At 65.5% G+C, this 57,066-nt stretch carries 49 protein-coding genes and 1 tRNA gene (1 of these 50 only partly in view); 17 read left to right on the top strand and 33 right to left on the bottom strand.

Annotation, left to right across the window (positions count from 1 at the left end; all coding sequences use genetic code 11):
- Positions 1-1,518, bottom strand: partial view of an acetyl-CoA carboxylase biotin carboxylase subunit gene (locus tag LPW26_RS15715; protein WP_238736354.1) — the 5' portion only. It extends 498 nt beyond the left edge of the window; the window shows 1,518 of its 2,016 coding nt (coding positions 1-1,518); the start codon lies at positions 1,516-1,518; the stop codon falls past the left edge of the window.
- 158 nt (positions 1,519-1,676) lie between these two features.
- On the opposite strand from LPW26_RS15715, the gene LPW26_RS15710 reads away from it, so the two are divergent.
- Positions 1,677-3,521, top strand: coding sequence for a nucleotide pyrophosphatase/phosphodiesterase family protein (locus LPW26_RS15710; protein WP_238736353.1), 1,845 nt, complete (start codon positions 1,677-1,679; stop codon positions 3,519-3,521).
- A 129-nt stretch (positions 3,522-3,650) separates the two neighbouring features.
- Here the strand turns inward: LPW26_RS15710 and LPW26_RS15705 are convergent, their stop codons facing one another.
- Both LPW26_RS15705 and LPW26_RS15700 read right to left on the bottom strand, forming a co-directional pair.
- A complete protein-coding gene (locus tag LPW26_RS15705) occupies positions 3,651-4,229 on the bottom strand; it encodes a hypothetical protein (RefSeq protein WP_238736352.1) in 579 nt (192 codons plus the stop codon).
- Between the two features lie 385 nt (positions 4,230-4,614).
- Positions 4,615-5,013 carry a DUF2177 family protein gene (locus LPW26_RS15700; RefSeq protein ID WP_238736351.1) on the bottom strand — a complete coding sequence of 133 codons (399 nt, stop codon included), beginning with the start codon at positions 5,011-5,013 and terminating at the stop codon, positions 4,615-4,617.
- Positions 5,014-5,120: 107 nt separating this feature from the next.
- On the opposite strand from LPW26_RS15700, the gene LPW26_RS15695 reads away from it, so the two are divergent.
- Positions 5,121-6,584, top strand: coding sequence for a cryptochrome/photolyase family protein (locus LPW26_RS15695; protein ID WP_238736350.1), 1,464 nt, complete (start codon positions 5,121-5,123; stop codon positions 6,582-6,584).
- Between the two features lie 101 nt (positions 6,585-6,685).
- Complete coding sequence (locus tag LPW26_RS15690) at positions 6,686-7,015, top strand: hypothetical protein (protein WP_238736349.1); 330 nt, start codon at positions 6,686-6,688, stop codon at positions 7,013-7,015.
- Positions 7,016-7,381: 366 nt separating this feature from the next.
- Here the strand turns inward: LPW26_RS15690 and LPW26_RS15685 are convergent, their stop codons facing one another.
- Complete coding sequence (locus tag LPW26_RS15685) at positions 7,382-8,257, bottom strand: DMT family transporter (protein ID WP_238736348.1); 876 nt, start codon at positions 8,255-8,257, stop codon at positions 7,382-7,384.
- An 86-nt stretch (positions 8,258-8,343) separates the two neighbouring features.
- Between LPW26_RS15685 and LPW26_RS15680 the strand changes: the two genes are divergently transcribed.
- Complete coding sequence (locus tag LPW26_RS15680; protein ID WP_238736347.1) at positions 8,344-9,252, top strand: PhzF family phenazine biosynthesis protein; 909 nt, start codon at positions 8,344-8,346, stop codon at positions 9,250-9,252.
- A 77-nt stretch (positions 9,253-9,329) separates the two neighbouring features.
- On the opposite strand, the gene LPW26_RS15675 is transcribed toward LPW26_RS15680, so the two are convergent.
- Entirely contained in the window at positions 9,330-9,776 is a 447-nt protein-coding gene (locus LPW26_RS15675; protein WP_238736346.1) for a hypothetical protein, read from the bottom strand.
- Positions 9,777-10,023: 247 nt separating this feature from the next.
- Here LPW26_RS15675 and LPW26_RS15670 point away from each other — a divergent pair.
- Positions 10,024-10,100, top strand: a tRNA-Arg gene (locus LPW26_RS15670).
- 89 nt (positions 10,101-10,189) lie between these two features.
- On the opposite strand, the gene LPW26_RS15665 is transcribed toward LPW26_RS15670, so the two are convergent.
- Positions 10,190-11,146: a helix-turn-helix domain-containing protein gene (locus LPW26_RS15665; protein ID WP_238736345.1), complete on the bottom strand. Its 957-nt coding sequence runs from the start codon at positions 11,144-11,146 to the stop codon at positions 10,190-10,192.
- A 278-nt stretch (positions 11,147-11,424) separates the two neighbouring features.
- On the opposite strand from LPW26_RS15665, the gene LPW26_RS15660 reads away from it, so the two are divergent.
- Genes LPW26_RS15660 through LPW26_RS15635 form a run of 6 tightly spaced genes read left to right on the top strand, consistent with a single transcriptional unit; the run spans position 11,425 to position 17,494 of the window.
- Positions 11,425-12,924 carry an amidase family protein gene (locus LPW26_RS15660; RefSeq protein WP_238736344.1) on the top strand — a complete coding sequence of 500 codons (1,500 nt, stop codon included), beginning with the start codon at positions 11,425-11,427 and terminating at the stop codon, positions 12,922-12,924.
- Between the two features lie 30 nt (positions 12,925-12,954).
- Positions 12,955-14,187, top strand: a complete 1,233-nt coding sequence (locus LPW26_RS15655; RefSeq protein WP_238736343.1) for an ABC transporter substrate-binding protein — start codon at positions 12,955-12,957, stop codon at positions 14,185-14,187.
- Positions 14,188-14,207: 20 nt separating this feature from the next.
- Positions 14,208-15,074 carry a branched-chain amino acid ABC transporter permease gene (locus LPW26_RS15650; RefSeq protein ID WP_238736342.1) on the top strand — a complete coding sequence of 289 codons (867 nt, stop codon included), beginning with the start codon at positions 14,208-14,210 and terminating at the stop codon, positions 15,072-15,074.
- A complete protein-coding gene (locus LPW26_RS15645; protein ID WP_238736341.1) occupies positions 15,074-16,069 on the top strand; it encodes a branched-chain amino acid ABC transporter permease in 996 nt (331 codons plus the stop codon). Before LPW26_RS15650 ends, LPW26_RS15645 begins: the two co-directional genes overlap by 1 nt.
- Positions 16,066-16,788, top strand: coding sequence for an ATP-binding cassette domain-containing protein (locus LPW26_RS15640; RefSeq protein ID WP_238736340.1), 723 nt, complete (start codon positions 16,066-16,068; stop codon positions 16,786-16,788). Before LPW26_RS15645 ends, LPW26_RS15640 begins: the two co-directional genes overlap by 4 nt.
- Complete coding sequence (locus LPW26_RS15635) at positions 16,781-17,494, top strand: ABC transporter ATP-binding protein (protein ID WP_238736339.1); 714 nt, start codon at positions 16,781-16,783, stop codon at positions 17,492-17,494. The genes LPW26_RS15640 and LPW26_RS15635 overlap by 8 nt, the downstream gene beginning before the upstream one ends.
- A gap of 94 nt (positions 17,495-17,588) precedes the next feature.
- On the opposite strand, the gene LPW26_RS15630 is transcribed toward LPW26_RS15635, so the two are convergent.
- The 5 genes from LPW26_RS15630 to LPW26_RS15610 all read right to left on the bottom strand — a co-directional run bounded on the left by LPW26_RS15630 (position 17,589) and on the right by LPW26_RS15610 (position 24,921).
- Positions 17,589-18,767, bottom strand: coding sequence for an amidase (locus LPW26_RS15630; RefSeq protein ID WP_238736338.1), 1,179 nt, complete (start codon positions 18,765-18,767; stop codon positions 17,589-17,591).
- A 38-nt stretch (positions 18,768-18,805) separates the two neighbouring features.
- The gene (locus LPW26_RS15625; RefSeq protein WP_238736337.1) at positions 18,806-20,038 is read right to left on the bottom strand and encodes an amidohydrolase family protein; all 1,233 of its coding nucleotides are present in this window, start codon (positions 20,036-20,038) and stop codon (positions 18,806-18,808) included.
- A 179-nt stretch (positions 20,039-20,217) separates the two neighbouring features.
- Entirely contained in the window at positions 20,218-22,707 is a 2,490-nt protein-coding gene (locus tag LPW26_RS15620) for a branched-chain amino acid ABC transporter ATP-binding protein/permease (protein ID WP_238736336.1), read from the bottom strand.
- Positions 22,708-22,709: 2 nt separating this feature from the next.
- Positions 22,710-23,579 carry a branched-chain amino acid ABC transporter permease gene (locus tag LPW26_RS15615; protein ID WP_238736335.1) on the bottom strand — a complete coding sequence of 290 codons (870 nt, stop codon included), beginning with the start codon at positions 23,577-23,579 and terminating at the stop codon, positions 22,710-22,712.
- 223 nt (positions 23,580-23,802) lie between these two features.
- Positions 23,803-24,921 carry an ABC transporter substrate-binding protein gene (locus LPW26_RS15610; RefSeq protein WP_238736380.1) on the bottom strand — a complete coding sequence of 373 codons (1,119 nt, stop codon included), beginning with the start codon at positions 24,919-24,921 and terminating at the stop codon, positions 23,803-23,805.
- 305 nt (positions 24,922-25,226) lie between these two features.
- Here LPW26_RS15610 and LPW26_RS15605 point away from each other — a divergent pair, with 305 nt between their 5' ends.
- Positions 25,227-25,658: a nuclear transport factor 2 family protein gene (locus LPW26_RS15605; protein ID WP_238736334.1), complete on the top strand. Its 432-nt coding sequence runs from the start codon at positions 25,227-25,229 to the stop codon at positions 25,656-25,658.
- A 135-nt stretch (positions 25,659-25,793) separates the two neighbouring features.
- On the opposite strand, the gene LPW26_RS15600 is transcribed toward LPW26_RS15605, so the two are convergent.
- Complete coding sequence (locus LPW26_RS15600) at positions 25,794-26,525, bottom strand: GntR family transcriptional regulator (RefSeq protein ID WP_238736333.1); 732 nt, start codon at positions 26,523-26,525, stop codon at positions 25,794-25,796.
- A 176-nt stretch (positions 26,526-26,701) separates the two neighbouring features.
- Here LPW26_RS15600 and LPW26_RS15595 point away from each other — a divergent pair, with 176 nt between their 5' ends.
- Positions 26,702-27,547, top strand: coding sequence for an alpha/beta hydrolase (locus LPW26_RS15595; protein WP_238736332.1), 846 nt, complete (start codon positions 26,702-26,704; stop codon positions 27,545-27,547).
- A 7-nt stretch (positions 27,548-27,554) separates the two neighbouring features.
- Here the strand turns inward: LPW26_RS15595 and LPW26_RS15590 are convergent, their stop codons facing one another.
- The 10 genes from LPW26_RS15590 to LPW26_RS15545 all read right to left on the bottom strand — a co-directional run bounded on the left by LPW26_RS15590 (position 27,555) and on the right by LPW26_RS15545 (position 38,423).
- Positions 27,555-27,920, bottom strand: coding sequence for a Rieske (2Fe-2S) protein (locus LPW26_RS15590; protein WP_238736331.1), 366 nt, complete (start codon positions 27,918-27,920; stop codon positions 27,555-27,557).
- A complete protein-coding gene (locus tag LPW26_RS15585) occupies positions 27,913-28,617 on the bottom strand; it encodes an ABC transporter ATP-binding protein (RefSeq protein ID WP_238736330.1) in 705 nt (234 codons plus the stop codon). The genes LPW26_RS15590 and LPW26_RS15585 overlap by 8 nt, the downstream gene beginning before the upstream one ends.
- Complete coding sequence (locus LPW26_RS15580) at positions 28,610-29,416, bottom strand: ABC transporter ATP-binding protein (protein WP_238736329.1); 807 nt, start codon at positions 29,414-29,416, stop codon at positions 28,610-28,612. The genes LPW26_RS15585 and LPW26_RS15580 overlap by 8 nt, the downstream gene beginning before the upstream one ends.
- The gene (locus tag LPW26_RS15575; protein ID WP_238736328.1) at positions 29,416-30,450 is read right to left on the bottom strand and encodes a branched-chain amino acid ABC transporter permease; all 1,035 of its coding nucleotides are present in this window, start codon (positions 30,448-30,450) and stop codon (positions 29,416-29,418) included. The genes LPW26_RS15580 and LPW26_RS15575 overlap by 1 nt, the downstream gene beginning before the upstream one ends.
- Positions 30,447-31,319: a branched-chain amino acid ABC transporter permease gene (locus LPW26_RS15570; protein ID WP_238736327.1), complete on the bottom strand. Its 873-nt coding sequence runs from the start codon at positions 31,317-31,319 to the stop codon at positions 30,447-30,449. Before LPW26_RS15570 ends, LPW26_RS15575 begins: the two co-directional genes overlap by 4 nt.
- A gap of 67 nt (positions 31,320-31,386) precedes the next feature.
- Positions 31,387-32,541, bottom strand: coding sequence for an ABC transporter substrate-binding protein (locus LPW26_RS15565; RefSeq protein WP_406677679.1), 1,155 nt, complete (start codon positions 32,539-32,541; stop codon positions 31,387-31,389).
- Between the two features lie 46 nt (positions 32,542-32,587).
- Positions 32,588-33,775, bottom strand: a complete 1,188-nt coding sequence (locus LPW26_RS15560) for a xanthine dehydrogenase family Fe-S subunit (RefSeq protein ID WP_238736326.1) — start codon at positions 33,773-33,775, stop codon at positions 32,588-32,590.
- Entirely contained in the window at positions 33,772-34,602 is an 831-nt protein-coding gene (locus LPW26_RS15555) for an FAD binding domain-containing protein (protein ID WP_238736325.1), read from the bottom strand. Before LPW26_RS15555 ends, LPW26_RS15560 begins: the two co-directional genes overlap by 4 nt.
- The gene (locus LPW26_RS15550) at positions 34,599-36,890 is read right to left on the bottom strand and encodes a xanthine dehydrogenase family protein molybdopterin-binding subunit (protein ID WP_238736378.1); all 2,292 of its coding nucleotides are present in this window, start codon (positions 36,888-36,890) and stop codon (positions 34,599-34,601) included. Before LPW26_RS15550 ends, LPW26_RS15555 begins: the two co-directional genes overlap by 4 nt.
- Positions 36,891-37,145: 255 nt before the next feature.
- Positions 37,146-38,423 carry an amidohydrolase/deacetylase family metallohydrolase gene (locus LPW26_RS15545; RefSeq protein WP_238736324.1) on the bottom strand — a complete coding sequence of 426 codons (1,278 nt, stop codon included), beginning with the start codon at positions 38,421-38,423 and terminating at the stop codon, positions 37,146-37,148.
- Between the two features lie 92 nt (positions 38,424-38,515).
- On the opposite strand from LPW26_RS15545, the gene LPW26_RS15540 reads away from it, so the two are divergent.
- Complete coding sequence (locus tag LPW26_RS15540) at positions 38,516-39,085, top strand: MarR family winged helix-turn-helix transcriptional regulator (protein WP_238736323.1); 570 nt, start codon at positions 38,516-38,518, stop codon at positions 39,083-39,085.
- 69 nt (positions 39,086-39,154) lie between these two features.
- Here LPW26_RS15540 and LPW26_RS15535 read toward each other — a convergent pair whose 3' ends face one another.
- A complete protein-coding gene (locus tag LPW26_RS15535) occupies positions 39,155-40,021 on the bottom strand; it encodes a cysteine hydrolase family protein (protein ID WP_238736322.1) in 867 nt (288 codons plus the stop codon).
- A gap of 212 nt (positions 40,022-40,233) precedes the next feature.
- On the opposite strand from LPW26_RS15535, the gene LPW26_RS15530 reads away from it, so the two are divergent.
- Positions 40,234-40,584 (top strand): GrlR family regulatory protein, encoded by a 351-nt coding sequence (locus LPW26_RS15530; protein WP_238736321.1) that lies wholly within the window; start codon positions 40,234-40,236, stop codon positions 40,582-40,584.
- 12 nt (positions 40,585-40,596) lie between these two features.
- Here LPW26_RS15530 and LPW26_RS15525 read toward each other — a convergent pair whose 3' ends face one another.
- From LPW26_RS15525 to LPW26_RS15490, 8 genes are all read right to left on the bottom strand, one after another.
- Positions 40,597-43,302 (bottom strand): PAS domain S-box protein, encoded by a 2,706-nt coding sequence (locus LPW26_RS15525; RefSeq protein ID WP_238736320.1) that lies wholly within the window; start codon positions 43,300-43,302, stop codon positions 40,597-40,599.
- A gap of 186 nt (positions 43,303-43,488) precedes the next feature.
- Positions 43,489-45,669, bottom strand: a complete 2,181-nt coding sequence (locus LPW26_RS15520; RefSeq protein WP_238736319.1) for a PQQ-dependent dehydrogenase, methanol/ethanol family — start codon at positions 45,667-45,669, stop codon at positions 43,489-43,491.
- A 243-nt stretch (positions 45,670-45,912) separates the two neighbouring features.
- A complete protein-coding gene (locus tag LPW26_RS15515) occupies positions 45,913-46,707 on the bottom strand; it encodes an NUDIX hydrolase (RefSeq protein ID WP_238736318.1) in 795 nt (264 codons plus the stop codon).
- A gap of 4 nt (positions 46,708-46,711) precedes the next feature.
- A complete protein-coding gene (locus tag LPW26_RS15510; RefSeq protein WP_238736317.1) occupies positions 46,712-47,665 on the bottom strand; it encodes a dihydrodipicolinate synthase family protein in 954 nt (317 codons plus the stop codon).
- 170 nt (positions 47,666-47,835) lie between these two features.
- The gene (locus tag LPW26_RS15505; protein ID WP_238736316.1) at positions 47,836-48,696 is read right to left on the bottom strand and encodes a MaoC family dehydratase; all 861 of its coding nucleotides are present in this window, start codon (positions 48,694-48,696) and stop codon (positions 47,836-47,838) included.
- A 151-nt stretch (positions 48,697-48,847) separates the two neighbouring features.
- Entirely contained in the window at positions 48,848-49,240 is a 393-nt protein-coding gene (locus LPW26_RS15500; protein WP_238736315.1) for a Zn-ribbon domain-containing OB-fold protein, read from the bottom strand.
- Positions 49,240-50,388, bottom strand: a complete 1,149-nt coding sequence (locus LPW26_RS15495; protein WP_238736314.1) for a thiolase domain-containing protein — start codon at positions 50,386-50,388, stop codon at positions 49,240-49,242. The genes LPW26_RS15500 and LPW26_RS15495 overlap by 1 nt, the downstream gene beginning before the upstream one ends.
- 238 nt (positions 50,389-50,626) lie before the next feature.
- Entirely contained in the window at positions 50,627-54,112 is a 3,486-nt protein-coding gene (locus tag LPW26_RS15490; protein ID WP_238736313.1) for an indolepyruvate ferredoxin oxidoreductase family protein, read from the bottom strand.
- A gap of 275 nt (positions 54,113-54,387) precedes the next feature.
- Here LPW26_RS15490 and LPW26_RS15485 point away from each other — a divergent pair, with 275 nt between their 5' ends.
- On the top strand, positions 54,388-54,798 hold the full coding sequence (locus LPW26_RS15485; RefSeq protein WP_238736312.1) for a hypothetical protein: 411 nt from the start codon (positions 54,388-54,390) through the stop codon (positions 54,796-54,798).
- A gap of 204 nt (positions 54,799-55,002) precedes the next feature.
- Positions 55,003-55,281 (top strand): GCG_CRPN prefix-to-repeats domain-containing protein, encoded by a 279-nt coding sequence (locus tag LPW26_RS15480; protein WP_238736311.1) that lies wholly within the window; start codon positions 55,003-55,005, stop codon positions 55,279-55,281.
- 94 nt (positions 55,282-55,375) lie between these two features.
- Here LPW26_RS15480 and LPW26_RS15475 read toward each other — a convergent pair whose 3' ends face one another.
- Both LPW26_RS15475 and LPW26_RS15470 read right to left on the bottom strand, forming a co-directional pair.
- The gene (locus LPW26_RS15475; RefSeq protein WP_238736310.1) at positions 55,376-56,188 is read right to left on the bottom strand and encodes a DUF1295 domain-containing protein; all 813 of its coding nucleotides are present in this window, start codon (positions 56,186-56,188) and stop codon (positions 55,376-55,378) included.
- A gap of 154 nt (positions 56,189-56,342) precedes the next feature.
- The gene (locus LPW26_RS15470; RefSeq protein WP_238736309.1) at positions 56,343-56,885 is read right to left on the bottom strand and encodes a hypothetical protein; all 543 of its coding nucleotides are present in this window, start codon (positions 56,883-56,885) and stop codon (positions 56,343-56,345) included.
- Positions 56,886-57,066: the final 181 nt, after the last annotated feature.

Below are 57,066 nucleotides of genomic sequence, written 5' to 3'. Positions count from 1 at the left end.
GCGATCGAGCCAGACGCAGCGGCGGCGTTCGCGGATCACCGCGCGGCCGATCATCTGGCCGGAGATCTTGCGCTTGCGCTCGCCGATGACGCGGTCGATCGCGGCGCCGACCGCGGCGATGCGGCGGGCGACCTCGCCCTCCGGCGGACGCGCCGCAAAGCCCTGCGGGAATTCCTCGGCGATGAAGCCGGTCGACAGATTGCCCTCGCGCCAGCGCGGATGCGTCATCAGTGCCGACAGGAACGGGATGTTGTGGCGGATGCCGTCGACGTAGAAGGCGTCGAGCGCGTGCGCCTGGGCCTGGATCGCCGCGGCGCGCGACGGCGCATGCGTCACCAGCTTGGCGATCATCGGATCGTAGAAGATCGAGATCTCGCCGCCTTCCTGCACGCCGGTGTCGTTGCGCACGGTGACGCCTTCAAAGCTGCTCTCGGCCGGCGGGCGATACTTCACCAGGCGGCCGATCGAGGGCAGGAAGTTGCGGAACGGATCTTCCGCATAGACGCGGCTCTCGACCGCCCAGCCGGTCAGGTGCACGTCCTTCTGCGCGATCTGCAGCTTCTCGCCGGCCGCGACACGGATCATCTGCTCGACGAGGTCGATGCCGGTGACCATTTCGGTGACCGGATGTTCGACCTGCAGGCGGGTGTTCATTTCGAGGAAGTAGAAGCTCTTGTCCTGGCCGGCGACGAATTCGACGGTGCCGGCCGAGTCGTAATTCACGGCCTTGGCCAGCGCGACGGCCTGCTCGCCCATCTTGCGGCGGGTGACCTCGTCGAGCAGCGGGCTCGGGGCCTCCTCGATCACCTTCTGATTGCGGCGCTGGATCGAGCATTCGCGCTCGCCGAGATAGATGACGTTGCCGTGCTTGTCGCCGAGCACCTGGATCTCGATGTGGCGCGGATCGACGATGAACTTCTCGATGAACACGCGGTCGTCGCCGAACGAGGCCTTGGCCTCGGCCTTGGCGAGGTTGAAGCCCTCGGCCACTTCACTGGTCGAATGCGCGATGCGCATGCCCTTGCCGCCGCCGCCGGCCGACGCCTTGATCATCACCGGATAGCCGATCTCGTCGGCGATCTTGACGGCGTGCTTGTCGTCCTCGATCACGCCGAGATAGCCCGGCACGGTCGAGACGTTGGCCTTGGCGGCCGCCTTCTTGGATTCGATCTTGTCGCCCATCGCGGCGATAGCGCCGGGGTTCGGACCGATGAATACGATGCCGGCGTCGGCCAGCGCGCGCGGGAACGACTCGCGCTCGGACAGGAAGCCGTAGCCGGGATGCACCGCCTCGGCGCCGGTCTTCTTGCAAGCTTCGACGATCTTCTCGATCACCAGATAGCTCTCGGCCGCCGCGGCCGGTCCGATCAGGACCGCCTCGTCGGCCATTTCGACGTGCAGCGCGTCGCGGTCGGCCTCCGAATAGACGGCCACCGTCTCGATACCCATGAGGCGCGCGGTCTTGATGACCCGGCAGGCGATCTCGCCACGGTTGGCGATCAGGATGCGTTTGAACATGTTCTTGTTGCTTGCGACCTTGGGGTGGTTCTGCCCTCCCGGCCGGGACGGCAATCGGCATTGCGCGTGTGCTTGTAACAATTCTGTCGCCGAGGAAAACTAGTTAATGCGAAGGGGTACGTCGCCGGCCCCCCGTTTTTCCAGCCCGAGGGATATCCATGCGTCGCATCTTCACCCCACTCGCCGCGGGCCTTGTCCTCCTGTCGACAGCCTCCGCTTTCGCCCAGAACGGCCAGCCCCGCAACCTGATTCTGTTTATCCCCGACGGCCTGCGGGCATCGACCGTGACACAGGAAACCGCGCCCACCATGGCGGCGCTGCGCGACCAGGGGGTCAATTTCCGGAATCCGCATTCGCTGTTTCCGACCTTTACCATGGCCAACAGCTCGGCGATGGCCACCGGCCATTACCTCGGCGACACCGGCACCTTCAGTAACACGATCTATACCGGCTACCCCTCGGTCCCGGCCGGCAACACCGTGGTTCCGTTCATCGAGAACGACGACGTGCTGGGTGACATCGACAATCATTTCGACGGCAATTACCTGAACGAAGAGACCCTGCTGAAGCTGGCCCGCGACAAGGGGCTGAGCACCGCGGCGATCGGCAAGGTCGGCCCGACCCTGCTGTTCGACCACACCGACCGCGCCGACAAGCCCGGCCTGCATTCGGTCGTGTTCGACGACGCCACCGGCTCGGCCAAGGGCGTTCCGCTCTCCGACGAGATCAAGGCGGCGCTGGAGAAGGCCGGGCTGCCGACCGCCACGCCGTCCCGCGGCGACAACGCCAAGGCCGGCAACGCCACGACGCCCGGCACCGTGGTCGCCAACATCCCGCAGCAGGCCTATTTCGCCGACGTCGCCACCAAGGTGGTGCTGCCGCTGTTCAAGGAGCGCAGCAAGCCGTTCGTGCTGGTGTTCTGGTCGCGCGATCCGGACGGCAGCCAACACAACCAGGGCGACAGCCTCAACAGCATCACGCCCGGCATCAACGGCCCGACCTCGATGGCCGGAATCCGCAATGCGGACAATAACCTCGCGCAGCTTCGCAAGGCGCTGGATGAACTCGGGCTGAGCGCCACGACCAACATCATCGTGTCCGCCGACCACGGCTTCTCGACAATCTCCAAGGAGAGCAAGACCAGCCCGTCTGCCAAGGTGACCTATGCGGACACGCCGGCCGGCTTTCTGCCGATGGGCTTCCTCGCGATCGATCTGGCCAAGGCGCTGCAGCTGCCGCTGTCGGATCCGAACGACGGCAACAAGCCGGTCGCTGCCGATGCCCATCCCAAATTCGGCAACGGCGTGCTCGGCGCCGATCCCGCCAAGCCGGACGTGGTGGTCGCCACCAATGGCGGCTCCGACCTGATCTATCTGCCGAACAAGGACAAGAAACTCGCCGCGCGGACCATCAAGGCGCTGCTCGCCCAGGACTATGTCAGCGGCCTGTTCGTCGACGACGCGCTCGGCAGCTTTCCCGGCACGCTGCCGATGTCGGCGCTCAACCTGAAGGGCCAGGCGCGCACGCCGACGCCGGCGATCGTCGTCAATTTCCGATCCTACGCGTCCGGATGCGCCGAGCCGACCACCTGCTCGGTGCAGGTCGCCGATACCGTGCTGCGGCAGGGCCAGGGCATGCACGGCTCGTTCAGCCGCGGCGACACCATGAACTTCATGGCGGCGATCGGGCCGAGCTTCAAGGCCGGCTTCGTCGACCCCCTGCCCGTCAGCAACGCCGACGTCGGCTTCACCGCCGCACATCTGCTCGGCCTGACGCCGACCAACAAGGGCAGCCTGGTCGGCCGGGTGATGACCGAGGCGATGCCGGACGGCGCGATACCCAAGGCGACGTCGAGCGTGCTCCGCTCCAAGCCGGCAAACGGCCTGCGCACCGTGCTGGCGTTCCAGCGCGTCGGCGACCAGCGCTATTTCGACGCCGCCGGCTTCCCGGGTCGCACGCTCGGGCTCGACGACACCGGCAAAAAGAAAACGGCGGGGAAGTAATCCCCGCCGTTTCTGAAATTTCACTTATCAACTCGTCATGCCCGGGCTCGTCCCGGGCATCCACGTCTTCCAGCCTCGACGGGCGGCAAGGCGTCGATGGCCGGGACAAGCCCGGCCATGACGGAGGACTTACATCCCCAGATCGAACACGTTCGGCAGCTGGATCAGCGGCAGGGTGGCGACGCCGATGAGGGTCGCGACCATCCGCATCAAGGTGCGGTTGTTCGGACGCGCGCTGCCGCGCATCTGCCGGGAGATCCACTCCAGCACTTCGGTGTTGACGCCGACCGCCTGGGTCGGAGCCCAAGACTCAATCTCGGTGTCGGGCGCGAGCGCGACGCTGCGCGACGGCACCGGCAGACCCGAGGCCGCGGCGGCGTGATGCACCACAGCCTTGGCGAACAGGTCGTCGAAGCGGCCGCCGTCCTTGCGCTCGGCGGCGGCGGCGTTGATCTCGAACAGCGCTTCGCACTCGGCGCGGCTGATCGGCTGGTTCTCGACCGCATTGGCTGTGAGGATGCGCACACACCAGGCAGCGTCGGCTGCGTCGAGTGTCCGCGAGAAGTGGACTCTGCCCTGCGTAGTCGGGCCCTCGCCGGTGATCACACCGTCGCGCACGACACCGAGCGCCTGTGCGGCGCCATAGCGGTCGGAAATCCGGTGGGGTTCGATGCCGATCTCGTCGGCCAGGACAGCGGCGGCAGTCATGGTTCCTTGCTCTTCATGTTGGTTGTCGACCAGCATTTCCACGCCGGCGTAAACGCTCGGTTAAGCTTTCGTCGTCGCTTGCGAGTTCCGTGCTTCGCGCCGAGAAGTTATCAACAGCGTTGCGCACAAGTCGCAGTGACCGAAGTCACCGACGATGAGATTGCAAGCTGCTCCGGCGGCGTTGCGGCGCGTCGAAGGCTTTATCGGGGCAACTTGCTAATCAAACTGTCGCACCTGGAGCCGAGAAGGTTCAGCCGCGCCGGCGCCCGGTTGGCGCCTTGCCGGTGACATGATCGCACCATGCAAAGCTGCGGCCGCACATGAAAGCGCGGCCGCAGCGGCTTGGACGGATAAACGGATTTCAGGGCGTCGAGAGGCGACGCCGTCAGCGCGGCGACCACCAGTCGGCGAGCAGCAGGCCGAGCGAGCCGGACACCGCGGTGACGAACATCCCCCAGGAGATGTCGACCGCGACCACCGGCCAGGTCCAGTGCTTCAGCAGCGCCAGTGAGGTGAGCTCGAAGGTCGAGTAGCAGAACAGCCCGAACAACGCCCCGTAGATCAACGCGGATTGCCAGGTCGCCGTCGCCGCGCCATTGACGAATACCAGGATGCCGACGACGTACAGCAGATAGAAAATTACCGCCGGCACCATGCGGACGGGGCCGAGCATTTCGCCGACTTGTGCGTTGAAGAAGCTCTTCGCAATCGTTCCGAGGAAAAGGAAATCCAGCGGGATCAGAACCAGAAACGTCGCCAGATAAAGAACGCCATACCGCTTCACATCAGCCTCCCGCAAACAGCCGCATCATATTCAATACGCTTCACTTCTTGTTCGGTTGCAAGCCTGAACACGCCCGATGTCCGATTTCCTTCGCGATGGATCCCCTGATGGCCAAAGCCGCATCCCGCCCCGTCATCGTCTGGTTTCGCGACGATCTGCGGCTGTCCGATCACCCGGCGCTGCATGAAGCCGCTGCCAGCGGGGCGCCACTGATCTGCATCTACGTGCTCGATGAGCACAGCCCACAGCTCCGCCCCCCTGAGGCGCGGCCTTTCGGCGCGGCGTCGCGCTGGTGGTTGGCGCAATCGCTGCGTGCGCTCGACAACAACCTCGCCGAGCGCGGCGCCGCGCTGACCCTGCGCCGCGGCCCGACCGCCGAGATCATCGCCGAGTTGGCGCGCCAGACAGATGCCGCAGCCGTGCACTGGATCGAGATCGAGATCGCGCCCTATCGCGCCGTCGCCGACGACCTCGCCGAAGCGCTCAGCGTCGCCGGCATTCCGCATCATCGCCATGGCAGCGATCTGCTCGCCGCGCCCGCTGCGATCCGCACTAAGGAAGGCCGCGGCCTGCGGGTGTTCACGCCGTTCTGGCGCCGCGTCCTCAGCCTCGGCGATCCGCCGAAGCCGCAGCCGGCGCCAGCCAAGCTGCGCGGCGTGCGGGACCTGCCGAGTGATGACCTGGCCTCCTGGCAACTCGAGCCGACCAAGCCGGATTGGGCCGGCGGCCTGCGCGACAGCTGGGTCGCGGGCGAAGACGCCGCGCGCGAGAAACTCAGCGCCTTCCTGGAAAGCCTGCCGGGCTACACGCCGGGCCGCGACCGCCCCGATCGCGACGCGACATCGTTTCTGTCACCCTACCTGCGGTTCGGCGAAATCACGCCGCGGCAGGTCTGGTACGCCGCGCGTTTCGCCGCCGCGGAGCGGCCGGCGATCGCCGCCGACGTCGACAAATTCCTCAGCGAGGTCGGCTGGCGCGAGTTCTGCCGGCATCTGCTCGCTGATCATCCCGACATGGCGGCGCGCAATCTGCAGCCGGCCTTCGATGACTTTCCCTGGGTCAGCGACGATGACGCGCTGAAGGCCTGGCAGCGCGGCAGCACCGGGTATCCGATCGTCGACGCCGGGATGCGGCAACTCTGGCACTCCGGCGTGATGCACAACCGCGTCCGCATGGTGGCGGCGTCGTTTCTCGTGAAGCACCTTCTGATCGACTGGCGGCTCGGCGAAGCGTGGTTCTGGGACACGCTGGTCGACGCCGACCCCGGTAGCAACCCCGGCAATTGGCAGTGGGTCGCCGGCTGCGGCGCCGATGCGGCGCCGTATTTCCGCGTTTTCAATCCGGTGCTGCAGGGCGAAAAATTCGATCCTGCCGGCGATTACGTGCGGCGCTGGGTGCCTGAACTCGCCGCGCTGCCGAATAAATTCATTCACCAGCCGTGGAGCGCGACGCCGGTCGAGCTCGCCGCAGCCGGCGTTGCGCTGGGCGACAACTACCCGGAGCCGATCGTCGACCACAAGGCCGGACGGCAGCGGGCCCTTGCGGCCTACGCCAAACTGCGTCAACGTTGAACAACTTTGGTTAGTCTCACTACTAACAGTCGCGAATCGGCTATCGTCGATTCCATCTGCAGTTTCTGTAAACCCTGTTCTGCAAACCCTTGGGGGACGACATGGACGACGACAAGCCGTTGATCGATCAAGTGACCGACGCCATCGACACCGCCGCCGGCGAAGTGAAGAAGGTGGTGAAGAAGGCCCGTAAGGCGGCCAAGAAGGTCGCTACCAAAGTGACCGGCAAGAAGGCCAAGAAGGCTCCGGCCAAGAAGGCCGCGAAGAAGGCGACCAAGAAGGCCGCCAAGAAAACCGCCAAGAAGGCTGCGAAGAAAGCCACCAAGTCCGCCGGCAAGACCGCGAAGAAAACCGCCAAGAAGTCGGCCAAGAAGGCTCCCAAGGCGGCCGCGAAAAAGGCTGGCAAGAAAGCCAAGAAGTCCAAGCGCTGAGCCGCTTTCCTTCTCCACCGCAGAAGCCTCCGGTCACCAGGCCGGAGGCTTCTTGCTGAGGGGGTGACGCAGAGCTGTCGGGCATCTGTCTCCGTGAGTTCGCGCGCTTCGCCCGTCTTCATTCGGGGCGCACGGCACGTCTGTGCGCCCCCGAAGTGCAGAGCTTGTTGCCGCCCCGGATTCCGGCTTCGCGACTTTGCAGCGCCCCGGACTGACGGCCGACTACGGGGCGCCACCCTGCCCCCATGGTCATCGCCCGGCTCGGCCCGCGCCCCAGTATTCCACAGCCCATCTTGCTTGTTCGGCCCGCTCCGACTTCATCCGATGCGTTCGGCTTGAGCCGGACGACCGCATAGCCGCTTGCCGCTAGACCCGCGTCCGGTTCACCAGGAACACCGCGGCGGCGCAGATCGCCATGCCGGCGATGGCGATGGCGTCGAGGCGCTCGTCGAACAGCACGAAGGCCATCAGCGCGGTCACGGCCGGCACCAGATAGAACAGGCTCGCCACCGACGTCGCCGCCGAGCGGCGGATCAGCCAGTACAACAGGCCGATCGAACCGATCGACAGCACCAGCGCCAGCCAGGTCAGCGCCAGCACGAACTCGGCGGTCCAGCGGACTTCGCGGGTTTCGAACAGCAGCGCGCCGATGCCGAACAGCGCCATCGCGGCGAGAAATTGCACGATGTTGCCGGCGCGCCAGTCGATGCCGCTGCAGAACCGCTTCTGATACAGCGTGCCGAGCGTGATGCTGATCAGCGAGCAGCCTGATGCCAACCAGCCCCATCCCGCATCGCCGCTGATCGTGCGGTTGTGCATGATCATCAGCGCGCCGCCGAGGCCCAGCGCCAGTCCGAGCCATTGCTGCACGGTGACGCGTTCGCCGAGCCAGCGATTGGCCAGCGTCGAGGTCAGGATCGGCTGCAGGCCGGGGATCAGCGCCGACAGGCCTGCCGGCACCGAATGCGCGATGGCGATCGCCGTGCCGGCGAGATAGACGCCGTGCACCAGCAGTCCGGCGACGACGCTGTGGCCGATGCCGGCGAGGTTCGGCCAGCGCGGCCGGGCGACGAAGGCGATGATCGCCATCAGCGCCACCACCAGGATCATCCGCAGGGTGAGATAGGTCAGCGGCTCGGCACCGCTCAGCGCATATTTGGTGCCGACGAAGCCGGTGCTCCACAGCACTACGAAGATCGCCGGCGCCGCACGCGCGGCCAAATGCTCGGTGGAGTTTTTCATTGCAGCCTGAGTGCCCGATCGTAAGGTGGCAGGCAATCACGAAATGCTCGGGTCAAAGACGAGCACATCCACCCCAGGCTCCGCACATGCAGCTCCAATTTCAGACCGTCGATGTCTTCACTTCCGAACGGTTCGGCGGCAATCCGCTCGCCGTCGTGCTGAATGCCGACGGGCTGTCGACCGCGCAAATGCAGGCCATCGCGGCGGAGTTCAACCTGTCGGAAACGACCTTCGTGCTGCCGCCGCGCGATCCCGCGTACACCGCGGAGGTGCGCATCTTCACACCGAAAGGCGAGATGCCGTTCGCCGGTCATCCCAATGTCGGCACCGCCTATGTCCTCGGGCGGATCGGCGAAAGCTACGGCCGTCCCATTGCGGGCGACCGCGTCGTGTTCGAGGAAAAAGCGGGGCTGGTGCCGATCGAGCTGATCCGGAGTAGCGCGACCATCACCGGGGCGCGATTGACGTCGCCGCAACGCCTGTCGATCGGACAGGACGTCGCCCCGGCACTGATCACGGCGGCCTGTTCGCTCGCCACAGAGGACATCGCGACGACCGCACACACACCCTGCATCGCCTCGTGCGGCGCCGCGTTCATCTTGGCCGAGCTGAAGAGCCGCGACGCTCTCGTGGCCGCCCGGCCGCGCGTCGACCTCTTCCAGGATCAGATCGCGAAGCTCCCCGCGACCAGCGTGCTGCTCTATGTTCAAACGAATGAGGACACGATCGACATCCGCGCGCGGATGTTCGCGCCGCAGCACAGCATTCCCGAAGACCCCGCGACCGGCAGCGCCAATGTTGCGCTGATCGGCTTGCTCGCTCAGCTGCGGCCGGAGGCTGATTTGAGCCTGACGAAGACGATCATGCAGGGGTTCGAGATGGGGCGTCCCAGCACGCTGTTCGCCCGTGCCGATAAGCAAAGCGGCGAAGTCACCATGACGTCGATCGGCGGGAGCTGCGTGCCGGTGATGGCCGGGACACTCGGGCTGGACTGAATGCGCGGCTCATCGCCGCGCGCACCGGCCAGGGTCTCATCAGGAACGCCCAACCGCGATGCGTGAGCCTGGCGGGCTCAAAAATCCTCAGGACACGGATCGACGATCTTCCACAGCTCCCTGCCGTTCTTGATCTTCTTCATCTCGTTGGTGAGCCCGCCGTTGCGGCGGATCCAGTCCTTCACCGGCTGCGGGTAATAGCCCATCAGCTCGTCGGTACCTTCGGAACTGTTGACCTTGATGCCGAAGGTGAAGGCCTTGTCGTAATAGGCGAGATGGAAGCCGAGGCTGGCGCGCGGCGTGACGCAGATCTTGTTCAGCGGCACGATGCCGAACACCATGGTGCAGGCCGAATTGCAGATGCCGTCGATGATCACCCGTTCGCGGCGATCACGGATCCGCTCGTACTTGGCTTTGTATTCGGTGACGTAGCCGCCATGGTCGCGGGTGATGCGCAGGTCGGCATGCGCCGGCGACACCATCAGCACCAGAGGGAGCAGCAGCAGCGGAAGCAATCTTCGCATGGACAATCGGCAACTGAGATGTCGAACGGACAGGACAACGGCGGCACGGCACCGTCAAGCCCACACTGTGGCTTCACAATGTTTGCAATTCGTTAAGCATGCCATTCCGGCGAAAAAGTGGGCAGAACTCTAGCCGCGACTTGCCAGCCGAAACCTGGGCAATTCCCGCCACCCCCCCTGTGAATCCGGTTCGAAATGCTGTAATCGGCCCAGATCCGACCGCGTCGTGGCCGGATCCTTGACCAAGGCGCTCGTAGCTCAGCTGGATAGAGCATCGGATTTCGATTCCGAGGGTCGGAGGTTCGAATCCTTCCGAGCGCGCCATTTGGCAGACCCGAACACACGGCTTCTAGAGCCGGCCTCCCCGCCGCTGCGCAGTTCCACGAAGGCTGTCATCGCCTCCCCGGTGTTCGTCAGGCAAGCCGGCGACGGCTCACCTCCTGCGGTGTGAGGCCGAACTCGGCCTTGAAGGCGCGGCTGAAATGCGAGGGATCGCTGAAGCCGCAGCTGAAGGCCGCGTCGGTCACCTGCTGCACGTGGCCTTCCGCGAGCGCCTTGTAGCTCGCAGCCAGTCGCTGCCGCCACAGCCACCGGATCGGCGTGGTGCCTTCCATCGCAAACACCCGGTTCAGGGTACGCGGCGCCATGCGCTGGCTCTTCGCGATCTGCTCGAGCGTGATCTCGGTGTCGTGAAGATTATCGATTAGATAGCGTTTGACCTGCTCGAGCTGACGCGCTCGGCGCGGCAGCGGCGCGGCTGGCTCCTTCAATTCCGTCTCGATGGTCGTTGCCAGGATGTCGAGCGCGGACGCGCAGATCCGCTGCGCCACGTCGAGCTCGGCTTGCGCGTCCATCCGGCTGAGGTGCTCGGTCATCGATGCCGCGAGCGCGCCGATCGGCGTCCCCGCCGCGATCCGCCGCGCCACGCATCGGCGCGCGGTCGGCAGCCGCGAAATCAGCAGCGGCCGGGGAATGGTGATCATGATGCAGCGATGGGTCTCGCTGAATTCGAGAACGAAGGGCCGCGTCTGATCGTGGAGTATCAGATCGCCCGGGCGCATCAGCGCCGCACGATCGTCCTGCGCAAGTGTTGCGGTGCCCTTCAGCGTCAGCCAGAGCATGAAGTCGTCGCGCCCATCCTTGCGGATATGCTGCGCCCGCCGGGTGACGCGGATCGGGTTGTCGGGCGAGGTACACGCCACGATATCGCTGATCAGCAGCGCCCCGAGCGACTTGACGTCGATCTTTCCGTCAAAATCGGCGTCATCCGGGATCCGGCAATCCGTGGTGGAATAGTTCAGGCAAGTGACTTGATGCCAGTACTCGAAACCGCCGCTCGCATTCGCCGAGGCGATGGCCGCGCGGTTCATCTTGTTTCACTCCGGTGCAGCGTCATGCGATGTTCCGCGCTTGTTGCACAGTTCCTGCCATGGCGACCCGACACAGCCGCCGTTTGCCGTGGTCCTGACGCTACCTGTGCGCTCCCCAAGTGGCAAGGACAGTCAAGTCGCAGGCACGCCCGGACAAGCCGACCGGTTTGGGCAGGGCTTAGATTGCCGGCGTAAGCGGTGGGTAGCCAGCGGCTCGTCTGCCATCGAGGCCGGGCTCGGGAACGCAGACGCCAACTACACCGCGCAGGGATGAACAAATGACACGATCCAGCCATGTGGCGCCGGCGCCTGACATCACTCTCGCCAACCTGACTGCGACAGAGGCTGCCGGGCACATCCGCGACGGCGGGCTGACCGCCGAAGCCTATGCGTCGGCCCTGTTGGCGAACTGGCGGGCCAACCGCGATCTCAATGCGCTGACTTATTGCGACGAAGCGCGCGTGATGGAGGCGGCGCGCAGCGTCGATCTTGCGCGTCGCAAGGACGAGCCGCTGGGGCTGCTCGGCGGCATCCCTGTCGCCGTGAAGGACAATATCGACACGATCGGCTTTCCGACCTCGGCCTCGACCGCCGCGCTGAAGAGCAACCATCCTGGAAGCAACGCCCCCGTGGTGTCTGCGCTGCTGCAGGCCGGCGCGTTCGTTTTCGGCAAAGCCAACATGCACGAGCTGGCCGGCGGCGGCACCTCGTCGAACCCGACATTCGGCGCGGTCGGCAATCCCTACGATCCCTCCCGGGTCGCCGGCGGATCGAGCGGCGGCACCGCGGCGGCGATCGCCGCGCGCATCGTGCCGGTCGGCCTCGGCACCGATACGGCCGGCTCGGTGCGTATCCCCTCGGCGTTCTGCGGCACGGCGGCGCTGCGGCCGACATCGGTCGGCGGCGTGCGCTACTCGCTGGATGGCGTGGTGCCGTTAGCGGTCGACCTCGACACCGTCGGCCCGATGGCGCGGACCGTGGAAGACGTGGCGCTGATGCACGCGGCGATCGCAGGCACCCCGCACGCCACTTCCGCCCGGCTGAAGGACATGCGGATTGGCGTTCCCCGGCAGCACTATTGGGAGGCGCTTGATCCGGAGGTCGAGCGCGTCACCAAAGCGGCGCTTGCCCGGCTGCAATCCGCCGGCGCCACGCTGATCGAAGTCGATGCCAGCTACCTTCCGGAAGCCAACGAAACGTTCTGGACGTTGATCAACGTGGGCATGCGCGACGACCTCGCCGACTTCTTCCGTCGCCATGCCATCGATCTCGACGCTACTGAAGTCGTCGACGCCATCGCCAGCCTGGATACGCGGCGCATGTTCCAGCTGGCGCGCGAAGCGCCGCTGACAGCCGCGGCTGTCGCCACCGCACGGGGTGCTGCACGGGCGCGCATTCGCGACGGCTATGATGCAATGTTCCGGGCACATGGGCTTCATGCCATTGCGTTTCCCACCGAGCCTTTGCCGGCGCCGCCGATCAACCGGGACGGCGATTACTTCGAGGAAGAAATCACCGTCAATGGCGCGGTTGTCAGCAAGGTCGGGGTTTTCATCCAGAACACCCGGTTCACCTGCGCGCTCGGCGTGCCCGGACTCAGCCTTGCTGCCGGGCTGACGTCGGACGGCCTGCCGGTGGGGCTCGAATTTGACGGTCTCGCCGGCCGCGATACCGAACTGCTCAGCCTTGGTCTCGCCGCCGAAATGGAGCTGGGACGTCTGCCGCCGCCAGATCCGAAACGACCCGCCGCTTCTGCACGCACGACGCAAGCAACATAACAGACGCTTCGGCGCACAAAGGAGGACACCATGATTTCCAGACGGCATTTGCTGAAGACAATGACGACCGGCGTCGCCGCGGCCGGGGTCACGCCGCTACTCGGCGCACCTGCGGTTCTTGCCGCCGCCCCCATCAAGGTCGGCTTCCTGATGGACACCTCCGGCCCGTTCCAGGTGTTTGGACAGCCGAAGCTGCACGCCATCCAACTCGCCGTCGATGAAATCAACGTCGCGGGTGGGTTGCTCGGCAGACAGGTGCAGCTCGTCCACTACGATACCCAGTCGGACAACAAGCTCTACGCCCAGTTTGCCCAGCAGCTCGTGCTGAAGGACCGCGTCGTCGCGGTGCACGGCGCCATCACCAGCGCGGCCCGCGAGGTGATCCGGCCGATCCTCAGCCGCGGCAAGATTCCATACTACTATGACATGATCTATGAGGGCGGCGTCTGCGATCGCAACACGATCGTCACCGGGCCGACCCCGCCGCAGCTGCTCTCGAAAATGATTCCGTACATGATCGAGAAAGCCGGCCCGCGCATCTACACGGTCGCGGCGGACTACAATTTCGGTCAGTACTCGGCGAAGTGGGCGGAGGAGATCGCGGCCGCCAACAAGGGCCAGATCGTCGGCACCGATTTCGCACCGCTCGACGTCAACAACTTCAGCGCCATCCTGAACAAGATCCAGCAGGCCAAGGCCGATGTGATTTATGCGGTGCTGGTTGGTCCTGCGCATGAGGCGTTCTACAGCCAGTGGGCCGCGGCCGGCCTCAACAAAACGATCAGGCTCGCCGCGCATGCTTACGGCGATTCCGGCGAGAATCTTCGCCTGCCCAAGACGGTCACCGAGGGCATCATCACCTGCAAGAACGTGTTCGACGAAGTCGACACCCCGGCCAACAAGGCGTTCCAGGCGCGTTGGAAGGCGAAGTTCCCGTCCGACAAGTTCATCGGCACACTCGCGCCTGCGGACTACCAGAGCATGATGCTATGGGCGGCTGCCGTGAAGGCGGCGAACTCCACCGACCGCGACGCCATGCTGAAAGCGTCTGCATCGGGCCTGTCGATCGAAGGACCGAGCGGCAAGGTTCAGTTCGATCCGAAGACCAACCACTGCCTGCTCAACATGTCGCTGGCCGAAGTGAAGGACGGCGCGTTCGCCATCCAGCAGACCTGGGAGCAGTTGCCGCCGGTGATCGATGACGACCGCTGCGACCTCGTCAAGAATCCGGGCCTGAATCAGCAGTTCGGCCCGACCGGCTGAGCGATATTTGAGAGACTGCGATGGAGCTGTCACTGATCACGGCCATCCACGTGCTGTATGCCGTGGCGAGCCTCTTTCTGATAACCGCGGGGCTCGCCGTCATCTTCGGCATGATGGGCGTGATCAATTTCGCCCATGGCGAATTTCTGATGGTAGGCGGTTTCGCCTTCATCCTGGCAGTCCAGGCTGGCGTCAACACCTGGGTGGCCATGCTCATCGTGGCTCCCCTGGTTTGCGTGCTGCTCGGCCTTGTGGTCGAGCGGCTGATCATCCGCCATCTCTACGGGCGGACGGTGGAGACGATCCTGGCGACATGGGGCCTCAGCCTTCTGTTGATCGGGATCGCCTCGGTCACGCTGGGCTATGACCAGCGCGGCGTTGGCCAGCCGTTCGGATCGATCGAGATCGGTGCGTATCGGGAGGGCATCTACACATTCTTCGTGATCGGCATGGCAGTCGTCGTGGCGGCCCTGTTGTACGGGCTGTTGCGCTGGACCAGCTTCGGGCTGATCGGACGTGGCACGATGGAAAATGCCGCGATGGCCTGGGCGCTGGGGGCAGACGTCAAACGCATCTATGCCCAGACATTCGCATTGGGCGCAGCGTTGTCGGGTCTGGCGGGCGCGATCTTCGCGCCGATCGCAGGTGTCATGCCGGTGTCCGGCACGGTCTACATCGCCAAGGCGTTCATCACCGTGATCTCCGGCGGGCCGCTGCCGCTCACCGGATCGGTTCTGGCCTCGGCGCTGCTCGGGACCGTGAGCGAAATCACGACGATCGTCTCGACGCCCGTGATGGGGCACGTCGCGCTGCTTGCCGCGGCGATCCTGCTGCTGCGCATTCTGCCGTCGGGGATCACCGGCCGATTTTTCCGCGGTGGTGTGTGATGGCCTCGAAGCTTACTCCCGCCGTCATTGCAGGCCTGGTGCTGCTGTGCGGCCTTCCCTTCATCGTCGAAACCTACACGCTGTTCAATCTGACGGTGTTCGCCGCGATGGCGATCTTCGCGCTCAGCCTCGGTCTGGTCTGGGGCTTCGGCGGAATCCTCAGCCTCGGACAATCGGTGTTCTTCGGGCTCGGCGCTTACGCATACGCGATCGCCGCCATCAATTTCGCCGACAGCACCCCTGCTCTTCTCGCCGCTATCGTCGTCCCGACCTTTGTCGCCCTGCTGATCGGTTACTTCGCCTTCTTCGGGCGGGTGACCGACGTCTATTTCGGCGTCATATCGCTGACCACCTCGCTGATCCTTTACAGCCTCGTCAACAGCACGTCGGATCAGTCGTTCGTCATCGGCAAGGCACCGCTCGGAGGCTACAACGGCATTCCCTCGGTGCCACCGATCAACTGGCCATTCATGCCGGAATGGACGCTCGGCTTCGACGAGATGTATTACCTGACAGGCGCGCTGCTGCTCGCGGTCTATATCGGGCTGCGGCTGCTGCTCAGTTCGCCGTTCGGGCGCGTCTGCATCGGCGTGCGCGAGAGCGAGGCCCGCGCCGAACTGCTCGGCTATGACAGCCGCAGGTACAAGCTGGCGATGTTCTGCATCGGCGCGGCGGTGGCTGGCCTCGCGGGTGCGCTGTTCGCGGCGTGGGGATCGTTCATCGGACCGGATTCGTTTTCGGTCAGCTTCGCGGCCCAAGCCATCATCTGGGTGATGTTCGGCGGCCTCGGCACGCTGATCGGCCCCGTCATCGGCTGCATTCTGCTGCAGGCGGTGACGACCTGGCTCGGCCAGGTCAAGATCGTCGATCCGAATATCGTGCTCGGTTCAATCTTCATCGCCGCGGTGCTTCTGCTCCCGCAGGGCATCGTGCCGACATTGCAAGGCGTATCTCGCCGCATTGCCGTACGCCTGAAGCAAGGCCGCCCGTCATGATTTTGGAAACGCGTCAGCTCTGGTGCAAATTCGGCGGCGTTGCCGCTGTCGCGGGTGTCGACTTCCAGCTCGCCGAGGGTGAGGTCCGCTGCCTGATCGGCGCCAACGGCGCCGGCAAGAGCACCTTCTTCAAGATGCTCACCGGGCAGCTACGCCCCACCTCCGGCGCCATCACACTGTTCAACCGCGACGTGACTCGCCTTGCACCATTCGAAATCGCGCGGCTCGGCGTCGGCGTGAAGATGCAGGTGCCTGCGCTGTTCGACGGCGTCACGGTTCAGGAAAGCCTCGCTTTGGCGGCGCTGCGCACCCTCGGCCGCCGGCAGGCGCCAGCCGCGGTCGAAGCCATGCTCAAGGAAATTCAGCTCGACGCAGAGGCTGATACCCAGGTCGGCCTGTTGTCGCACGGCCAGCGCCAATGGGTCGAACTCGGCATGGTGCTGATGTCCGATCCCAAGCTCGTGCTACTTGATGAGCCGGCCGCCGGAATGACGCGCGGCGAAGTCGACAAGACGATTGCCCTGATCGACCGATTGCGGGGCCGGCGCACCGTGGTCGTTGTCGAGCACGACATGCACTTCGTCAGCAGGATCGCCGAGAAGGTCACGGTGTTTCACCGCGGCACCGTGCTCGCCGAAGGCTCGATGGACGCCATGCTCCGCGATTCCCGGGTGCGCGAGGTCTATCTCGGACGCAAGGCGGGAGGCCTCCATGTCTGATCCCATTCTTGCCGTCACGGATCTGCGCGCCGGTTACGGCCGCGTGCCGGTGTTGCTCGGCGTCAGCTTCGCGCTGCAGCCCGGCGAGATCGTCGGCATTCTCGGCCATAATGGAATGGGCAAGACTACGCTGATGAAGGCTCTGGTCGGCCTGTTGCCGGCGACGAGCGGGCGGATCGACATCGCGGGTGACGACGTCACCGCGGCGCCGGCGCATAAGCGTGTCCGCCGACGCGTCGGTTATGTGCCGCAGGGCCGGCAGATCTTCGGCAAGCTGACCGTGCGGGAGAACCTGCAGCTCGCGGCGCGGGTGGCGGGGTTTGCACCCGACACGGCTGTCGCCGAAGCTGTGAGCGATTTCCCGATCCTTGGTGAACTCCTCGATCGCAAGGGCGGTGCGCTGAGCGGTGGCCAGCAACAAGTGCTGGCTTTGGCGCGCGCGCTGTGTGGCAAGCCGCCGCTGTTGCTGCTCGACGAGCCGACCGAGGGCATCCAGCCATCCATCGTCGAAGAGATGGAAGCGCAGCTCGTGGCGCTGGCCGCCAAAGGGCTCGGCATCGTCGTGGTCGAGCAGGATCTCGATTTCATATCGGCAACCGCAAGCCGGGTGCTGATGCTGCAGAAGGGACAGATCGTTCGCGAAATGCCGGTTGCGGCACTGTCGGACCCGGCCGTGATCGACGAGTTCATGGGCATCGCGACGTAACCCGCCGCTCGTCGTTGTCGAGGCCGCGCCACACGGCACGCCACTCGTCAAAGCTTCTGGCCGCGGCGCGCTCGCGCGGCCTCGTGAGGCGGCGCTACCCTGCGCGCTCGAGCTCTGCTGCTATTGCCAGCAGATCCTCATCGCAGCCGCGGCCGCCGATGAGCGACAGGCCGAGCGGGCAATCATCGAGTGTCGCCAGCGGCAGCGACAATTGCGGCAGGCCGGCATGACCGGCCGGGCACAGCAGCTCGATCGAACGCGCGCGGAAGGCTTCGAGCGCATCGCCCGTGGAGTTGCGCAGCGGGGCAATGCCGGGCGCGGTCGGGGCGATCAGCACGCCATCCTCGATCAACTCCAGCATGGTCGCGGTGATACGCTGGCGCAGTGCTTCAGCTTCAGTTACCTCGGCGGGATCGAGCACGGCGGCAGCGGCGAAGCGCTCTTTGACGCCGGGACCGAACGCCGGTTTCACTTGGGTCACCCACGCGCCATGTGCCGCCCAGGCGTCGCGCGACTGCAGCACGCGAAATGCATTGCGCCACGCCGCGCGGGCGTCGCCGACCACCTCGACCGGTTCGGGCGCCCCGAGCAGCGCGGTCAGCCGCGCGACGCCCGGCTGCAACGCCTCCGCAACGCGCGGCTCGATTGCGGCGAACAGATCCTGTGCGATCAGCACGCGGGACGGCCGCTTCGGTGCGCGGACGCCGTCGAGCAGCACGTCGCCGATTCTCGCCATCAGCTCGGCGCTACGCGAGAACCAACCCACGGTGTCGTAGCTCGGCGCCAGCGGCACCGCGCCACCCAGCGGGATGCGCCCGTGCGTCGTCCGGATGCCGTAGATGCCGCAATAGCTCGCCGGCAGCCGCACTGAGCCTCCGGTGTCCGAGCCGAGCGCGAAGTCGACGAGCTTGCCGGCCGTCGCCGCGGCCGATCCGCTCGACGAACCGCCCGGGATGCGGCCCGGCGCCGCCGGATTGATCGGCGTGCCGTAATGCGCGTTCTCGCCATTCAGGCTCCACGCCATCTCGTCGGTGTGAGTCTTGCCGACCATCTTGCCGCCGGCTGCGAGCAGACGATCGACCACCGGCGCGGAGCGTTCGGGCACCGGATGCGTCGCCAGCCATTCCGGGCTACCGGCGCCGGTCGGCACGCCGGCGACATCGAAGAAGTCTTTCACCGCGAAGCTTAGTCCGGCCAGCGGCCCCTGCTGATGTGTCTGTCGTTCGATCAGTCCATGAGCACAGAACGCATTCAGCGTGTCGTCGACCGGCATGTCGTCTCCGTCAGTGTGGTGCCGCTGCCGCGGCGAAATCAGTTCGGTTTGTGCAACATCGCGGCCGGTTTGTCGAATGTCCGCACGCCGCGCTTGAGGCCGAACAGCGGCTGCGCGATCTCGCAAACCGCCTGCGCCTTGGTGACGCAGTCGAGCATGACAAGATCGGCGGGATTGCCTATGGCGACGCCGTAGTTCTTCAGATTCAACAGCCGCGCGGAAGCCGACGTCACCATGTCGAGACAACCCGACAAATCGGCGCTGGCGCCGACCTGCGCGACGTTGGCGTAGAGATTGATCATCCGGATCAGGGAGCAGTCGCCGAACGGCGTGAACGGATTGAGTACGTTGTTGGTCGAGATGTTGGCGTTGACGCCGCGCGCGCGCAGCCGATGCGCCGGCGTGACGCCGCGGGGAACGTTGTGATCGCTGTCGCGGCCGGTGAGAAACAGATCGGTCGCCGGCAGAACGGTGACGGCGACGCCCGCTGAAGCCAGGCGATCCGCCGCCGCCTCGAATGCGGCAGTCGGCATCGCCGACAACTTGGTCACATGGCCGATCGCAACGCGGCCGCCCCACTTCGTCGCATCCGCCATCCGGCAGACTTCGTCGAGATCGAGATGTGCAGGGTCGAGGCCAAAATCGAGGTGGAAGTCGATATCGACGTCGAACTCCCTGGCGATCTCGAAGATGCGGCCGATCTGGCCGTGCGAGTCCCTGTCCATATAGGGCGCGCCGCCGACCACGTCGGCACCTTCGCGCAGCGCCTGCAGCATGATCTCGTCGCAGCCCGGATCGTCGAGCAGCCCTTCCTGCGGAAAAACGCAGAGCTGCAGATCGACCGCCCAGGCGTAGTCCGCCTTGAGCTGCTTCAGCGCACGGAAGCTGGTGAGGCCCACGCGCGGATCGACCTCGACATGGGTACGGATCCGGTTGGTGCCGTGCTTGATCGCCTTCTCCAGCGTCTGCGATGCGCGCTGATACACGTCCTCCTCGGTGAAAGCCTTCTTGGCTTTGACGACTTCGGCGATCGCTTCATCCAGCGAGCCCTGCTCGCAATTGCAGCGGCCGAGCAGGCAGGATTTGTCGAGATGGATGTGGGTTTCGACGAAGCCCGGCACCACGAGCCGTCCGCCGCAATCCTGCTCCGGCGCGCCGTCCGCGGGAAGCCCCGCTTCGATCGCCGCAAAGCGCCCTGCTCTGATGCCGATATCGGCGCGGCCCTCGCGATCGACGATCGTCGCGTTGCGCAGGATGAGATCGAAGGTCATCGAATTGTCCTTGAAGTTTGATTAGTTCGAGCCCTTCCCCGGACGCGATGCAAGACGAAGTCTTGCTTCGCAGATCCGGGGCCCCGGGTTTGTTAGCCTGAAAGTCACCGGGATCCCGGATCTGCGGAGCGGCATAAGAATGCCGCACCGCGTCCGGGACACGCCGAGATCGTCTGGTATCAAGAGACATGGCCGAGATACGCCGCCTCGACCTCGGGATCACTGCGAAGCGCTGCGGCGCTGTCGTCGCGAACGATTTTGCCGGAGTCGATGACATAGCCGCGGTCGGAGATCGCGAGCGCCAGCACGGCGATCTGATCGACCAGCAGAATGGTGATACCTTCGTCGCGCAGGTCGGCCAGCACGTCGTAAAGCTCATTGATCATCGCCGGCGCCAGCCCGAGCGAAGGCTCGTCGAGCAGCAGGATGCGCGGCTTGGCCATCATGCCGCGCGCGATCGCCAGCATCTGCTGCTCGCCGCCGGAGAGTAGCCCGGCGCGGCCGTGCAGCCGCTCGCGCAACCGCGGAAACCGCTTCAGCACCGCTTCGATCTCGGCCGCGTAGTCGACGCCGGTGCGCGTATTGGCGCCGAGTTCGAGGTTGTCGTACACGCTGAGTTCGGGAAACACCTGTCGGCCTTCCGGCACCAGAGCGAGGCCGCGCGCCGCGATGCGATGCGCGGCGATCTTGTCGATGCGCTGATCGTCGAGGACGACGTCGCCTTCGATCGGACGCAGCAAGCCGGCGAGCGATCGCATCATCGTCGACTTGCCGGCGCCATTGGCACCGATCACCGCCACCATTTCGCCCGGCCGCACTTCGAGATTCAAATCCGACAGCACGGGCGCGGCGCCATAGCCGGCAACCAGATTGATCGCCGTCAGCACCGCATCGCGCGAGCCGTCCCACGGCGCGTCGCGACCACGGGCGCGCATCTCGGCCCCGCCGAGATACGCTGCGAGTACTTTCGGATCGCGGCGGATCATGTCGGGCGTGCCGGCGGCGATCGGTGTGCCGGCGTCGAGCACCACGACGTGATCGGAGATGCCCATCACCAGCCGCATATCGTGCTCGACCAGGATGACGGCAATGCCGAGGTCGGCGATCCGCCGCAACAGGCCGCTGAGCGACTCCTTGTCGGCCGCCATCAACCCCGCGGCCGGCTCATCGAGCAGCAACACATGCGGCCGCATCGCCAGCGCGCGGGCGATCTCGACCAACCGGCGATCGACATGCGGCAGGTCGCCGGCCACGGCCGCAAGCGGCCCGCGGTAGCCGACGAAAGCGATCAGCGCTTCGGCTGCGGCTTCATCGGCTGCGGTGGCGGCGGCGCGCAGCATCGAGCCGAGCCGGCCGCCCCGCATCGCGATCAGCACATTGTCGCGCACGCTCATGGTGTCGAACAGTTTGGTGGTCTGATAGGTGCGCCCGATCCCGGCGCGCGCCACACGCCAAGCCGGCGCGCCGGCCAGTTCCTCGCCGCCGAGCCGGATGCTGCCGCTGTCCGGCTGATAGAAGCCGCCAATCATGTTGAGCACGGTGGTCTTGCCGGCACCGTTCGGGCCGATCACGCTGGTGACCTTGCCGGCCTGCGCGGCGAACGACACGTTCGACGCCGCCTTGATGCCGCCGAAGCTGATGCCGATGTTCGTGACCTCGAGCGCGTCGCTGCGCGAGACAGACGCAAGGTAAGCCCCGACGTCGCCCGGCGTCGCTGGCCGCGGATCGATCCGCCGCACCAGCCGCGCCAGCGTGCCGAGCACGCCCTCGGGCGCCAGCCACAGCACAGCCAGCAGCAGCGCGCCGAAAAATAGCAGCCGATATTCCGCGAGCTGCGACAGCATCTCCGGCAGCACGACGGTGATCACCGCGCCGACCGCCGGGCCGAACACCCAGCCGGCGCCGCCGACCACGCAGGCGAACAGGAACAGGATCGATTGCGAGAATGGAAACGAGTCGGGCGCTACGAAGGCGAGCAGCGAGGCGAAAATGCCGCCAGCGAGCCCCGTGAACACCGCCGACAGCATGAAGGACGCGGCCTTGACGGTCACCGGATTGAGGCCGATCGACCGCGCCGCGATCTCGGCGTCGCGCACCGCCACCATCGCCCTGCCCCAGGCCGAGCCGGCCAGCCGATAGAACAAGTACGTCGCCGCGCCCGCCAGCCCGATCGCCAGCAGCGCCATCTCGCGTTCGGTGAAGACATGGCCGCCAATCGCCGGCGGCGGCAGCCCCATCAGCCCGTTGGAGCCACCGGTGACGCCGCGCCATTCGATGGTGAGGTGCTGCACGATGAACGCGAAGGCGATGGTGATCATCGCCAGATACGGCCCGGAGACACGCAGCGCAGGCAGCGACAGCAACAGCCCGATCGCACCCGCGATCAGTCCGGCCAGCGGCAGCGCCAGCCAGAAGCTGATGCCCTGCAGCGTCAGGATCGCGACCGTATAGGCGCCGATCGCGTAGAAGCCGACGTGACCGAGCGAGATCTGCCCGGTGAGCCCGACCAGGATATTGAGGCCGACGCCGACCACGCAGGTCAGCGCCACCATCGCGAGGACGAACGGCGCGTAGCCGTCCGCCCGCGCCGCGTAGAGCGCGGCAGCAAGCGTCAGCAACAGGATTGCGGCGGGCGTCGCGTACGTGCGCCAAGATGATTGCGGCTGCATGGTCAGACCTTGTTGATCGCGGCGCGGCCGAACAGCCCGTTCGGCTTCAGCGCCAGCGCCAGGATGACGACCGAGAACACAACGATCTGGGTGTAGACCGAGCCGAGGAACGAAGTGACCAGCGCTTCGATCAGGCCGTAGGCGAGCCCGGCGATCACCACGCCCCAGGCCGAGCCCATGCCGCCGAGGATCGCGACCGCGAACGCCTTGATGCCGAACAGCGTGCCCATCTCCGAGCTCACGCTGAACAGCGGCGCGATCAGGATGCCGGCAAGGCCAGCAAGCGCGGTCGACACCATGAAGGAGATCGCGATGGTGCGGTTGACGTTGATGCCCATCAGCCGGGCCGCGTCGGGATTCTGCACCACGGCAAGCAGCGTCTTGCCGCGGCGGGTGTGGCGTAGCAGCAGATGCAGCGCCAGCGCGCAGCCGATGCCGACCAGCGGGATCAGCAGCTGCAGCGGATAGACCCCGGCGCCGAAGATGCGGATCGGCTGGCTCGCCAGCACCGATGGAAAGCCCCGCGGCTCCTTGCCGAAAGTGAACAGCACCACATTGTCGAGCACAATGCCGGCCGCAACGGTCGCCATCAGCCAGGCATTGGAGCCTCGCGCAACGAATGGGCGTACCAGGAAGCGTTCGACCACGAGGCCGAACACCGCGCAGCAAGTCAGCGCCGCCAGCACCGCGAGCGGCATCGGCCAGCCGTAGCGGATGCCGAACGTATAGCCGAGCACGGCACCCAGCATCATCGCCGAGCCCTGCGCAAAATTGACCGTGCTCGACACCACATAAGTAATGTGAAAGCCGAGCGCGATGAGCGCGTACATGCTGCCGAGCCCGATACCCGAGATGATGGCGGAAGAGAGCATGAGGGTCCGTGGAGTTGTCGCTACTACAAATTATCCTTCGTCATTCCGGGGCGCGCGAAGCGCGAGCCCGGAATCCATAACCCCCGTGCTCACGCCTGGAAGCAGGCCCAACAACGACTGTGTCAAGCGCCGGCACGGGGGCTATAGATTCCGGGCCTGCACCTTCATCGGCTTTGCCGACGAAGGTGCATCCCGGAATGACGGACGTTGGGTCTGGCCGGAATCAATTCGTCAGCGGCAGGATCTCGTCGCCCTTGAAGTAGGTGAAGATGTAGTCAGAGGGCGACAGGGCGTCGTGGTTGTCCTTGGTGAACGGCTTGTTGTAGGTCTTGATCAAACCCTCGTAGCTGCCGATCTCGTAGAAGCCGTCGCGGATCTTGGTGCCGTCGGTCGAGCCGGCCTTGGCGATGGCCAGCGCGGTGAGATGCATGGCGTCGTAAGCATTAGCGATGCCGACGGCGGGCGTGACGTCCGCGGCCGATTTGATCTGCGGATACTTCGCCTTCAGCGCATCGAGCACCGCCGCAGCCTTCAGGCTGGGGTTTCCGGAGAAGCTGAACGTCTGGATGAAGTGCACCTTCTCGGCGCTCGGCCCGGCGAGCTCGGTGAAGCGGCCGCCGGCCGGGCCCCAATGCGACACCACCGGGACGTTCCAGCCCATGCGGTCGAGCGACTTCACGACTTGCGCCGACGGCGCCACGTTTGCCACCATGAACAGAGTGTCGGCGCCGGCATCCTTCAGACGCGTGAGCTGCGGCACCAGATCGACGTCGCCGCCTTCGAACTTCTCGACGCCGGCGCTCGGCATGTTCTTGGCCGCCAGCGCCGCCTTCAGACCGGCCTCGTTGGACTCGCCCCAGGGGTTGTTGATCAGGATCATGCCCGGCTTCTTGGCCGCGTATTTCTTGACCGCGTAGTCGACCAGCGCGACGTCCACCAGCGCGTCGACGGCCGAGACGCGGAACACGTAGTTCTCGGCGGCGCCGTTGCGGGTGATCGCGGTGCCGGCGGCCCACACGCCGATGAACGGAACCTTGGACTGGTTGGCGAACGGCACGATCGCCATCGACACCGGGGTGTCGAGACCACCGAAGAACGCCGCCACCTTCTCGCGCTGCACCAGCTCACGCGCCGCGATCACGCCCTTGGCGGGATTGCTTTCATCGTCGCGCACCACCAGCTCGACCTTCTTGCCGAGCACGCCGCCCTTGGCGTTGATCTCGTCGACCGCCAGCGTCAGGCCGCGAACGATCGCCTCGCCCGACTTCGCCGACTGGCCCGACATCGCCGCGACTAGACCAAGCTTCATGGTGTCCTGCGCAAAGCCCGGCGCCGCGGCCATCAGCGTCAGCGACGTGGCGCCTGCGGCAATTAGCAGGCGGCGCGAAAGTCTCGATGCGAACATGCTCACAGCCCTCTCTCCAATGGATGCAGCTTCGAACTTAGCAAGCGCTGTGCCAGAGCCCGTCAGGCGGCAATCGCCGTGAAAATCGAGAGAAAGTCCGGCAAATCGGGGCTCGGCCCGCCCCGCTTGCTCAAGATGCAGACAGCGGCAGCCTAAATCGTATACAATCTTTCCCAGAAACGGATACGATTTATGGCACCGCATTTGCTTTGTTTCGGCACCATCCAACTCACGGAGACCCCATGCCTCAGCCATCTCTGGCCTCTGCGCCGCTCACCCACGAAACCGCCGCCGCGGCCGCGCTGGTCGAACGCTTTCTGGTCGCCTCGATGGTTCCCGATCCGGAGACGGCGGCGACCTTCATGGCGGCCGATGTCGCGATCACCTTCACCGGCGGCCGCAAGTTCACCCATCCGCGCGACGCCACCGCCTTCAATGCCAGGCGGTACAAATGGGTGAAGAAGAAGATGGAGCGCACCGACGTCGCGCCCGGCGACGGCGAGACCGTCGTTTACAACACCGGCACGCTGTACGGCGAATGGCCCGACGGCACGCCGTTCGAAGGCAACCGCTACGTCGACCGCTTCGTCGTCCGCGGCGGAAAGATCGTGAAGATGGACGTCTGGAACGACAGCGCGGAGCGGCTGCTGACGCAAAGAGGGATCGAAGCGTGAGTACGTTTGCACGCGCGTAAGTGAGCCTGGACGACCTACCATCCCCGTCATTGCGAGCCGCAGGCGAAGCAATCCAGCTCTGTGCAATTGCGCTGGGTCGGCTTCGCCTCCTCGCAATGACGGCGGAGTGAGGCGCTAGCTCTTCTTCGCAGCCTTACCCTTCCCCTGCGCCGCTTCCTTCGCATAGGGCGCCAGGATGTCCTGGATGTCGCGTTCCTGCGGCGGGTGGGCGACGATCATGGCGCGATCTGCGACGGCATCGAGATGGTGGTCCATCAGTGACGTCGCGCCGGCCCCGTCGCCGGACGACAGCGCCGCGATGATCGCGCGATGCTCGCTGACGGCGCAATCGGCCGAGTGCGGGCGGCTGTACAGCGCTAGGATCAGGCCGCAGCGCGACGCGACTTCGCTGACGTAGCGTGCCAGCACCGGATTGCCGGTCATCTCCGCGAGCTTGATGTGAAACGCGGTGGCGAGCCGGATCGACAGCGGCACGTTGCTGCCCCTCGCCTCCTCCTCGGCATCGACGTGCTGCTTCAGTTGCTTGATCTGCTCGCGGGTCAGCCGGCCGGCGAGCCGCGCCACCACCAGACGCTCGAGCCCGACGCGCACATCGAAGATGTCGCGCGCCTCGTTCCAGCTCGGCGTCGCTACCGCCGCCCCACGATTGCGCCGGAGTTCGACCAGCCCCTCGGCTGCGAGCCGCCCCAGCGCCGCGCGCACGATGGTGCGGCTGGCGCCGAACTTCTCGCCGATCGCGTCTTCGGGCAGCTTGGCGCCGGGCTGCAGCGCCTGCTCGATGATGGCGTGCCACAGCGCCTTGTAGATCACCGCGCCGCGATCGGGCGCTCCGGATTTTTCGGCCATGATTTTCGACGCCGCTGAACTGTTCTCATCAATTGCCACAGCGCCGATCCGAACGCAATTTGCGACGCGTAGCAAGCCTGATGCGTGATGCAGCAGATGCCGCAAAAATGCGATCGACACGCATGGCGCTTTGCTGCCATGGTCGATCAGAACAAGCCAACAAGGAATGACGCGTGATGACGAACGACCGCCCTGCCGATCCCCGCACCAACTGGGCGCAGCTGTCGCAGAGCGAGCGTGACGCAGCCTACGACAACAACAGCGCCGTCAAGAACAGCCCTGAACTGATCGCCGAGCGCAACTCCTCATCGGCACAGGCGCGCGCGACGTTGAAGTCGGTGCTCGACCTTCCGTACGGCCCGCGCCCGAACAACAAGATCGACCTCTACCCCGCGGCCGAGCGCGACGCGCCGTGCCTGGTGTTCTGGCATGGCGGTTATTGGCAGAAGAATTCGCGCGAGCTCTTCGCCATGCTGGTCGAAGGCATCGCGGCGCATGGCTGGTCGATGGCGATCCCCGGCTACTCGCTGGCGCCCGACGTGTCGCTTACCACGATCGTCGACGAGAGCCGCGCCGCGCTGGACTGGCTCGCGGCGCACGGCCCCGATCACGGCGTCGCCGGCCCGGTCGTCACCTCGGGCTGGTCGGCCGGCGGTCATCTTGTGGCGATGACGCTGGATCATCCGCTGGTGACAGCGGGACTGTCGATCTCGGGCGTGTTCGATCTCGGCCCGATCCGCGACACCGGCCTGAACAAGGCGCTGCAACTGAGCGATGACGAGATCGAAAAGCTGTCGCCGCTGCGGCTGCCGGTGGTCGACAAGCGTCTCGACCTCGCTTACGGCGCCAACGAGTTGCCGGCCCTGGTGCTGGACTCAGTGAATCTGCACGCGCGACGCGAAGCCGACGGCGCATCCGGCCGCGTGCTGCCGCTCGCCGGCCACGATCACTTTTCGATCCTCGCCGAATTGCGCCGTCCCGACGGCGCCTTGGTGAAAGCCGCGCGAGAACTGGTCGACTGAGCCTTCGTTATCGAAGGGGCTTCAGCGAGGCGGCGTTGATGAACACCTCGCCTCGCTCGACCCGCACCGGATAGAGCCGCAGCGGCCGGCTCGGCCAGCCATCCGAGATCGCGCCGTCGACGAGGCTGAAGGACGCGTCGTGGCGCGGACAGGCCAGCCGCCCGTCGACCACGCGTCCGCATGCCAGATCGGCCTGCTCATGCGGACACGCACGTTCGCAGGCCGACACCACGCCGCCATCCGATATCAATGCAAGATCGACACCGGCGATGCGCACCGCGACGATGCCGGCGGCCGTGAGCCGCGGCAGGCTGCACACCGGAAGCCACTGGTCCGGCGACGAAGCCAGGCCGAATGCCCAATCGTCAGGCACCGAGATAGGCCTTGCGGACGTGCGGATTGGCGATCAGTTCGGCCCCCGTGCCCGACAGCACGATGCGGCCGCCCTCAAGCAGATAGGCATGGTCGCACATGTCGAGTGCCGCGAAGGCGTTCTGCTCGACCAGCAACACGGTGGTGCCGGTGTCGCGGATGCGGCGGATGATCGCGAAGGTGCGTTCGACGATGTTGGGCGCGAGGCCGAGCGATGGTTCGTCGAACATCACCAGCCGTGGCCGGCTCATCAGCGCCCGGCCGATCGCCAGCATCTGCTGCTCGCCGCCGGACAGCGTGCCGGCGGCCTGCTTGCGTCGCTCGGCAAGCCGCGGAAATTCGCCGTAGATCCGGTCGCGGTCCGCGGCCACTTCCGAACGGTCACTGCGCAAGTAAGCGCCCATATCGAGGTTCTCCTCGACAGTCATGTGCGGGAACACCCGGCGGCCTTCCGGGCAATGCGCGATGCCGGCCTTCAGGATCCGCGGCGGGCGAGCGCCGGTGAGCACCTCGTTGTCGAAGCGCAGCGCGCCGGCGCGAAGCGGCACCAGGCCGGAGATCGCGCGCAGCGTCGTGCTCTTGCCGGCGCCGTTGGCGCCGATCAGCGCCACGAGCTGACCGGCCTTGACCTCGAAGGTGATGCCCTGCAGCGCGGTGACGCCGCCATAGCCGCAGACGGCGTTGATGAGTTCAAGCATTTTTCACACCCTGGCCGAGATAGGCTTCGATCACGGCGGGATCGTTGCGGATCACCTCCGGCGTTCCTTCCGCGATGATCCGGCCGTAGTTCAGCACCACAATGCGATCCGACACGCTCATCACCATCGGCATGTCGTGTTCGACCAGCAGAATGGTGATGCCGCGATCGCGGATCTTGCGGATCAACTGAATGAACGTATGGGTCTCCGACGCGTTCATGCCGGACACCGGCTCGTCGAGCAGCAGCATCGACGGCTCGGCCGCGAGCGCCAGCGCCACACCGACCAGGCGCTGTTCGCCGTACGACAGTGACCCCGCCAGATCGTTGGCGCGGCGGCCGAGGCCGACCCAGTCCACCAGCTCGGCCGCCTTCTCTTTCAACTCTGCCTCGAGCCGCCGCGCCCGCGGCAAGCCGAGCACCGACGGCAGCACGCCGACGCGGCCGCGGCGGTGCAGACCGATCAGCACGTTGTCGTAGATCGTATCGTTCGGAAACACGCTGGTGCGCTGGAAGGTGCGGATCAGGCCGAGATCCGCGATCGCCTGCGGCTTCATCCCGCGCAGCGACTGGCCGCGATAGGTGACATCGCCATGGGTCGGCGTCAGGAAGCCGGTGACGACGTTGAACGCGGTGGTCTTGCCGGCGCCGTTCGGGCCGATCAGGCTGACGATCTCGCCCTCGCCGACCGAGAAGGTCATGTCGGAGATCGCCACCAGACCGCCGAAGTGCATCGCGACCTTATCGACGCTGAGGGCCGTCTCGACAACAGGCTGCTTCAAGGCTGCTGAGGCTGTCATCACGCGCTCTCCTCGACGCCGCGCTTGCTGAAGCTCGGCGCCTTCACCGGCTTCATGCGCGGAAACCACTGCATCACCGCAGGCACGATGCCGCGCGGCATGATGAACAGGATGACGATCAGTGCGCTGCCATAGGCGATCCACTGGGCCTCGGGAGCCATCACCGGCCGCAGCGCCACCGGCATCAGGCCGAAGATCAGCCCGCCGACGACGGGCCCGGCCAGCGTCCCCTTGCCGCCGGTGATCACCATGATCACCATCGTCACCGTATTGATGAAAGTGAACACCTCCGGATCGATGATCTTCATGTAGTGCGCATAAAGGCTGCCGGCGGCGCCGCAGATACCGGCCGACACCACCGCGGCGAGCGTCAGCGTCTTGGTGACGTCGATGCCGATCGACACCGCCAGCGTCTCGTTCTCCATCAGCCCGCGCATCGCCCGGCCGAGATGCGAATGCACCAGCCGCGCGATCAACAGATAGCAGACTACCGCAACGCCGAGCACCAGATAGTAGTTGTGCAGCTTGGTGCGGAAGATGAACTCGCCGAGCCCCGGAAAGCTCACCTGCATCGGCGGGATGCTGGTGAGCGCCAGCGGACCCTGGGTCAGCTCGACCCAATTCAGCGCCACCAGCCGCACCACTTCGGCGAACGAGATCGTCACGATGACGAAATAAGCGCCGCGCACCCGGAACGACAGCCGCCCCACCAGATAGCCGCACAGCCCCGAGACCAGCACGGCGATCGCGAAGCCGGCGAGCGGCGGCCACGGCTCATGAACGATGTGCAGCCCGAACGGCAGGGTGACGTCGAAGCCGAGCGAGGTCAGCGCGCTGACATAGGCGCCGATGCCGAAGAACGCGATGTGGCCGAGGCTGAGCTGTCCGGTGAAGCCGAGCAGCAGGTTGAGGCTCATCGCGCCGATCACGAAGATCCCGGTGGTGATCAACGCGTTGAGCAGATACGGATCGGTCAGCCACAGCGGAACTGCGGCGAGCGCGATGATGACGACGATCGACAGCAGCAGTCTCATCCGACGCGCTCCGCACGAGGAAACAGCCCTGTCGGGCGGAAGATCAACACCGCAATGATGATCAGGAAGCCCATCGCGTCGCGGTAGCCGGACGAGATGTAGCCCGCGCCCAATTCCTCGGCGAGCGCCAGGATGAAGCCGCCGATCACCGCGCCGGTGATGTTGCCGAGCCCGCCGAGGATGACGATGGCGAAAGCCTTGACGGCCGCAAGGTCGCCCATCGACGGGTAGACCACATAGACCGGGCCGAGCAGCGCGCCAGCCGCGGCGGCGAGGCTCGAGCCCATTGCGAAGGTGGAGGTGTAGATCAGGTTGACGTTGACGCCCATCAACGCCGCCGTGTCCTGATCCTGGAACGTTGCGCGCATCGCGCCGCCGAGCCTTGTGCGGTTGATCAGGACGTAGGTCAGCACGATCAACGCGCCGGCGGCGAGCAGCACGAACAGCCGCAGCCACGACACCGAGACCGGGCCGATCTCAAGCGGCGCGTCCGGAAACGGCGTCGGCACCGATTTGGCAACGCCGCCCCAGACCCAGAGCGTCGCCGATTGCATCGCGATCCAGGCGCCGATCATCACCAGCATGGTGGTGTCGATGTCGGATCCGCGCAGCGGCCGCAGCAGCGTCAGTTCGACCAGCGCGCCGAGAGCCCAGCCGCTCGCGATTGCCAGCGGCAACGCGACGAAGAAGTTCAGCTCGAACTTCTGCACCACAATGAACATCACGTAGGCGCCGAAGGTGTAGAGAATGCCATGCGTGAAGTTCACGACATTCATGATGCCGAAGATCAGCGTGAGGCCGATGCCGAGCAACGCATAGGTGCCGCCGAGCACGAGCGTGTTGATGAGATGCTGGAGAAATTCGCCCAAGGTCGATCCTCACGGCTGCAGGGAAAGACGAGGCGCCGAGCGCGCCTCGCCGGGTCGTCGCGTGCGATCAGAGTTCCTTCATGCCGACTTTGCCGTCGGCGATCTCGATCAGGTACACGTTGGGCTGGCTCTGGCCGCTTTCCTTGCCGGCGGGGCCCGACTTCTGAAACGCGATGTCGCCGTTGAGGCCCTTCAGCTTGATGTCCCAGAGCGCCGCCTTGATTGCGGCCGGCTCGGCCTTGCCGGCCTTCTCGATCGCGGCGGCAGCGGTGCGGATGCCGTCATAGCCGCGGAAGCTCTCGGTGCAGCCGGCGAAGTCGAAGCCGCGCTTCTTCCATTCGGACACGAAGTACGTGGTCGCCTCCGGGTTCGGCGTCTTGTCCGGGAACCACGGCAGGAAGGTCGTCAGGTGCATGGTGCCGTTGGCGGCAGCGCCGGCCTGGGCAATGATCTGGTCGGGGTTCTGCGAGCCGCCGGTGGTGATGATGCGCTTCTTCAGGCCGAGAGCTGCGGCTTGCTTGAACAGCAGCGTGAGCTGATCGACCGCCGCGGTGACGATGATCGTCTCGGAGTCCGAGCCTTTCAGCTTGGAGAGCTGCGCGCTCATGTCTTGCGCGCCCTGGTCCATGGTCTCGACCAGGCCGACGCCGATGCCCTTCTCCTTCATCATCTTGCCGAAATCCTCGGCGGCGCCGCGGCCCCAGTCGTTGTTGATGACCAGGAAGTCCACCTTCTTCAGCCCAAGCTTGTCGATGATCTTGGCGAAGGCGGCGGCCTCGATAGCCGACGGTGGCGAGATGCGGAAGATGTACGGATTGCCCGTGGTGGTGATCTTGCCGGACGACGAGGTCTCGACGATCATCGGCACTTCGTATTCCATCAGCTTCGGCATCACCGCGAGCGTCAGGCTGGAGCCCCAGGCGCCCATCATCACCGGCGTCTTGTCGCGGGTAATCAGCTTCTCGGCGACTGCGGCCGCTTCTGTCGGGTTGCTCTTGTTATCCTCGATCACCAGCTCGATCTGCTTGCCGAGCACCCCGCCCTTGGCGTTGATCTCATCGGCGGCGATCTTGGCGCCGTTGACGACGTACGTACCGGACGCTGCGAAGGCGCCGGTCAGCGGCTCGTTGACCCCGATCTTGATCGTCTCGGCCGAGGCCGAGCCCATCAGAAACGCAGTGGCCGCCGCGATGAGAGAAGCAGTCCGAAGGTGTCGCATCATTGTTGTTTCTCCATGATCCATTTGAAATTTCAGTATCGTCTGCGGCCTATCCGCCTCGGCCGGATGATCCCCCGAGCCAGCGCGGCAACCGCGCCCGCAGCACCGCGAACAGCAGCGCCAGGCCGTTGACCTGGCCGACGGCGCCCCCTGGCGAAATCTCCTGGCCGGATAGTCGGCGTTCGAGATTGGCGGCGAATTGTTCGACCAGCCGGCGCGCGAGATCGCGTACCAGGCCGCTGCGACCGACCTGGGCCAGCAGCCCGGTCAGCGTGTAGCCGATGGACAGTTCGACGCGCGTCGCCCGGCCCTCGCCTTGCGGCGTCAGCCGATAGCGGATCTCGCCCTGCGTGGACGACCGGCTGCGGCGATCGTTGCCGGCGCCGATGATCCGGCCGGATAGGCCATCAGCGGCCCGCTCGATGCGGGCGACACCCGCGAACTGCGCGGCAATCGGTCCGACCTGCACGCGGATCTCGCCTTCGATCCGGGAAGGATCAGCGGCGTTTGTCAGTGCGACGCCCGGCAGGCACGCGGCCACTGCGGCGACGTCGTTGAACAGCGCGGCGACCTGCGCCGGCGGATGCTGCACCTCGAACGCCTGATCGATGGTCGCGGCCGGCGTGAAGTCAGCTATCGTGATACTCGCTGCGGGCGCCGCGGCAATTGCGGCCGCGGTCGCGGAGCGCAAATCAGATGTCGCCGCGCCATGGCCGGAGCCGACCGGGCCCAGCGCCGTGCGACCGCCGCCCAGTTCGGGCGCGATGCCGCGCGCGCGGCGATCGGCGATCACCGCGGTGACTGCGCGGACGATGCCGACATAGCCGGTGCAGCGGCACAGATTGCCGCTCATGCCGACGCGGATGGCGCGGTCGTCTGCATCCGGAAGGCGGAGCACCAGGTCACGCGCCGATACCAGCATGCCGGGCGTGCAATAGCCGCACTGCAGTGCGTGTTCGCGCGTGAACGCGGCGCGCAGTTCGGTGGCGACCTCGTCGTCGTCGAGGCCTTCGATGGTGGTGACGGCGGCGCCCTCGCACGCGGCCGCGAAGGTGATGCACGACCGCGCCGGCACGCCGTCGATCAGCACGGTGCAGGCGCCGCAGACGCCATGCTCGCAACCGAGATGCGTACCGGTGAGATCGAGATGATCGCGCACCACGTCGGCGAGGCTGGTGCGCGGCTCGGCCGTGAGATCGAATGCGCGACGATTGACGGTGAGTGCCAGCGAGCTCATGCGGCCTCCTGCAGCGCGCGCTTCAGCACGGTGAGATGGATGTGACGGTGGACAGGATCGGCAATGCCGGAGGCGCTGAGCAACTGGTCGGCGACCCTCGGGTCGAACCTGGTCTTGTAGTCGGCATCGATGCGGCCGCCGAACAGCTCCGTCGGCTCCGTGATCAGGATCGGCGCGGCGTCGATGGCGCCGATAACAATCCGCGCGGTCCCTGCGTCGGGATCGATCAGCACCGCGCACTGGCCGTGCGCAAACTCGCCGGTCTTGCGGCAGGTCTTGACGTAGCCCCATCGCGCCGTCGCCTTGCGCGTAGGAATGTGGATCGCCGCGAGGAGCTCGCCGGCATGCAAGCAGCTCTGCAATGCGCCGGTGATGTAATCCGACAATGCCATCTGGCGCATGCCCGTGGCGCTCCGCAGCGTCACCCGCGCGCCGAGCGCGGTCAGCGCCGAGACCCAGTCGGCTGCCGGGTCGGCGTGTGTCAACGAGCCGCCGAGCGTCCCGCGATTGCGGACAGCGCGATAGGCGATGTTCGCCGCGACGCCGCGCATGGCGCCGCGCGTCACGTCGGGCACACGGCCGTCCTCGATATCGGCGTGCGTGACGCAGGCGCCGAGCACCAATTCCTCACCCGAGATTTCCGCGTGCTTCAGCTCTGCAATCGCGGTGATGTCGACGATCTGCTCCGGTTGAGCGAGCCGCAGATTGAGCATCGGCCCGAGCGACTGACCGCCGGCCATCACCTTGGCGCCGTCATGGCTGCCGAGCAGCGCGAGTGCAGCGGCGAGATCGCGCGGGCGTGCGTAGTCGAATGCGGCGGGCTTCATGCAGCGGTCCTTCCCGCAGCCCGCGCCGCGATCACCGCTGCGACCACGCGATGCGGCGTGATCGGCGAGCGCATCAGTTCGGTGCCGAGCGGACGCAGCGCATCGTTGACGGCGTTGGCGATCGCCGCAGGCGGTGCAATCGCGCCACCCTCGCCGATGCCCTTGACGCCGAACTTCGTATACGGCGACGGCGTCTCCATATGATCCAGCCGCGGCGCCGGCACTTCGGTGGGGCCCGGCAGCAGATAGTCGGCAAAGGTCGTCGCCAGCGGCTGACCTGAGGCGTCGAACGGCATCTCCTCGTAGAGCGCGGTGCCGATGCCCTGCGCCAGACCGCCATAGATCTGGCCGTCGACCACCAGCGGATTGAGCAGCACGCCGCCGTCTTCGACGATGACGTAGTCGAGGATCTCGACATCGCCGAGATCCGGATCCACCGCGACCACCGCCGCGTGCGCCGCGTAGCTGAAGGTGCCGCTGTCGCGCTGCGGCTTGTAGCCCGAGGTAACGTCGAGGCCGCCCGGATCGACATCCGGCGGCAGATCCTGCGGGCGGCGATACCAGGTGTGGGCGATCTCGCGCAGCGTCACGCTGCCGTTGCTGCCGCGCACCTCGCCGGCGATGAACTCGACGGCGGCGACGTCCTGCTGCAGCAGCTTGGCGCCGATCCGCTTGATCCGATCGGCGAGATCGCCGCACGCGGTCGCCACCGCGCCGCCGGCCATCACGGCCGAGCGCGAGCCCCAGGTGCCGGTGGAGTACGGCGTCATGGCAGTATCGCCGAGGATAATGCGGACCTTGGCGACGTCGATGCCGAGCATCTCGTGCGCGACCTGGGCCAGCGTGGTTTCCATGCCCTGGCCGTGCGAATGCACGCCGACGCGCAGTTCGAGGCCTCCGTCGGGCGTCAGCCGCGCCGTCGCCTGCTCGTGGCCCGGCACCATCGGAATGCCCCAGCCGGCGTACACAGAGGTGCCGTGCGCGGCCTGCTCGCAATAGATCGAGACGCCGAGCCCAATGCGGCGGCCGTCCGGCTCGCCGCGCAGCTGGCGTGCGCGCAACGCTTCGAGATCAATCGCGGTCAGCGCCCGCCGCACCGCCTGCGGATAGTCACCGCTATCGAAATGCTTGTTGGTGATGTTGTCGAACGGCATCTGCTCGGGCTGCACCAGATTGCGCAGCCGCACTTCGGCCGGCTCGAGCCCCGCGGCGGCCGCGACCAGATCGAGCATCAGCTCCAGCGCGAAGCAGACGCCGGTACGCGCGACGCCGCGATACGGCAGGATCGGGCATTTGTTGGTGGCGACCGAATAGGTGCGGCAGCGATAGGCCGGCATCACATAGGGCCCGGGCAGGATGCTGGCGACCTGTGCGGCTTCGAGGCAGGCGGAGAACGGGTAGGACGAGTAAGCGCCGGAATCGACGGTCGCCTCGCAGTCGATGCCGCGCAGCTTGCCGTCGCGATCCGCATAGACCGTGATCTTGTAGTGATGCTCGCGGCAATTGGCGCTGGCGGTGAGATGTTCGCGGCGATCCTCGATCCAGCGCACCGGGTGGCCGAGCCGCATCGTCAGCCACGACAGGCAGACTTCCTCGGGCAGCAGAATGCCCTTCTGGCCGAAGCCACCACCGACATCCGGCGAAATGACGCGGATGCGGCCTTGCTCCATGCCGAGACATTCGGCGAGTCCGGTGCGGTTGATGTGCGGCATCTGAGCTGAGGTGGTGACGACGAGCTGATCGACCCGGTGATCATAAGTTGCGACGGCGCCGCGCCCCTCCAGCGGGGCCATGCACTGCCGCGCCGTAGTGATCTCGCGCGACACCTTGATCGGCGCATCGAGCGCAGTCGAGATATCGACCTCGAAGTTGGTTTCGAGAAAGACGTTATCGCCCCAGTGCTCGTGCACAAGCGGTGCACCAGGCGCGCGCGCCTGCAGCATGTCCGAGACGGCCGGCAGTTCTTCGAGATCGAGCACCATCGACGCCGCGATGTCCTCGGCTTCGGCACGCGTCGGCGCCACGCACATCGCGATCATTTCGCCGACCTGACGAACCTTGCCGCTCGCCAGCACTGGCTGTTCGGAGATCTTGAAACCGGGCAAGCCGGACACCGCGCGGATCGGGTTCACGCCGACGAGATCCGCGGCGACGAACACGCGTTCGCGATACGCCTCCGGCACATGAATGCCGCGGATGCGGGCGTGGGCGAGCGGACTACGCACGAAGGCGACGTCCTGCATCCCGGCAAGGCGGACGTCGGCCACATACTGGCCGCGCCCGCGCATCAGCCGGTCGTCCTCCTTGCGCGGCAACCGCGCGCCAACGCCCTGCCCGCCGCTTTGATGCTGGTCGACCGTTCCGTGCAACTTATTTCTCCTCAAGGCAGAGACGACGTAATCGAAAAGATTGCTTCTCCACCTCGTCATTGCGAGGAGCGAAGCGACGAAGCAATCCAGCGCCGTGCACTGAGCTTCTGGATTGCTTCGCTTCGCTCGCAATGACGGCGAGAGGCATGTACTTGCTTCCCTAGACCAACTTACTCAGGCTGCGACGGCTTCGGGAAGGATCGCCGCGTTGGCGTCGAAACGAACGCCGGCGCGGAGGCAGAACACCGGCTGCAGCAGGCTGTCGGCGATCACTTCGGTGTTCTCATTGTCGCGCAGCACATAGCGGCCGGCGCGCTGCTTCAGCACCGACACGTCGGCGTCCATGCCGACCTTGAGGGCGCCGATCTCGTCCGACCGGGCGATCATCTTGGCCGGATTGACGGTGACCATCGGCACCACCTGTTCGAGCGGAAGGCCGAGCGCCATCATCGAACTCATCGCCTGCACCAGGCTGAACTTGGCCTGGCCGGCGAACGGATGGTTCTCTTCGTCCTCGTGCTGATCCGGCGTGCCGGCCGGCGCCGGCACATGCGTGTTGTAGCCATGGATGTCGGCTCCGAGCGTGGTCGGCACGATGCCGCCGGCGATCGCCATCTTGGCGAGCCGATAGGAGAAGTGGCTGCCGTGGCCGACGTCGACCTTGAGGCCACGATCGAGCGCCGCTTGAATCACAGGGTGCACATCGCCTTCGCGATTGATGAAGCCGCCGGGGTGCCGCGTGAACGGATGCGCCAGCACGTCGCCTTCCTTCAGCAGCGGGATCACGCGCGTGAGGATCGTGTCGGCGTCCTCGCCATTGGCGCCGCTCTCCGGCAGTCCCCAAAGCTGGCCGAAATGCACATAGACCGGCAGTTCCGCCTGTCGGCCGATTTCCGCCGCCATCTCGATGACGCGAATGCCCCAGCGCGCGAAGCCGCCGATCTCGGCGTGAGCCTTGATGCCGCGCACAATGTCGGGATTGGCGCGCGCCGCCTTTACGGTCGCGTCGATATCGACACCGTCCGGACTATACAGCTGCGGGTAGTAATGCCCCTCCAGACCGCCGACCAGGTAAGTCGACAGAAACGCATAGACGCGCGACTTCGCGGGCTCGGCGATGAAGTGACGGAAGCCCGGCAGCGTCATGCAGGACGGGCCGCCTTGATCGATCAGCGTGGTGACTCCGGAATGGACACCGACCATGTCGGGGTTCATGCCGAAGCGGCCGGAAACATACTGATAGATGTGCGCGTGCGTATCGATCAGGCCGGGAAGAACCAGCTGGCCCGCAACGTCCACGACCTCCTTGGCGCTGGACGGCAGAATGTCCTTCTGAACCGCGGCAATCTTGCCGTTCCGCACCGCGACATCGTACGCGCCGTCGATGCCCGACGCGGGACAGATCACTCGCCCGCCGCGCAACAGAAGATCAAAGCTGGCACTCACCGACATCGGACCGCTCTCCTTCGAAAACCCGGATCAAAATTACGAAGCATGCTTCGCATTTGCAGCTAGCAAGGCTTATGCCAAAGTCTATGATGCGAATGGCGAAGCAAATCGCGTTACTGGGGTCGCCGTTTGAACAGACCGGTCGACGACGAAACGAGAGAGAAAAGCCCTTGCGGCAGAAGCATTCCCGCGCAGTCAAGGCGACGCACGAACCATGGCCGCTCACCGAGCGACCAGGCTTCCTGATCCGGCGACTGCATCAGATCCACGTTGCGCTGTTTCAGCAGGCGTGTGGTCAATTTGACGTCACCCCGCTGCAATACAGCCTGCTCTCTGCACTGGCGGCGCGAAAGACCGCGGATCAGACAACGCTGGCGGCCGACATCGCGTTGGATCGGACGACGACGACCGGTGCACTGAAGCGGCTGGAGGCCCGCCACCTTGTGGAACGGCCGATCGACACTGCGGATCGCCGCGCACGGTTGTGCCGCCTGACCCGTGCCGGCGCGGCGTTACTTGCAAAAATCGAAGGCGCCGCGCGGACCGCGCACGAGACCACGCTCGACGGCTTGTCGGAGCGCGAGCGGTCTCAATTCGTCGCGATGATGCAGCGCATCGTGGCCGGCAGAGCCAATCAGGACACCACCGCGCCGTTGCTCAAGTGACCCGCCTGCTGATTTTGAGGTCGGTTCCTGCTCAGGACTTAGGCGGACTCCGCAGATCCGCGATCATGCTCAAGCAAGAAACGTATCCGAGGTCGTCAGCACGATGCCCCGCGTCGCCATGTCGCGGAGAAACTGATCGGCCAGCGCCGGAAAGTCGGGCGAGCCCGGCGTGGGCTGCACTGGCGACATGCAGTCGGTCAGCAAATGGATCTTCGAGACGTGCTGCTCGCCGATATGGCCAACGAGCTGACTCACCGTGGCGGCAACGCAGTGCGACGACGCCTCGCCGGCAATGGCGATGATTTCGGCCTGCTGGAGTGCCGACACAAGTGCACGGTTCAGCTGCGTCGATGGATCGGCGGGATCCGGCACCTCGGCCAACAGCGCACCATAATGTTCGGTGAAAGTGTTGGTGCCCTTGGTGATGAACTCGGCGGTCGCGCAATTGTCACGTTCCCACTTTGCCACTGCGTCACGAAGGCCTTCGACGATGTTGTGGCCCCAGCTGCCGATCAGACAGTGCTCCGGCCACACCATCAGCACGAACCGGCCGGCGCGCTCCAGCTCGGCCGTATAGTCCAGCATCCGACCCCGCCACTCCGGATTGCGCGGCGTCCAGGTGCCGCTGCTGACGTCCGCATGCGTGATCATTGTGAAAGGCGGCGCTTGAAGGCCATCGCCGTCGCGCCAGAACGCCGGATGAGCAACATCGATCACCCGATGAGAATCGAGCGTGACGTGGACCCGGCAGAGGCGTGGGCCGATCCGGCCGATCATAGTGGCGAGCCGCTCCATGTCGGCCAGCGCGCCGGGCACCGGCAGCGCCGAGCGGAAGCGCGGCCCCTCGCCCTGCACCTGGCTGTCCACAGCGGCCTCGGGAATATCCATGAAGTCGTTCTGCGGGTCGATCACCAGCAGATGGGTCTTCAGCGCCAAGACGAGCTCCTTCCCGGATCCAAGCCGCAAAGTGACACGATCACCGCATCACCGAACTGACCGACCGCTCCCGGGCCGCAAGTGTTGACGATCGTCGAAACGAGGTCAATCGCAGCGCACGTTCGTGTATTCCTGCCGCGTTGACGGGGATCAACCCGCTTTGGCATAACAGACTAGCGCATCCGGTAATTGATCGGCGCGCGGGGGACACAATGAGGAACGGTTTGTATTCGGTCCATGCGGACCTGCTGGACGGCCGCTCAGGCAAAGGCAGCGGCGTCGCGTTGTTTCGAGACGGCAGGATCCTGGGCGGCGATGCGTATCTCTATTACACCGGCAGCTACGTGACGAGCGGCAGTTCCTTCAAGGGCGAAGTCACGATCAGTCAACACACGCCCAGCCCCGACGCCAATCCGCTGTTCGGCGGCCAGAAAGAGCCGGTCGGAATCGGCGTCTCCGGCACCTGGACCGACACCTCGGCGATGATGCAGGGCACGGCGCTGGTCGGGAAGTCGAGCCAGTCGTTCAAGGCAACGTTGCGCTGGCTCGCCGAAGCCGACTGAGCGCCCCGGCGATCAGGCGCGGGCGATCGCCACCACACCGTCCGTTAGGTCCTGCGGTGCGACTCGCGGCAGGATCATCTGAATCTGCGTGCCGTTGCCCGGCTCCGACCGGAGTTCGAGCCGTCCGCCGAGACGGTTTGTGACGATGCTGTAGACGATGTGCAGGCCGAGCCCCGTGCCGCCCTGATCGCGCCGCGTGGTGAAGAACGGGTCGAACGCCCGCCGCCGCACATCGAGACTCATGCCGCAACCGTCGTCGGCGTAGAGGATCTCGACCTGTTCGGCGCTGGCGGCACGGACCTTGATCTCGACCGTCCCGGCACGGCCGTTCGGAAACGCGTGCGCGACCGAGTTCAAAAACAGATTGGTCAGCACCTGCCCGTAGGGGCCCGGATAGGAATTCATCGTCAGGCCTGGCTCGCAATCGACTTTCAGCGTCAGGTTCTGCTTGCGCAAGCCGGGACGCAGACTCATCACCACCTGTTCGGTCAGATCGCCTAGGTCGAAGATGCGCTGATCCGAGTAGTTGCGGTCGGCGGCCACTTGTTTGAACGATTGGATCAGTTCGGCGGCACGATTGAGGTTGGCGACCAGTTGCGCCGATGCATCCCGCGTGCTGACGAGGAATTCATTGAGCCGCGAGCGTTTCAATTCACCGCGTTCGACTTCACCAGCGAACACAGACGCCTTGCGATCGAGCGCCGAGGCCACCGTCAGGCTGATGCCGACCGGATTGTTGACCTCGTGCGCCACGCCGGCGACCAGCCGACCGAGCGCAGCCAGCTTCTCCGCCTCGATCAAGGATTGCTGCGTCTCCCGCAGATTTCGTAGCGCGGCCTCGGCCGCGTCCTTGGCCTGGCGCATTTCGAGCTCGCCACGCTTGCGTTCGCCGATGTCGAGCGCCACCGTCACGATGCGCTCGATCTGTCCGCTCGGATCCTTGAGCGGCATCTTGTTGACCAACCATTGCCGTATCGCGCCGGTGGCGTCGCGATACTCCTCCTCGTAGAATCCCAACCCCTCGCCGGTTGCAATGACTTTCTTGTCGTTGGCGTCCGTCTTGTGAGAACCGTAGCGCGACATCAGCTCGGTGGTGGTCCGCCCGATCGCTTCCTTCGGGTTAATGCCGAAGATCGTCGCCATATAGCGATTCATCAGCACATAGCGCAGTTCGGTGTCTTTGACGTTGATTACCGCGGGTACGGTGTCGATCACCTGCTGCAGCAGACGCCGCCCCTCGGCGACCGCGGTCTCGGCACGCTTCTGATCGGTGATGTCGCGCACCGCGCCCTCATAACGCACCACTGTTCCGGCCTCGTCGCGGATCGCACTGGCGCTGTCCGACAGCCAAAGCACATCGCCATTGCTCTTGCGGGCCTGATACTCGAATTCGCGCACCATGCCGTCGCGCTCCATCAGCTCGCAATATGCGGCACGCTTGTTAGGATCGAGATAGATCGTGCCGGCGATGTCGGAGGCCGCGCGCATCAGCTCCGCGGGACTCTCGTAACCCATCATGCGGGCCAGCGCCGGGTTGGCATTGAGCAAAGCCCCCTCCGGCGTTGTGACGTAGATGCCGTCGATCGAGCCCTCGAACAACTTGCGATAGCTCTCTTCGGCGAGGCGCTGCTCTGCCAGCGCTCGCACCGCGGCCTCGCGGGCGGTGTCCGCCTCTACCAGTGTGCGCCGGAACACCTCGGCGGCCCGCGCGATATCGCCAATCTCGTTCTTGAGGTCGGTGGCGGGAATGGCGGTGTATTGGCGCCCAGCAGCAAGCGAACGGATCGCAGCGGTAATCGCCGACAGCGGCCCTACGGTCCGCCGTACCACGAAAGCGGCGGCCATCAGGCCCACCAGCACGCCGGCTGAGCCGAGCACGATGCTCTGCCATTTGTCCTCGGTGAGGGTTCGGGCAAGATCGCGCGACAGCACCCGGCCGCGCCGTGCGCTGATGTCCCGCAGCAGTTCGGTGACCCGCCCGATCAACCGGCCCTCGGTGCCGAGCACGCTGCGATCCAGTGTCGCGATTTCCTGCTCCACCGCCGTGGTGGACATGATCACATCCGCGTAGTCGCGCACGGCGGTGGCGGCGGCTGCATCGGCCAGCGGAATGGCCCGCATCCGCCGGGCCGCTTCGCTCGCGCCGAGGAGGTCGCGCGACAGCAACGCCGCCGCGATCCTGCTCTGCTCGCCCTGCAACGTCGCCGCCAGGGCGCGATCCTGCAGCCCGGTGGCCACCGCCTCGAACGCTTCACGGAGCGGCGGCACGGCGGCGATCATCTCGGCGCGCCGCGGCATCAGTGCCGTGATGCGCTCGAGGCCGTCGCGATAATTGCTCAGCCGCGCGGTGACGCCGTCGATCATTTCCTGCTGGTCTGGGTCGATCTCCAACCGGGTTTTCTTGAGGAGTTGACTCAGTGCCGACGCCGCCTCGAACACCCTGCCGGCAGGCTGCGCGCTGGGATCGCTCACCACCTCGCGCGCCGCGAACCGCAATTCGCTCATCCGGCGTTCGATCTCCTCGGCGAGGTCGCCGACACTTTGAAGCCGCTGCAGCTCTGCGAAGGTGTTGTCGATGTGGCGGATCGCGATGACGCTGCCGATGCTGGTCATCGCGATGATGGTCAGCAACAGCAGGAAGCTGCCGAACGTCATCTGCCGGATCGAGAGCGTGCGCGATCTCACGCTCTGGAAGAACGCTGAAATGGCGTTTGGCATATGGCGAAACCGCTGCTCCCGTCGCCACGACTATCCCACAAAGTCGGTGCGATGGGTAGAGAGCCGGCCGGCAACCGGAAACGGCGAACGCCGGGCCCTTTTGTTCGGGCCCGGCGTTGCCGGTGGAGCTTAGGGGAAGCCGGCGCCCTCGCCGCCTGACCGGCGGAAAAGGCGGGGCGGCAGCCGCTATTTCGGCCGGATGGCGTCCGCCGTGCCCTGGATGAAGGCCTGGATCTTGACGACGTCGGCGTCGGTCAGCTTGCCGGTGAAGTCCGGCATGCCCTTGTTGCGGAACGGGCCCTTGAACACGATCTGCTTGAGGTTGGCGATCTTGTCCGTCGAGCTGTAGCCGAGGTTTTTCACGTTGCCGCCGCGGTCGACGCCGGGCACGCCGTGGCAGGTCGCGCAGGCCGCAACGTAGATCGCGGTCCCCTCCGGCACATCCTTGGGATCGTATTCAATGCCGGCGAGCAGATTGCCCATCTGATACTTGGTGAAAGCCGGCATCGGCGCGTTGCCGCCGACCGCGAAGGTGTACACCGTGCCGGGAGCCTCGGTCTCGGTCGCCCGAGCGCTGATGCCGAACACACCGCCCCAGCCGACCGCGATCGAGACGTATTGCACGCCGTCGACCATGTAGGTGGCCGGCGCCGCGACCGCGCCGGTGCCGAGCGGACTTTCCCAGAGCTTCTCGCCGGTCTTGGCGTTGTAGGCGACCAGCCGGCCGTCCGCGGTGCCTTGAAACACCAGATTGCCCGCGGTGGTCAGCGTGCCGCCGTTCCACGGCGACACGTATTCGGCGCGCCAGGCTTCCTTCTGCTGCACCGGATCCCAGGCGACCAGGCGGCCGAACGGCAGGTTCTTCGGCGGCGTCGCATTGAGGGCGAAGCCGACGTTCCAGCCGGTCGCGCTGCCGAACTTGAACGGCTCGGTCTTGTTCTGGTTCAGCGCCTTCTCGCCGGTGAGGTTCACCGGCACGCCCTGCGCCGGCAAATACACCAGCCCGGTCTGCGGATTGAACGACATCGGGTGCCAGTTATGCGCACCATACGGCCCCGGAATGCTGTCGAACGATTTGTCCGCCGAGCGCGCTTCCGGATTTTCGATCGGCCGTCCGTTGGAATCGTAGCCGGTGGCCCAGTTGACGTCGACGAAGTTCTTGGCCGAGATGAACTTGCCGTTGGTGCGGTCCACCACGAAGAAGAAGCCGTTCTTCGGCGCGTGCAGGATCACCTTTCGCGGCTGACCTTCGATGGTGAGATCGGCCAGGATCATCGGCTGGGTCGAGGTGTAGTCCCAATTGTCGCCGGGCGTTTCCTGATAGTGCCAGATGTACTTTCCGGTGTCGGCATTCAGCGCGACGAGCGAGGCCAGATACAGATTGTCGCCGCCGGCCGGACTGCGCAGATGCCGGTTCCAGGGCGAACCGTTGCCGGTGCCGATGTACACCATGTTCAGTTCGGGATCGAACGTGATGGTGTCCCACGCAGTGCCGCCACCGCCGTTGACCCACCATTTGCCGGCCGGGTCCCAGGTCTTGGCGGCCTTCTCCATCGACTCGTCTTCGAACGGCTTCGACGGATCGCCCGGCACGGTGAACCAGCGCCAAGCCTGATTGCCGCTCTCGGCATCGTAAGCGGTGACATAGCCCCGCGCGCCATATTCGGCGCCGCCATTGCCGATCACCACCTTGCCGTTGAAGACGCGCGGGGCTCCCGTGATCGTGTAGGAGTGCTCGTGATCGATCAGCGTGTCCTTCTCCCAAACCTTCTGACCGGTGGCCGCATCGAGCGCGACCAGACGCCCGTCATAAGCGCCGACGAAAACCTTGCCCTTGTAAAGAGCGACGCCGCGATTCACCGTGTCGCAGCAGCCGCGATAACCTTTGGAGCGATCGACGCCGGGATCGTAGGTCCACAGCTTCTTGCCGGTGCGAGTGTCGATCGCGTGCACGACGCTCCAGGACGCCGTGACGTACATGATGCCGTCGACCACCACCGGCGTCGCCTCGACGCCGCGCTCCGACTGCAGATTATAGCTCCATTTCAGTCCGAGCTGCTTGACGTTGTCGGTGTTGATCTTGTCGAGCTTGCTGAACCGGGTTTCGGCGTAGTCGAGGCCGTAGCTCGGCCAGTCATTCGTCGTCTTCGCATTGGCGACGATCGCCGCGCCGTCGATCGCGCCGGTCACAGCCCGGATATGCTCGGCGGAGCCCTTGGCGCTCTGGGCGAATGCCCCGCCATGAGCAAGCAGCGCGGCCGCGAGTACGGCGGCGCCGACCTTCAAGTCTCTCTGAAGTAATTGTGCGGACGAATGACTTCCGATGAATCGGCGCGCTGCCCGCGCGCGATCGGCAAGATTCTTCATGCGTTCACTCCCTATGGCCTCTGGCGGGCCTTTGAGGAGTGTTGCGCGCGTTCTGGAACGCGTCAACAGCGTCCGTGATGACGAATTGTGATTTGATAGCAGTGCCGCATCGCAACACGGTTCACGCTGCGACGCAGGGTGCTTAGTCGTATGTCGGCACTGATACAATCAGCATGATGCGATCAGTGCCGAACGTTTCGGCTTGCGCAGCGGTTCGGATGCGATGCAGGGCCGCAACTCGAGCTAATTGCCGGTGAATTCGAACACTTCGCCGTCGTAGCCGGCCTCCGCCGGGATCGTCAGCGTGCGCTTCTCGCCGTCGCGGCCCATGATCGGCATCACCGAAACGACCGGCTGGCCCCGCGAGGAGTCGAGCGCCTGCTGCACGTTCGGCTGCTTGCCGAGCCGGATGAGGTTACGCGTGGTCGGGAACGGCAGCGTGAAACGGCCGTTCTCGCCGCCCTCGAGGGCTTCACTCGGCGACAACCAGATCGAATCGGTCGATTCCTTGCCGTCATGCATGCCGAGCTGCTCCGGCGGCGCTTCGGCGAGAAAGAACCAGGTGTCGAACCGCTTCGGCAGTTTCTCAGGCGTGATCCAGTGCGCATAGGGCACCAGCAGATCGAGCGCGAGCACCAGCTCGTTCTGCGCCAAAATCTCGGCGAACGAGATCTTCCCCTCGCACAGCGCGGTGCGATGCGCGGTTTCGATCTCGCTCGCGCGAGAGGCCGCAATCAGTTGGTCGCTTCCGCGCGGACGCACCAGCAGAATGCCGCTCTCCTCGAAGGTCTCGCGGATCGCGGCGATCTGGAAGTCGACCGAAGGGCCCTCGCCCACCGCGGCGCTGGCGTAGAGCTCAGGCCGGCCGATGATCTCGCGATCGCCGGCATCGACACTGCCGCCGGGGAACACCAGCGCGCCCGATGCGAACTCGATTTGATAGTGCCGCACCATCATGAACACGTCGAAGCCGTCGGCGCGGTCGCGCAGCAGCAGGATGGTTGAGGCCGGCCGTGCAACCGCAGCTTCGTTCGACATTCATTTACTCCGCAGCTTTGGCGCGTGTTTCGAGATCCGCGCGCTTGTCGACGCGCGCAAGGCGAGACAACAGATAGTCGACTTCTTCGCGCGCCGTGTCCGTCAGGACAGAGCCCGGCTTGCGCTGCGCAGACGACGCGATGATGCCGCGCTTCTTCAGCACGTATTTGCGCACGGCAAGGCCGACGCCCTGCTGCTGCTCGTAACGGATCAGCGGCAGATGCGCATCGAACAGGTTATGCGCGAGGTCGCGCTGCCCGGCCTTCGACAGCTTCACCACGTCGACCAGCATGTCGGGGAAGCAGTAGCCGGTCATCGCACCATCTGCGCCCCGCTCCATCTCGAAGTCGAGGAACAGCCCACCATTGCCGGTGAGGATCGACAACGGCCGCAGCGAGCCGTCTTTCTGGAAGGCGCGCAGCCTGGTGATCTTCTCGAGGCCCGGCCAGTCCTCGTGCTTGAGCATCGCGCAGGACGGATTGTCCATCACGATCTGCCGGATGACGGTCGGCGTCATCACCACCGACAACGTCAACGGATAGTCCTGCAAGCACCAGGGAATGTCGTCGCCGATCGCCTCGACGGCCTGGCGGAAATAACCGGTGATCTGTTCGTCGGTGCGCAGGCTCGGCGGCGGCGCGATCATTACGCCGGCCGCGCCCGCATCCATCGACGCCCGCGCCAGCGCCCGCATGGTCGCAAAGCCCGGGGCCGAGACGCCGACGATCACCTGCATCGACTTCGCGCGCTTGACGAACCGCGTGGCGACCGCCTGCGCCTCGGCGGCATCGAGCTTCGGCGCCTCGCCGAGAATGCCCAGCACGGTCATGCCGTCGCAGCCGACTTCGGCATAGAAGTCCGTCAGCCGGTCGATCGAGGCCTCGTCGATCCGGCCATCGTCTTGAAACGGAGTCGGAGCGATCGCGAATGTGCCGGCAGCGTCGGGAGTCAGTTTCATACGATGTGCCTTTGGTCAGCCTGGATGCGCATTGGATAGCATCATCGTCGAAGAAAATCGCGTGTCCGGTTTGTGCTGCGCTGCAGGAACCGGGGCCCCGGATCTGCGGCGCAGCGGCCGCTATGCGGCCGAGTGCCTTGTCCGGGGCACAGATTCGAGGGCGCTGTGACTCAGCCGAGCACGGTCCGGCCGCTCTTGATCACGGTGACGTCGCGCGATTTCACCCGCGCCTCGAACGAGATAACGTCGCCGTCCTTCCACAGATCCATCGTCACGGTCTCGCCCGGATACACCGGCGACGAGAACCGCACTGCATGCTGCTTAAGTGCGGTCGCGTCGTAGTCCGCATAGGTCTGCAGCACGCCGCGGCAGGTGATGCCGTAGGTGCACATGCCGTGCAGGATGGGACGCGGGAAGCCGGCCTTCTTGGCGAATTCCGGATCGGAATGCAGCGGATTGCGATCGCCGCACAGCCGGTAGATCAGCGCCTGGTCGGGCCTCGTCGGAATGTCGACGGTGCGATCCGGCGCACGGCTCGGCATCTTGTGCGGCTCGGGCTGTTCCAGCGCCGGCCCGCCGAAGCCGCCGTCGCCGCGGGCGAATCGGGACGCCAGCAACGTCGCCAGTTCTGTGCCGGACTCATCGCGCAGCACGGTCTGGTGGCGGATCACCACGCCCTTGTCCTTGCCCTTGTCGTAGACCTGCACGACGCTGGAGTCGGCCGTGATATTGGCCGCCACCGGCATCGGCCGATGGAAGGTGATGTCGCGCTCGCCGTCGACGACGAGCAGGCGGTTGAGATTCATCTCGCCGGGCCCCGCGCCCCACGCCGCGACCGACGCGAAGGTCGGTACCACCTTCAGCGGCCGCTCGGTGTAGGTCGCCTCATTGACGAAGGCGAGTTCCTTCTCGTCCATCGGATCGGCGCCCATGCCGATGCCGTAAGCGTAGAGCATCACGTCGCGATCGGTGTAGCTGTATTTCTGGCCGGCAGTTTTCATGGCCATCAGTTCGTCATAGCGGGCCGACATCGGCTTCTCCGTTGTTGTAATCTCTGACGATAAAGCCGGGCCCATCCCCGACATTGCGAGCGCAGCGAAGCAATCCAAAGCGCCGAGCACCGTGGCTGGATTGCTTCGTCGCTTCGCTCCTCGCAATGACGCGGTGAGCGCGGTTGCGCGATCAGGCCATCGTGAAGAACGGCAGCGGCGCGCCGCCGTCGCTGGGTTTGAACACCACCTTGACCTTGGTACCGATCTTCAGGCTGCCGAAATCGCAATCGACGAAGTTGGTCAGCACCGACGGGCCTTCCTTCAGCGTGACGTAGCCGATCGCATACGGACCGGTCGCCGATTTGCGCATCAGGCTGAAGCTGTAGATCTCGCCCTCGCCTTTGCTCTCTTCCCAGACGGTCTGGTCCGAGAAACAGAACGGGCACAGCGCGCGCGGGAAGTAGTGCGCTTCGCCGCAGGATGTGCAGCGCTTGATCAGCAGCTTGCCTTCGGTCGCCGCATCCCAAAACGGCTTGGTTTCCGGATTGCCCTGAGGCGCAGGATATTTAACGGGGCTGTTCATCACACGCGCTCCAGAATGCAGGTCGATGCGCCGTGGCGGATGCCGAGCATGCCGCCGGTGCCGTGAGCCAAGGCCAGATCGCAGTTCGGCACCTGCACCTTGGGATGCGCCTCGCCGCGAAGCTGACGCACCGCTTCGAGCAGCTTGGTCATGCCGCCGCGATTGACCGGATGGTTGCTGCACAGCCCGCCGCCGTCCGTGTTGAACGGCAGTTTGCCGACGCCCGAGATCAAATTGCCGTCGGCGACGAATTTGCCGCCCTCGCCCTTCTTGCAGAAGCCGAGGTCTTCGAGCTGCATCAGCACCGTGATGGTGAAGCTGTCGTAGATCGACGCGTACTTGATGTCCTTCGGCGTCACGCCGGCCATCTCGAACGCCGCCGGGCCGGACCAGACGCCTGCCGAATAAGTCAGATCGAGATCCTTGCCGCCGCGCGGCCCCTTGATCGCTTCGCCGGCACCGATCATCCGCACCAGCGGCCGCTTCAGGCTGCGCGCGATTTCCTCGGTGGTGACGATCAGCGCGCCGCCGCCGTCAGTGACGACACAGCAATCCAGCCGATGCAGCGGATCGGCAATCAGAGGCGAGTTCAGCACGTCCTCGACGGTCACGACGTCGCGCAGCATCGCGTTTTCGTTGTACTGCGCGTGATGCGAGGCCGCGACCTTGATCCAGGCGAGCTGTTCGGAGGTCGTGCCGTAGTCGTGCATGTGGCGCGCCGCGCACATTGCGTAGACGTTGTGCGTGGTGGCGCCATAGGCCAGTTCGAAGTCACCCTCCGCTCCGACGGGACGCGGCGGCAATGCGCCGGTGCGCGGCTTGCCGGCCAGCGTGATCAGCGCCACCGAGCAGCGCCCCGCGGCGATCGCTTCGGCGGCATGGCCGAGATGCACCAGATAGGAGCAACCGCCAGTGTCGGTGGAATCGAAGTGACGAACCTTGAGGCCGAGATAATCGACCATCGCCATCACGCCGCCCGGCGCATCGCCGGCGCAGAAATAGCCGTCGATATCGTCCTTGCTCAGGCCGGCGTCTTCGATCGCGCCTCTGGCGACTTCGGCGTGGAGCTGGGCGATGGATTTGTCGGGCGCGTGGCGCGTCGGATGTTCGTAGATGCCGGCAATGTAGGCCTTGCCTCTTATGGTCAACGCAGTTCTCCGCTGGCGTTTGATCGGATGGTTTTTCTGACCGCTCCGGACGACCTTGGCAAGCGTGTTCGCGGCGCGGCGAATTCCCGTGAGATGGAATGCGGCGGAGATCCATAAGGGACCGTATCGACAACCGCTCCGTCATTGCGAGGAGCGAAACGACGAAGCAATCCAGCTCAGTGCACTGAACTGAATTGCTTCGCTTCGCTCGCAATGACGTGGAGAGGTTGGAGCGGGACTACTCCGCCGCCATCTGCCGCGGCGGAGCGGGTTGCGGATCGCGAAGGCTGGCGCGCAGTTCGGTATATCGCGGTTTGGTGTCGTCGACCGACTTCTGCTTAATCGGGCCGTAGCCGCGGATCAGGTCCGGCATCGACAGCAATTCGATCGCCGTCTGCACGGTCGCGGGCGACAGATGCTGCAGCACGCTGGAGACGTCCGCCTCGTAATCGGCAATCAGCTGCCGCTCCAGCTTGCGCTCGGGATGATAGCCGAACACGTCGATCGGCGTACCACGGACGAAACGGAGGGCCGCGAGCGTGCGGAACACCGGACGCATGCCCTCCCCGAACTGCCGCTTCTTCGGCCGCCCGGTGACGTCGACGCCGGGCAGGATCGGCGGCGCCAGATTGAAGCTGACTTTGTAGTCGCCCTCGAACTGATCGCGGATTTTCTGTTCGAACGCCGGAAGTGTCAGCAAGCGCGCGACTTCGTACTCGTCCTTGTAGGCGAGCAGCTTGGCGTAGTTGATCGCCACCGCGCGCGGCAGCGCTTCGTCGTAGCCGCCGGCATCGGCGGCGGTGCGGACCTTGGCGACGAGGTCGGCATAGCGCCTGGCCAGCCGCTTGCCCTGATAGTCGGTGAGCATCGCGGTGCGATGAGCGATGACCTCGTCGAGCGACATCTCGCCTTGGGTCTTCGGCGCCGCGACGGGGTCCGCACCCTGCAGCAGCGTCGCCAGCTGTGCCGGATCGGCGGCGGCAAGACGGCCGAGCCGGAACGCCTGCGTGTTCATCTTGATCGACACGCCGTTCAGTTCGATCGCCTGCTCGATCGCCGTCGCGGACAGCGGCAGCAGCCCGCGCTGATAGGCAAAGCCCATCATCATCATGTTGGTGGCGATGGCGTCACCCAGCAGCGCCTCGGCCGCCTTGGTGAAGTCGAGGAACGACGAGTCCTTGGTGAGCGCGGCGGTCAGCACGCTGTTGACCTTGCGGGTCTGGAAATCGAAATCGCGATTACGGATGAAATCCGCAATCGGGATCAGATGCGTGTTGACCACGCCGTGAGTGCGACCGCTGTCGCACAGCGAGATCGTCTCCTTCGAGATCGCCATCACCTCGTCGGCGACGATCAGCACGTCCGCCGAGCCGGTCACGATCCGCGAACAGGTCACATCCTCCGGCTTTTCCGACAGCCGGACGTGGCTCAGCACAGCGCCGCCCTTCTGCGCCAGACCGGACATGTCGAGGATCATCGAAGCCTTGCCCTCAATGTGCGCCGCCATGCCGAGCAGCGCACCGATCGTCAGCACGCCGGTGCCGCCGACACCGCCAACGGCGATGTTGTAAGGCCGGTCGAGTCCCGGCCGTGCAGCCGGCTCCGGCAGCGCCCCGAGATTGCCGAGATCGACCGCGGCGCGCTTGCGAAGGCTGCCGCCGTCGATCGTGATGAAGGACGGGCAGAAGCCCTTGAGGCAGGAGTAATCCTTATTGCAGCTCGACTGGTTGATGGTGCGCTTGCGGCCGAGCTCGGTCTCCAGCGGTTCGACCGAGATGCAGTTCGACTGCACCGAGCAGTCGCCGCAGCCCTCGCACACCGCCGCGTTGATCAGGACGCGGCGAGCCGGATCTTCCAGCGTGCCGCGCTTGCGGCGGCGGCGCTTCTCGGCCGCGCAGGTCTGCACGAACACGATGGCCGACGCGCCCTTGATGTCGCGGCATTCCTTCATCACCGCGTCGAGTTCGTCGCGATGCCGCGTCCGCGTTCCCGGCGCGATGCTGTCCGCCGGATAGGCGTCGGGAGTTTCCGACACCAGATAGATGTCGCGGATGCCCTCCGAATGAAGCTGATAGGTGATCTGCTGCGGCGACAGATCGCCGTCGTGACGCTGACCGCCGGTCATCGCCACGGCATCGTTGTAGAGGATCTTGTAGGTGATGTTCGCCTTGGAGGCGATCGACTGCCGAATCGCCAGCGAGCCGGAATGGAAGTACGTGCCGTCGCCGAGATTGGCGAAGATGTGCTTCTCGTCGGTGAACGGAGCAATGCCGACCCACGGCACGCCCTCGCCGCCCATGTGGGTGAAGGTCTCGGTGTTGCGATCCATCCACAGCGACATGAAGTGACAGCCGATTCCGCCCAGCGCGCGGCTGCCGTCGGGCACTTTGGTCGACGTGTTGTGCGGGCAGCCCGAACAGAAATACGGCGTGCGCACCAGCGGCACGACGTTCTGGACCTGCGAGGCATCGCGGCCATGGAACCAGTCGGCTTTGGCGCGCAGCATCTCGGCGATGGTCGGGTCGATCTCCATCGCGAGCAGCCGGTCGACCACCGAAGTCGCGACCTTGGCGACGCTGAGCTCCTGGGCGAACGGCAGCAGGCGATGGTCATGCTCGTCCATCTTGCCGATCACGCGCGGGCGCTCGCGCATGCCGAACAGATGTTGCTTGACCTGGTTCTCGACGATCTCGCGACGTTCCTCGATCACGAAGATCTCTTCGAGCCCGCGGGCAAACTCGCGTACCCCTTCCGGCTCGAGCGGCCACGGCATGCCGACCTTGTACAGCCGCAGGCCGATCCGCGCGGCGACCTGCTCGTCGATGCCGAGTTCGCGCAACGCCTGACGCACGTCCTCATAGCTCTTGCCCGACGCCATGATGCCGAAGCGGGCGTTCGGCGAGTCCATGGTGACGCGGTTGACCTTGTTGGCGCGCGCGAAGGCGATCGCGGCAAAGCCCTTGTAGTCCTGCAGCCGGCGGTCCTGATCGTAGCGATCGTCCGGCCACCGCAGATTGAGGCCGCCCGGCGGCATCTCGAAATCGGTCGGGATGACAAACGGCGTCATCTCGTCGGCGAGATTGATCTCCGCGGTAGTCTCCACCGTCTCGGTGATCACCTTCATGCCGACCCAGCAGCCGGAGTAGCGCGACATCGCGATGCCGAGCAGCCCCATCTCGATGATTTCGTGGATCGACGACGGATAGAGATACGGCATCAGCGCCGCGATGAAAGCGTGGTCGGACTGATGCGGAACCGTCGACGACTTGGCGCCGTGATCGTCGCCGGCGAGGCACAGCACGCCGCCGTTCTTCGCCGACCCCGCAGCGTTGCCGTGACGAAACACGTCGCCGCAACGATCGACGCCAGGGCCCTTGCCGTACCAAATGCCGGTGATGCCGTCGTACTGCGCACCCGGCGACAAATTGAGCTGCTGCGTGCCCCAGATCGCGGTGGCCGCGAGGTCCTCGTTCACGCCGGGCTGGAACTTGACGTTGTACTGATCGAGGTGGCGCCGCGCCGAGATCAGTTGCTGATCGTAACCGCCGAGCGGCGAGCCGCGATAGCCGGTGACGAAGCCGGCGGTGTTGAGCCCCGCGGCACGATCGCGCCGGACCTGCGCCATCGGCAACCGCACCAGCGCCTGAATGCCGGTGAGGAAAATGTGTCCCGAATGCTGGGTGTATTTCTGGTCGAGACTGATCGGTCCCTGGTCGATTCCCATACGGCCCTCATAGAGCGTTTCGACCGCGCAACCGTTGCCGCTGCTGCGGTCTTTGGAATTAGTCTAGCGGTTTATGTCGCTGACGCATCAGAAAAAACCGAGACCCTGCTCCGCTTTCCGGATTTGCAGCTTTCGATCCGCAGCGCGCTCGCCGCTTTGCATTTCGTGCGTGTAAGCCGCGTCGCGAGACCGATCATGTCGCGACTCGCTGCTGCGCAGCGAAGCGGAACAGATTTGGCGGCGGGGGATTGACACGGACGGAAAGGAGGAACTGCATGGCGCAAGGAAATACGCAGAATTCCAAGGAGTCCTATCGGCCCGAGCCGGACGCTGCGGCGTCGCGTTTCGATTCCGATTTGCAAGCCGATCCGGAACTGCGCGAAGGACGCATCGGCACCGGCCGAATCGTCATGTTCGCAGCCGTCATCGCACTCCTATTCGGTGCGGTGTTCTACGGCATGAATTCGACCGCGGTGGATCCCAAGTCCGCGCCGGTCGCCACCACTGTTCCCGACACGCCGCTCAGCCCAGCCGCGCAGGAAGCTCAAGCCAAGCAAGGCTCGCCTGCAGCGAGCGACACTGCGCCGCGACCGAACCCATCTCCCGGCGTGACCACCGGCGCAGCGCCTTCGCCCGCGCAGACGCCGGCGACCACAAGCCAGCCGAGCGACAACGCGATCAGGTAACATCACCACTTTGATGGCCGTGAACGGCGGATGCATCGGCATCCGCCGTTTTCGTTTGGCTGGACGTGAGACAGCAAGTGCGTCGGAAGGCTCGTGCCGCGGCGAGGCCGAATCGGCTAAGCGGAACCGGGGACAAACGCGTGCCGAAGCCGGCATGCGGAGTTTCACCAGCCGCCGCTTCGCGGCCGAACGAGGAAAAAGCCAATGAAGATGTTGATCGCAGCAGCCAGCTTTGCTGCAGTGCTCGGCGGAGTCAGCGCCGCGAATGCGATGCCGGTGGCGCCGCTCGGCGCAAACGGCAGCGCCGATGTAATTCAGGTGGCGCAGGGCTGCGGCCCGGGCTGGGCGCGCGGACCGATGGGCCGCTGCCGCCCGATGTATCGTCGCCCACCGGTCGTCGTCGTTCCGCCGCGCGTAGTTGCGCCGCGCGCCTGCCCGCCCGGCTATTTCTGGCGCGCCGGCCGCTGCCTGCGCCGTTACTGAGCTGGCCGGCACCACCGACCATTCGGCCCCGCTTCGGCGGGGCCTTTTGCTGTCGGGCTACGTCTCCAGAAGGCAGTCAGCAGAAAGATCCGCCCTATCGCCCGAACGCCTGCAGCAGTCGGCGCAGCGTGTAGATCGTGGTGATCGGGAACAGGATCGGCACGGTCCGAACATACTCCTGATAATCCGCCATCGTGCCGTAGCGGTCGTCCTGCTTGCGCTCGAGACCCGCGGCGGCGGCCGTCATCAGCCCGAGGATGTACAACAGGCCCAGCGTTGTCAGCAGCCACGCCGCCAGCGTCGAATAAGCCGACAGACCAGCCACCCAGACGCCGAACCAGAACAACATTTCGCCGAAGTAGTTCGGACAGCGCACCATCCGGTACAGGCCGACATCGCAGTAGCGCGTCGGGTTGGCCTGCTTGTAGCGAGATTTCTGCCAGTCGGCGACGCTCTCGATCACGAGGCCAGCGGTCATGAGCATCACGCCGAGCGGCGCCGAAGCAGGCCAGACGCCCTCCGCCTGTAGCGAGGCGACCAGCAACGCCGGCAAGAACAGCAGCGTGAACAGCAGACTGACGCCGAGCCAGATCGCGCCCTTCTGCCAGAGCAGAACGTCCGCCGTGCGGCGTTCCGCGCCGGCGAGCTCCTTGGCGTAACCGGGATTGCGCTCGCGCACCGCCAGGAAGGCGCCCAGCCGGACGCCGTAAACCAGCAGCGCCAGCATCATCAGCAGCACCCAGCCCTCGATGCTGGCGTAAAACACCAGCATGAACACCAGGCTTTGCGCCGCGATCGCACCGGCGTAGCACAGACTGACGAAGTAATAGACCCGGCGGAAGCCGGCTGCCGACACGGCGAGACTGATCAGTAACGCCAGTCCGACAAGATGCCACGGAACAGTCATATCGCCTCGCTCCGATAATCACCGCCAGCCGGGCTCCCGCAACACGCGCCCGGCGGTCACGACGCAAAATCCCGGCGGTCCCGCGGGATTTGTAGCACGCGCGCGATGTCGACGGCGTGATCTGAATCAGAGCTTCCGGCTGGCGCCGGACCGTCTATTTCTGCTTGCAGCGCTGGCCCGGCACGCGGGTGTCGCACACCCTCGCCGCGTCGAACAGCTTGGTCAGCGCCTTGAGCTGCTTGGCGTCCGGCGCAAACCGATGCGACTTCTGCAGGACATAGAAATTCTCCCGGCCCTGCACTGCTTTGGTCCAGGTCTGCAGCATCCCGCCGCCATCCTTGGGCTTCGCGCAGGTCTCGATCCAGGCCGCCATCGGATAGAGGTTTTCGGTGCCGCCCTTCAGCTTCTCGAACGTCGCGCCCGGACACTCCGCCAGCGCCGCCTTCTCGGCCCGCGCCCGGAAAACCTCGGGCGCCTCGTCCACCTGTTTGAACAGCAGCTGGGTCGACAGCCGCTCCGTCCAGTTCGCCGCGCTCTGCCCCTGCGGCACCATCACGGCCGTTTTGGTCTTCTCCGTGCTGGACTCCGCCACGACCTTGAACCCCTTCGGCGGCGTCAGCAGCATCTGCTCTTCGGCATGGGCAGGCAGCACCAGCGCCAAGGTTGCAGCCAGAACGAAGAAGTAACTTCGGCACATGGTGATGGACCTGTAAGAGGACAGCTGAATTGTGCCCGAGAAGTTGCTGCGGTTCAATATCAGCTCTCATAAGCGAAGACGCGCCACTGCGGTTTGCAGGGCGCGTCCAAACACTCAACAGGGCATGCCGGCGGGGGGGGGGGGGGGGGGGGGGGCGGCGCCCCCCCCCCCCCCCCCCCCC

The organism is Rhodopseudomonas infernalis (assembly GCF_022271405.1).
GTDB classification, from domain to species: Bacteria; Pseudomonadota; Alphaproteobacteria; order Rhizobiales; family Xanthobacteraceae; genus Rhodopseudomonas; species Rhodopseudomonas infernalis.
This window is presented reverse-complemented; position numbering and strand designations above follow the sequence as displayed.

Excerpts from the sequence above, each read along its gene's own strand:
- LPW26_RS15480 (WP_238736311.1), top strand. The coding sequence starts at position 55,003 with ATGAAGATGTTGATCGCAGCAGCCAGCTTTGCTGCAGTGCTCGGCGGA.
- LPW26_RS15575 (WP_238736328.1), bottom strand. The coding sequence starts at position 30,450 with ATGAGACTGCTGCTGTCGATCGTCGTCATCATCGCGCTCGCCGCAGTT.
- LPW26_RS15655 (WP_238736343.1), top strand. The coding sequence starts at position 12,955 with ATGATTTCCAGACGGCATTTGCTGAAGACAATGACGACCGGCGTCGCC.
- LPW26_RS15600 (WP_238736333.1), bottom strand. The coding sequence starts at position 26,525 with ATGGCCGAAAAATCCGGAGCGCCCGATCGCGGCGCGGTGATCTACAAG.
- LPW26_RS15645 (WP_238736341.1), top strand. The coding sequence starts at position 15,074 with ATGGCCTCGAAGCTTACTCCCGCCGTCATTGCAGGCCTGGTGCTGCTG.
- LPW26_RS15510 (WP_238736317.1), bottom strand. The coding sequence starts at position 47,665 with ATGAAACTGACTCCCGACGCTGCCGGCACATTCGCGATCGCTCCGACT.
- LPW26_RS15485 (WP_238736312.1), top strand. The coding sequence starts at position 54,388 with ATGGCGCAAGGAAATACGCAGAATTCCAAGGAGTCCTATCGGCCCGAG.
- LPW26_RS15530 (WP_238736321.1), top strand. The coding sequence starts at position 40,234 with ATGAGGAACGGTTTGTATTCGGTCCATGCGGACCTGCTGGACGGCCGC.
- LPW26_RS15625 (WP_238736337.1), bottom strand. The coding sequence starts at position 20,038 with ATGACCTTCGATCTCATCCTGCGCAACGCGACGATCGTCGATCGCGAG.
- LPW26_RS15585 (WP_238736330.1), bottom strand. The coding sequence starts at position 28,617 with ATGCTTGAACTCATCAACGCCGTCTGCGGCTATGGCGGCGTCACCGCG.
- LPW26_RS15475 (WP_238736310.1), bottom strand. The coding sequence starts at position 56,188 with ATGACTGTTCCGTGGCATCTTGTCGGACTGGCGTTACTGATCAGTCTC.
- LPW26_RS15595 (WP_238736332.1), top strand. The coding sequence starts at position 26,702 with ATGACGAACGACCGCCCTGCCGATCCCCGCACCAACTGGGCGCAGCTG.
- LPW26_RS15560 (WP_238736326.1), bottom strand. The coding sequence starts at position 33,775 with ATGAGCTCGCTGGCACTCACCGTCAATCGTCGCGCATTCGATCTCACG.
- LPW26_RS15525 (WP_238736320.1), bottom strand. The coding sequence starts at position 43,302 with ATGCCAAACGCCATTTCAGCGTTCTTCCAGAGCGTGAGATCGCGCACG.
- LPW26_RS15630 (WP_238736338.1), bottom strand. The coding sequence starts at position 18,767 with ATGCCGGTCGACGACACGCTGAATGCGTTCTGTGCTCATGGACTGATC.
- LPW26_RS15505 (WP_238736316.1), bottom strand. The coding sequence starts at position 48,696 with ATGTCGGCCCGCTATGACGAACTGATGGCCATGAAAACTGCCGGCCAG.
- LPW26_RS15640 (WP_238736340.1), top strand. The coding sequence starts at position 16,066 with ATGATTTTGGAAACGCGTCAGCTCTGGTGCAAATTCGGCGGCGTTGCC.
- LPW26_RS15695 (WP_238736350.1), top strand. The coding sequence starts at position 5,121 with ATGGCCAAAGCCGCATCCCGCCCCGTCATCGTCTGGTTTCGCGACGAT.
- LPW26_RS15580 (WP_238736329.1), bottom strand. The coding sequence starts at position 29,416 with ATGACAGCCTCAGCAGCCTTGAAGCAGCCTGTTGTCGAGACGGCCCTC.
- LPW26_RS15620 (WP_238736336.1), bottom strand. The coding sequence starts at position 22,707 with ATGCAGCCGCAATCATCTTGGCGCACGTACGCGACGCCCGCCGCAATC.
- LPW26_RS15635 (WP_238736339.1), top strand. The coding sequence starts at position 16,781 with ATGTCTGATCCCATTCTTGCCGTCACGGATCTGCGCGCCGGTTACGGC.
- LPW26_RS15545 (WP_238736324.1), bottom strand. The coding sequence starts at position 38,423 with ATGTCGGTGAGTGCCAGCTTTGATCTTCTGTTGCGCGGCGGGCGAGTG.
- LPW26_RS15690 (WP_238736349.1), top strand. The coding sequence starts at position 6,686 with ATGGACGACGACAAGCCGTTGATCGATCAAGTGACCGACGCCATCGAC.
- LPW26_RS15650 (WP_238736342.1), top strand. The coding sequence starts at position 14,208 with ATGGAGCTGTCACTGATCACGGCCATCCACGTGCTGTATGCCGTGGCG.
- LPW26_RS15500 (WP_238736315.1), bottom strand. The coding sequence starts at position 49,240 with ATGAACAGCCCCGTTAAATATCCTGCGCCTCAGGGCAATCCGGAAACC.
- LPW26_RS15470 (WP_238736309.1), bottom strand. The coding sequence starts at position 56,885 with ATGTGCCGAAGTTACTTCTTCGTTCTGGCTGCAACCTTGGCGCTGGTG.
- LPW26_RS15660 (WP_238736344.1), top strand. The coding sequence starts at position 11,425 with ATGACACGATCCAGCCATGTGGCGCCGGCGCCTGACATCACTCTCGCC.
- LPW26_RS15615 (WP_238736335.1), bottom strand. The coding sequence starts at position 23,579 with ATGCTCTCTTCCGCCATCATCTCGGGTATCGGGCTCGGCAGCATGTAC.
- LPW26_RS15605 (WP_238736334.1), top strand. The coding sequence starts at position 25,227 with ATGCCTCAGCCATCTCTGGCCTCTGCGCCGCTCACCCACGAAACCGCC.
- LPW26_RS15490 (WP_238736313.1), bottom strand. The coding sequence starts at position 54,112 with ATGGGAATCGACCAGGGACCGATCAGTCTCGACCAGAAATACACCCAG.
- LPW26_RS15550 (WP_238736378.1), bottom strand. The coding sequence starts at position 36,890 with ATGCGCGGGCGCGGCCAGTATGTGGCCGACGTCCGCCTTGCCGGGATG.
- LPW26_RS15555 (WP_238736325.1), bottom strand. The coding sequence starts at position 34,602 with ATGAAGCCCGCCGCATTCGACTACGCACGCCCGCGCGATCTCGCCGCT.
- LPW26_RS15565 (WP_406677679.1), bottom strand. The coding sequence starts at position 32,541 with ATGATGCGACACCTTCGGACTGCTTCTCTCATCGCGGCGGCCACTGCG.
- LPW26_RS15675 (WP_238736346.1), bottom strand. The coding sequence starts at position 9,776 with ATGCGAAGATTGCTTCCGCTGCTGCTGCTCCCTCTGGTGCTGATGGTG.
- LPW26_RS15540 (WP_238736323.1), top strand. The coding sequence starts at position 38,516 with ATGGCGAAGCAAATCGCGTTACTGGGGTCGCCGTTTGAACAGACCGGT.
- LPW26_RS15665 (WP_238736345.1), bottom strand. The coding sequence starts at position 11,146 with ATGAACCGCGCGGCCATCGCCTCGGCGAATGCGAGCGGCGGTTTCGAG.
- LPW26_RS15610 (WP_238736380.1), bottom strand. The coding sequence starts at position 24,921 with ATGGCCGCGGCGCCGGGCTTTGCGCAGGACACCATGAAGCTTGGTCTA.
- LPW26_RS15710 (WP_238736353.1), top strand. The coding sequence starts at position 1,677 with ATGCGTCGCATCTTCACCCCACTCGCCGCGGGCCTTGTCCTCCTGTCG.
- LPW26_RS15515 (WP_238736318.1), bottom strand. The coding sequence starts at position 46,707 with ATGTCGAACGAAGCTGCGGTTGCACGGCCGGCCTCAACCATCCTGCTG.
- LPW26_RS15685 (WP_238736348.1), bottom strand. The coding sequence starts at position 8,257 with ATGAAAAACTCCACCGAGCATTTGGCCGCGCGTGCGGCGCCGGCGATC.
- LPW26_RS15705 (WP_238736352.1), bottom strand. The coding sequence starts at position 4,229 with ATGACTGCCGCCGCTGTCCTGGCCGACGAGATCGGCATCGAACCCCAC.
- LPW26_RS15520 (WP_238736319.1), bottom strand. The coding sequence starts at position 45,669 with ATGAAGAATCTTGCCGATCGCGCGCGGGCAGCGCGCCGATTCATCGGA.
- LPW26_RS15680 (WP_238736347.1), top strand. The coding sequence starts at position 8,344 with ATGCAGCTCCAATTTCAGACCGTCGATGTCTTCACTTCCGAACGGTTC.